Here is a 57,148-nt window from a genome sequence, read left to right on the forward strand (position 1 = left end):
TAATTATTGATGCTGATGAGGGTTATGTAGTCACTAATAATCACGTAATCCAAGATGCCGAAAAAATGGTAGTAACCCTCGAAGATGGCCGTGAATTTGAAGCAACTAAAATTGGTACTGATACAGAATCAGACATCGCTCTTTTACAAATAGACGCTGATGACTTAACTGAAATAAAACTCGCAAATTCAGACAGTTTACGAGTGGGCGACTTTGCTGTCGCTATTGGTAACCCATTTGGACTTAGCCACACAGTTACATCTGGTATTGTTAGTGCTCTTGGTCGTAGTGGTTTAAATATTGAGGGCTACGAAGATTTCATTCAAACCGATGCTGCTATTAACCAAGGCAACTCTGGTGGCGCATTAGTTAACTTAAACGGTGAATTGATTGGTATTAACACTGCTATTTTAGGTGCTTCTGGCGGTAACGTGGGTATTGGTTTTGCCATTCCATCAAACATGATGAAAAACTTAGTTGATCAAATTGTTGAACACGGTGAAGTACGCCGAGGTTCGCTGGGTATTTCTGGCCGCCCACTTGATGCAGGCCTTGCTAAAGCGCAGCAACTTGACGTTAAACAAGGTGCTTATGTAATGCAAGTAATGGACGACACTGCCGCAAGTAAAGCAGGTATAAAAGCAGGTGACGTAATTGTTAGCATTAATGGCGGTGATATTAGTGGTTTCCATGAACTACGCAGCAAAATTGCTACGCTAGGTGAAGGCCGCGAAATAAAACTAGGTATTTACCGCGATGGTAAAATTAAAACGGTAAAAGTAACTCTTGATGGTGCATCAGGTGTTACAGCGACAGGCGAAGAGCTGCATCCTGCGTTCCAAGGCGCGACACTTGAAAACGTGCAAAAAAACAGTAATAAAGGTGTTGAGGTTACGTCTGTAGACCCTCGCTCACCTTCTGCCCGTGTTGGCCTTGAAGAAGGTGATATTATTATGCAAGTGAATCGCCAACGAGTAGAGACTATTCGTGATATGAATAAGATTATCGAAAACACCAAAGGTAATATCGTACTTGGTGTGCAACGTGGTCGTGAGTCTATATTTATTTTAATTCAGTAATAAATAGCACTATTAATGTAATAAAAATAACAGTGGCACTTGCCGCTGTTATTTTTTTTATGTCATCATAAAGAGATTGCTCACTTACATAATAAGAAAACTGTGCTGAAATTAATAAAATTTATTCTTCCCCCTTTATTTGCAGGTCTAAGTATTGCTTTTTTAGTGGTTTTTTTCAGCCCTAATATGCGAGCCGCCTTACTTCCTAATGTTCCCCTTCCAAGCGCGATGAGTGCGAGTCATCTGAGTTTTTCTGATGCAGTTAAACGAGCAGCTCCTTCTGTAGTTACTATTTTTTCAGAAAGCATTTCCAAAGAACCTCGTTATAAAAGAAAAAACACGGTACAAGAGCTAGGCTCTGGCGTCATTATGTCGCAGGACGGTTATATTCTTACTAACTACCATGTTGTGAATAATGCAGACCAAATTATGGTTATCTTAACCGATGGCCGACGCTTTTTTGATGTGCAACTAATTGGTTTTGATACCATTACTGACTTAGCCTTACTTAAAATCAATGCAGATCACCTCCCAGTGATTCCCGTAAACGATAGCTATGTATCAAATGTAGGCGATGTTGTACTTGCTATAGGCAACCCGCTTAACTTAGGACAAACAATCACTCAAGGCATTATTAGTGCAACGGGTAAGCAAAAAATTACAGATAGCCCTTACAATAACTTATTGCAAATGGATGCAGCTATTAACGTGGGCAACTCCGGCGGCGCATTAGTTAACTCCAATGGTGATTTAGTCGGCATTACTTCTGCACAATTTAAAACGCGTGAGAACTTGAATATTCAAGGAATATTTTTTGCGGTTCCTTACTCACTTGCTAAAAAAGTGATGGGTAAACTCATTCGTCACGGTCGGGTTGTACGCGGCTATTTAGGCTTTGAAGGCACAGCAGTAGATAGTACAGGTAAAGAAGTAAACGACAGCCTAACGCCGGTTACCGGCATGCGCATTACTAATTTAGACCCTTTGGGGCCAGCATGGCAAGCAGGCATTGAAGAGCAAGATATCGTCATTAAAATTGCAGGGCTTTCGGTAGCAAACCCACAAAAAGTGCTTGAAAAAATAGGTAATACGGAGCCCGGTAAAGAAATAGAATTTGAGCTATACAGAGATGGGAAAATAGAAAAAATCATGGTGGTGGTAGCTGAGCTTGAAACAAAGCTTTAATAAATAATACCAATCGCCAATAAAAAGGTCGGATAGCAATTTGCGTATCCGACCTTTTTAAAATAGCTTAACTAGTTATCTACTTAGCTACTTCTACGTTTAATGTTTGCGCCTAATGCACTTAGTTTATCTTCAATGCGCTGATAACCTCTATCAACGTGATAAATACGGTCAACAACCGTTTCACCTTGTGCCACTATACCCGTTAAAATTAAACTAGCTGAAGCGCGCAGGTCGGTTGCCATCACTTGCGCACCCGTTAAGCTTTCAGTCTCACCACAAATTGCGGTATGCCCTTCTAAACGAATATTAGCGCCCATACGCTGCAACTCTGGTACATGCATAAAACGGTTTTCAAAAATCGTTTCTGTGATCGTTGCACTACCATTTGCTACTACATTCAATGCTGTAAACTGAGCTTGCATATCCGTAGGAAAACCTGGGTGTGGAGCTGTTTTAATATTCACGGCTTTAAGTTCTCGGCCACGCATATCAAGATAAATACTATTGTTATGTACTTCTAGGTGTGCATTCGTAGCACGTAACTTTTCAATCACAGGCTCAAGAGAATGAAAGTCTGTATTTTTACAAAGTACTTCACCGCCAGCCATTGCTGCTGCGACCAAAAACGTCCCAGTTTCAATTCGGTCAGGTAAAATACTGTGTTCACAGCCAGCTAAACGCTCAACGCCTTCAACTTCAATGCGGCTAGTACCTGCACCTGTGATTTTAGCGCCCATAGCAATTAGGCAGTTAGCTAAATCAATTATTTCAGGCTCGCGTGCCGCATTATCAAGTATGGTTTTACCATCAGCGAGGGCCGCTGCCATTAATAGGTTTTCGGTAGCGCCTACACTTACCATTTCCATAAAAATTTCAGCGCCTTTTAAGCGACCATTTACCTTGGCATTAATATAACCATTTTCAACGTTTATTTGTGCGCCCATGCGCTCCAAACCTTGAATATGAATATCAACAGGGCGAGCGCCAATGGCGCACCCACCAGGTAAAGACACTTGAGCTTCACCAAAACGTGCAACTAGAGGGCCTAATGCAAGCACAGAGGCACGCATTTGCTTTACTAAGTCGTAAGGCGCTAATGTTTTATTAACCGTTGCACCGTCAATTACTAGGGTATCGCCCTGCCAATTAACATCTGCACCTAAAGTTTTTAATAAGGCTTCAGTGGTCACTATGTCGCGAAGACGCGGTACATTAGTAAATATACTTTTGCCATCAGCTAATAGTGAAGCAAATAAAATAGGCAGTGCGGCATTTTTAGCGCCCGAAATAGTCACTTCACCAGCAAGTGAAGTGCCACCTTGAATTACAAATTGATCCATTAGGAGGCCCTAGTTATTGCGGTAAAATGAATTTTTGTTCACGCTTCCACTCTACAGGAGTAAATGCACGAATAGATACTGCGTGAATTGTCCCATCTGAAATTGTATTCATTAATGGACCATAAACTAGCTGCTGCTTTTTAACTCGGCTTAAACCGTCAAAGCATTCGCCTACCGCAACAACTTCATAATGACTACCATTGGCTTTTACATGTACTTCAGCTAATTGAAGTTCTTCGCGTAATAATGTTTCGACTTGGCTAGTTTCCATAACTCTCACTCAAATAGGGTTGTAACCTGACCCAATTGCATTAAATTTTGCAATTGCTCAGGTAGGTTTTGCAATTCAAGGCGAATGCCTTGCTGCTTTAATTCTGCAAAAGAGTGAATTAACCAAGCTAAGCCTGCTGTGTCAACCCTTGATACTCCACTTAGGTCGAAATAGATGATTTTATGCTTAGTTAATAACTTATTGTTCAGAAGCTGTTCATCGCCAATTGAATTTCGAGTAAGCTCACCGCTTACTCCAAAATGTTGTCCATCAACTTGGCTTATTGCCAATTTAGTCATTCGAGTTACTGCCTCTAAACTGAACTGGTAGCTGACTCTTTTGCTCTAAAAGGTTACTTACATTATCAATACCTTGCTGGCGCAAAATACCTTGTAACTCACTTTGTTTTGCATCTAGTAGACTAATACCTTCGGCAATCATATCGTACGCGCGCCACTCACCGTCGCGGTCTTCGCGTACTTTAAAATCGATTCTGATATCAGGTTTACCGTCTTCAATAATTTTAGTCTTAACAACAACAACGTCTTTACCTTTAAACGCTTGCTCTGCACCAAACTCAACTTTCTGGTTTGTGTATTGAGTAAATACACCTGCATAAGTAGCAACTAAGTACTCTCTAAATACACCAATAAAACGTTGAATTTCTTTAATTGCTTTGGCCTTTTCAGCCTCGTCGGTAATTGCACGTACTTTAGATACTTCACTGCCAAGTACACGAAGTGCTGCATATTTATAGTCGATATAAGGCATTAATTCTTCTTCGACTATTACGCGAAGGTATTCTTGATCTTTAACAATTAATGGCTGATCTTTTTTAATGCGCGCAAATGTATTATCAGCAACTTGGCGTACCATTTTATTAGGATCTACTAATTTCACATCTGCTGCACTTACGCTTTGAGTTAGCGTCATTGTGCCAATTGCTACAATAGCTAAAAACTTTTTCAACATAATAATTACTCACTACCTTGGTTGAATAAAAACTGCCCGATTAATTCTTCAAGTACAATGGCAGACTTAGTATCAGTGATTGAATCGCCATCACCTAGTGCTTTACTTTCCACACCAAATAAATCGTCAATTGCTTCATCTTGCTTGTTTTCTGTCACTGTTTCGCCTAAACAACGTTGCTTAGCAGAATCTGGAGAAATTACAGGGTGAATACCCAAGTACTGCTCACCTAAAATACCCGACGTTAAAATAGAGATTGAGCTTGTGTCTGAAAAACGACATAAGTACTGTGCGTCAATGGTCATATTAACGACTGGTAAAAACTCTTGTGGGTGAACATAAATTGATTCAACACGACCAATTACAACACCACCTACTTTTACCGGCGCACGCGCTTTTAACGAGCCGATGTTTTCAAACTTGGCATTAAGCGTATATGTTTCGCCAGAGCCACTAATACCTGAATTGGCAACTTTAAGTGCAAGCATCGCAAAAGCTAAAATGCCAAGTGCTACAAAAAAACCAACTAAAATTTCTAATTTCCGTGAATTCATTATCTATACCCTATTAGCTGGTAAACATTACCGCTGTCAAAATAAAGTCAAAACCTAAAACTGCTAATGACGAATGAACAACCGTTTCGGTGGTTGCTTTGCTGATCCCTTCTGAGGTCGGCACACAGTCATATCCTTTATAAAGCGCAATCCAGGTCACCACTATGGCAAATACAAAACTTTTAATAATACCGTTTAGTATGTCTTGCTGAAACGACACTTGCGATTGCATGATTGACCAAAAACTACCTGTATCAACCCCCAGCCAATCTACACCTACTAAATGAGCGCCTATAATTGCTACAGCTGAAAATATCAATGCAAGCAATGGCATGCTTATAAAACCCGCCCAAAAACGCGGTGCAATAATACGTTTTAGCGGATCGATTGCCATCATCTCAAGTGATGAAAGTTGCTCTGTTGCTTTCATTAAGCCAATTTCAGCTGTCAAAGCGCTACCTGCGCGTCCTGCAAATAGTAATGCAGTAACAACCGGGCCCAGCTCTCGTAATAAACTCAGTGCCACTAACGGCCCTAAACTATCCTCAGCGCCATAACCAACCAATACGGTGTAACCTTGTAGAGCCAACACCATGCCGATAAACAAACCCGACACCATAATAATGAGTAACGATTGCGAACCGACCATATAAAGCTGGCGAACAAGTAACGGTGTGCCTTTTTTAAAATTAGGAACATGCGCTAATGCACTAAACAGCATATAAGCAGAACGGCCAAGGGCCGCAAAGCGTCCTAGCGTTTTATGTCCTAGCTTTTGAAATAAATCCAACATTATGATTTTTCTCCAAGTAGTTCGTCTGCATAAGCCTGAGCCGGAAAATGAAATGGTACTGGACCATCCGACAAGCCTTTTAAAAACTGTTGAACTAAAGGAGATTCATGATTACGCATTTCATCTGGAGTACCAGAACCAATTACCCCTTGATCGGCGATAATTATAACGTGTTCGGCAATACTCATTACCTCTGTTACATCGTGCGTCACGATTAAAGACGATAAACCTAATACTTCGTTAAGCGACTTAATTAGCTTAACCAATACGCCCATCGAAATAGGATCTTGCCCTGCAAATGGTTCATCGTACATGATTAGCTCTGGATCAAGTGCTATAGCGCGTGCAAGTGCAGCACGCCTTGCCATACCGCCGGATAACTCAGAGGGCATTAAATCTTTAGCGCCACGTAGTCCAACAGCTTGCAATTTCATTAACACAACTAATCGAATCAGGTCTTCACTTAGCTTTGTGTGCTCTCTTATAGGAAATGCGATATTGTCAAATACCGACATATCAGTAAACAACGCACCACTTTGAAAAAGCATACTCATTTTAGTACGTGCTTCGTATAACTCTTTACGAGACATTTTAGGAATGCTGCCACCTTCAAATAAAATATCACCTGAATCTGGTTTAAGCTGACCACCAATTAAACGCAACATAGTGGTTTTGCCAATTCCGCTTGGCCCCATAATCGCAGTAATTTTACCTTTAGGAACGCTAAAATTCATATTTTTATATATGGTTCTATTGCCTCTCGAAAAGCTAACATCCTTGACTTCTACTATTGATTGCGACAAGTCGCTCTCCATAAAAATGTTCACTAGTGCCCCTATTTTAAAGCTTTTTTGTCAAAGATGGAAAAAACAATTCGTAAGATTTTGTAATACACCCATGAAAAGGATTATAAGACTCGCTCAAAACAGCTTAACCCCGGCTTAAATTTTTAAATTAGCTGTTTAAAAGCAACATTGTTACCTAGTTGACCTTACTCTTTTATTTATACTTTCATCTTAGCTTTTGTTACTATTCGCGCCATCCGTATTTTGTATAACTGGCTTAACACAATGGTTACCTCGTTTGTTATTTTAATTCTTGGTTTTGCAGCTCTTGTTTGGAGTGCCGATAGGTTTGTTTATGGGGCTGCGGCTCTTGCTAAAAACTTTGGTGTACCTACACTTATTGTTGGTTTGACCGTTGTAGCCATGGGCTCTTCAGCCCCTGAAATGATGGTTTCAGCCTCTGCCGCTCTGGCTAACAAAACCGACACAGCGGTTGGCAATGCTGTTGGCTCTAATATTACAAACATTTTACTTGTGTTAGGTATCACTGCTCTATTTCGCCCTCTTTCAGTTTCATCTAGTACGTTAAAACGTGAAATGCCATTAGTTATGCTCGTATCTTTAGCTACTTGGTATGTGTTCTCAGATAACTACTTTTCATTTAGTGAAGGTGTTGCGCTTTTAGTTGGCTTTATCGTATTCATCGGTGGGTTAATTATTGTATCTATGCGTGCAAAAAACCAAGATGACCCATTTGTCTCAGAAGCCTGCGACGATGTACCAAACGATGTACCTACTAAAAAAGCGGTATTTTGGTTAATTGTCGGCATGATACTCCTGCCGGTTAGTTCTCATTTTTTAATCGGCTCAGCTGTTGATATTGCTAAATACTTCGGCTTAAGCGACTTAGTCATTGGTTTAACAATTATAGCCATTGGTACTAGCTTGCCTGAACTTGCCGCCTCGGTTGCAGGTGTACTTAAAAATGAAGATGATTTAGCACTAGGTAATATTGTTGGCTCAAACATATTTAATATTTTAGCTGTATTACCTCTAGCAGGTATTATTAATCCTTCAGCAATTGATCCATCGTTAGTAAGCCGAGATATATTAATTATGATTGGTGCAACACTTGCTCTTATTATTATGTCATTGAACTTTAGAGGCACCCAGCGTATCAATAGGGTAGAAGGCGGCTTATTGCTAATAGCGTTTTTGGGTTACCAAGGGTATATTTTTAGTCAAGTAGGGTAAATGATGGCAACGCTAAACTTTATTGAACAAGGCCTTCGCGTTTTAGATGTTGAGCGCCAAGCACTTAGTGATATTGCACAATATGTAGATGAAAATTTTCATAACGCGTGCCAATTAATGTACGACTGTGAAGGCCGTATTATTGTTATTGGCATGGGAAAATCAGGCCATATTGGCAATAAAATAGCGGCAACCCTTGCAAGTACTGGCAGCCCTGCGTTTTTTGTTCACCCTGGTGAAGCAAGTCATGGTGATTTAGGTATGATCACTAAAAATGACGTGGTTATGCTTATTTCTAATTCAGGGGAAACCAGCGAAGTTTTAAATATCATTCCGGTTTTAAAACGACTTGGTGCCAAAATGATAGCGATGACTGGCAATACGCAATCAACCATGGCAACCCTTGCTAATGTACATGTGTGCATTAAAGTAGAAAAAGAAGCCTGTTCATTGGGCCTAGCCCCTACATCAAGTACCACTGCAACGCTTGCGATGGGCGATGCCATGGCAGTTGCATTATTAGAAGCTCGCGGCTTTACAGCTGATGACTTCGCGCTATCTCACCCAGGTGGTAGTTTAGGCAAGCGCTTATTACTTACTTTAAAAGATGTTATGCACAGCGGCGCAAATACACCTATTATTGATGTTTCACAAACAGTTAAAGATGCCCTAATAGAAATGTCAGCTAAAGGGTTAGGTATGACAGCCATTGTTGATGAAAATCAGCAACTCGTAGGGTTATTTACCGATGGTGACTTACGTCGCATTTTAGAACAAAGAATTGATATTCATACAACACAAATAGATGTTGTTATGACTAAGTCATGCACTACAGCTACGCAAGATATTTTAGCCGCTGAAGCGCTCAATATTATGGAACGTAAACGTATAAATGGCCTAATCGTCGTCAATGAGAAAAACCAACCTATTGGCGCATTAAATATGCAAGACCTATTAAAAGCAGGAGTGTTATAAATGCAATTTGAAGAACTCTATCAACCGCTGAGCGATGATGCAAAAGCACGCGCTAAAAAAGTAAAACTACTTATATGCGATATTGATGGTGTATTTTCTGATGGCCGTATTTACCTTGGCAATCAAGGTGAAGAGCTAAAAGCATTTAATACAAAAGATGGTTTTGGCATTAAAGCACTTATAAACAGTGGCTTTGAAGTAGCTGTTATTACTGGTCGTCATTCACAGATAGTACAACAACGTATGAGCAGCTTAACCGTACAGCATATTTATCAAGGCCAAGAAAATAAGCTCATTGCCTATCAAGAATTAAAAGATAAACTCAACCTTAGCGATGAACAAATTGCTTATATTGGTGATGACGGTCCTGACATGCCTGTTATGGAGTTAGTAGGCTTTGCCGTTGCAGTAAATGATGCCCACCCACTTATTAAGCGTTTGTCACATTATGTAACGCAAATGCCTGGCGGTTTTGGTGCTGTGAGAGAACTCACCGATTTGCTCATGCTTGAAAATGGTAAAGCATTGACTACACAAGGCACTAGTTCATGAATGCAGCGCGCATAATATTAAGCGTTTTATTCATTAGCTGTATGGTTTGGCTTTGGTACCCTTATTTTACACAAACAAATATTGTGCCTCAGGCTGAGCCAGAAGTTATTGCTAAGCCTGATTACATAGCTATTGAGCTCAAACAGACAGCCTATGATGAGCAAGGTAAAATTAGCCACAAAGTCACTGCGGCTAAAATGGAGCTATACCAGCAATTAGGTTTCACGTTTTTCGAAAAACCCATTTTTACTTTATATAACGAACAACAAACGTGGCAAATAAATGCAGACGAAGCAACATTATACGAAGATAAACAATTAATTTTAGAAGGTAATGTGGTTGCCAAAAATTTAACCGATAACGCCATGATAGACAAAATCAATGCTGATAATATTCAGGTAGATATAAAGCTATTAACAATGCGTTCGGAGCAACCCGTCATTATCACTGGACCCAATTTAAAAATCACTGGTAAAGGCCTAGAGGCCGACTTAAAAACCGAAGTGATAAAACTAATTAACCATACGCGAACCATATATTATGACCAATAAAATATTAAAATCACTGATAATTCCTACACTTATACTAGCGTTTAATAGTAGTGCTGCAGAGCAAAACACGCAACCTGCTGCCAATCAAATTTCAATAAGTGCCGACAAGCAAGAAGGTCAATTAAAAGCTAATGTGGGTATTTTTGAGAAAAACGTTGAGATTATTCACGGTAATCGCCGCATTACAGCCGATCGCCTCGAAGTGCACAAACGCGATGAACTTGGTGATAATAAACAATTATTAATTGCTACAGGTAGCCCTGCGCACTTTGAAGAAAAGCAATCAGATGGCACGACTATGAGCGCCAGTGCTGACGAAGTGCGTTATGATGTATCTAAGCGTTTTTTAACGCTTGTTGGTAATGCACAAGTATCGCAAGCGGGACAAAAAATAAATGCTAAAAGCATTACCTACGATATAGAGCAGCAGCTAATCAGTGCCGAAAAAGATGAAAACTCAACTGACCGCGTTCACACAATTTTAGTACCGATCGAAACTAAAAAAAGTAAAAAAGGCGATAAAGGTCAACCATGAGCACATTAAAAGCAGAACTATTGGCAAAAAGCTATAAAGGTCGTGAAGTTGTAAAAAACGTCGGCCTTGAAGTACAAGCTGGCAGTATAGTTGGCTTACTTGGCCCTAACGGTGCTGGTAAAACAACGACTTTTTATATGATTGTAGGGCTTGTTCCTAGCGACAAAGGTAAAATATCTATTGATGATAACGATATTACTCTTTTACCTATGCATAGTCGTGCTAGATTAGGCATAGGCTACTTACCACAAGAGTCATCGATTTTTAGAAAGCTGACTGTTTATCAAAACTTAATGGCCATTTTAGAAACGCGCAAAGAACTAAATAAACAAGCCAGAGAAGACACGCTCAATAACTTATTAGATGAATTTAGCATACAACACATTCGTGATAGCCAAGGTATGGCATTATCGGGTGGAGAACGTCGTCGTGTAGAAATAGCACGAGCACTGGCAGCAGATCCTAAATTTATACTACTGGATGAACCGTTTGCCGGTGTTGACCCTATTTCGGTATTAGATATAAAGAAAATAATAGAACATCTTAAAAATCGTGGGATTGGTGTATTAATTACCGACCATAACGTAAGAGAGACCCTTGATGTTTGTGAAAAAGCCTACATTGTTTCTCATGGGGAGCTGATTGCATCAGGTACTCCAGAACACGTATTAAATGATAAAACAGTACGCGATGTTTACTTAGGCGAGCAATTTAGGCTGTAACATTTACGCCATGTCTTTAAGCATCTGCTAGTATTAATTATAACAACATAAAAGGATTGTTAGAGATACATGAGGCAATCACTACAGCTGCGCATGGGCCAGCAACTTACAATGACTCCACAGCTGCAACAAGCTATTCGTTTGTTGCAACTCAGTACATTGGATCTCCAGCAAGAAATACAAGAAGCTCTCGACAGTAATCCACTATTAGAGGTTGAAGAGGCAGACTATTCCGAAGACGCTGCTGGTAAAAACGAGCAAAAAGCTGATACCGATGACATAACTGTTAGCGCATCTGCTGATGATGCTCCGAGCGAATATGAACAAGATACTGGTGAAGCACTTGCAAAAGACACGCTAAGTGACGACATGGCTATGGATGTTAGTTGGGATGAGTACATGAGTGCCGCTCCTGCAGCCTCATCAGGTCCAATGCCTGAAGACGAATCAATATACCAAGGCGCCTCTACTGAAACGCTCCATGAGTATTTAATGTGGCAATTACAACTAACGCCATTTAGCCCTACCGATGAAGCCATCGCTATTGCGATTGTAGAAGCCGTCGATGATTCAGGTATTTTAACTCTCAGTTGCGAAGAAATTTTAGAAAGCTTTAATCAAGAAAACGAAGATGATAACGAAGTTGAACTTGATGAAATTGAAGCGGTATTAAAACGCATCCAACTGTTTGATCCTGTTGGTATTGCTGCACGTAGTTTACAAGAGTGTTTGTGTATTCAGCTTAATCAATTTGATAAAGAAACACCTTACATTAATGAAACGAAAATGATTTTAACCGAGCATATTGATCTATTAGCAGCTCGCGACTATCGTACATTAATGAAAAAAACTAAGCTCAAAGAAGAAGAGCTTAAAGAAGTAATGACACTAATACATACTCTCAACCCAAAACCTGCAGATACTATAGTAAGGGAAGAATCTGAGTATGTTATTCCTGATGTGTCAGTTAAAAAAATTAAAGGCCGCTGGGTTGTCGAATTAAACCCAGATAGCATGCCTAAAATTCGTGTTAATAGCCAATACGCGGCAATGTCTCGCACTGTAAAATCAAGTGGTGACAGCCAGTTTATTCGCTCACATTTACAAGAAGCTAAATGGTTTATTAAAAGCTTAGAAAGTAGAAACGACACGCTATTAAAAGTTACTAATTGTATTGTTAAGCAACAACAAGGCTTTTTTGAACATGGCCCTGAAGCCATGAAACCAATGGTTTTAAATGATGTCGCTGAAATGGTAGAAATGCACGAATCGACAATTTCACGCGTAACTACTCAAAAGTACATGCATACACCCCGTGGTATATTTGAGCTTAAATACTTTTTCTCAAGCCATGTAAGTACTGAAAACGGTGGTGAATGTTCATCTACAGCAATACGTGCGCTTATCCGAAAATTAATCGCAGCAGAAAACTCAGCAAAACCATTGAGTGATAGCAAAATAGCGGATATATTGGCTGAGCAAGGAATTAAAGTAGCAAGACGTACAATCGCAAAATACCGCGAATCTCTTGCTATTCCACCGTCAAATCAGCGTAAAAGTCTGATTTAAGACGCTAAACTAAGAGGGTAATGCTTATGCAACTAAACTTAACTGGTCGTCACGTAGAATTAACCGATTCACTAAGAGACTATATTAATACTAAATTTGCGAAGCTTGAAAGACACTCTGATCATATAAATAATGTTCATGTCATTCTCGATGTAGAAAAATTAAATCAAAAAGCAGAAGCCACAATACACGTAAGCGGTGCTGAGCTATTTGCCTCTACAGAACATCAAGATATGTATGCCGCTATTGACTCGTTGATCGACAAGCTCGATCGCCAAGTAATCAAACACAAAGAGAAGCTTGCTCGACACTAATATGATGAAATTAAGTTCACTTATATGCCAGGACTGCAGCAAAGCTGCGGTCCTTTTTAATAGCAAAAAAAGAATTTTAGAGTTCATTAGCGAACTTGCTCACGACAAACTTCCGTATTTACCGCAACAAGATATTCTTAATGCTTTAATGAGCAGAGAGAAATTAGGTAGTACAGGTATAGGACGTGGCATTGCTATTCCTCATGGAAGAATGAGCGGTGCAGAAGAGCCTTTGGCTTTAGTGCTCGTTAGCGAAACTCCAATAAACTTTGATGCAATCGATAATCGCCCTGTTGATATTTTTGTCGCACTCATCGTACCAGATGGCGATAACCAGCAGCACTTAAAGACTCTAGCAACCATTGCTGATAAACTAAACAACAAAGATTTTTGTAAACAGTTACGCAGTGCAAAATCTGATACTGAGCTTTACCAAGTTATTGTCGATCAATCATAGTTTTATAAAGGGTGTTAAATGGAGTTAATTATCATAAGCGGCCGTTCTGGTTCTGGAAAGTCGGTTGCTTTGCGCGTTGTAGAAGATTTAGGTTATTATTGCGTAGATAATATTCCAGTAAACCTACTACCTTCATTAGTTCGCAGTGTATCTAATAGCTACGATAAAATTGCTGTTAGCATAGACGTGCGCAACATCCCTAAAGAACAAGATGAATTTAACGATATTTTTGAATACTTGCCTGGCTTTGCAAACCCTACGTTGTTTTATTTAGATAGTGACGATCAGACATTGATCAAACGCTTTTCTGAAACACGCAGATTACACCCACTATCAATAGACTCGTTGCCTCTTGATTTAGCCATCAAAAAAGAAAAAGAATTACTTGATGTATTAACCACTCGCGCCGACTTTATGATAGATACGACTGATTTAAGTGTTCATCAACTCGCTGAATCTATTCGTGAAAAGATTTTAGGTAAAAAAGATAAGCAACTGATTGTCACATTTGAATCATTTGGTTTTAAACACGGTATACCAAAAGAAGCAGACTACGTATTTGATGCACGCTTTTTACCAAATCCACACTGGGAACCAGAGTTAAAGCCTTTAAATGGGTTAGATCAACCGGTTAAAGACTATTTAGCTAATCACAGCATAGTGCAAAAATTCACATGGCAAATTCAAACATTTGTACAAACGTGGTTACCGCATTTAGAAAGAAATAACCGCAGTTATTTAACCATTGCTATTGGGTGTACAGGCGGGCAACATCGCTCTGTGTATTTAGCGCAAACTATCGGTGAAAGTTTTGCAATGACACATCCCAATGTAAAAATTCGCCATCGCGAGCAAGAAAAATAATATAGCTGAATAATCACCTGTTCAGCTTAGGTAGAGTAAGTTATGCATTGTGAAGATACCTTTTTAATAAAAAACAAATTAGGCTTACACGCCAGAGCAGCTACTGTGCTTGCGCAATTAGCAGTACAATTTGATGCTACAATCACATTATTCCAAGATGACAAAGAAGCCGCAGGCGATAGCGTACTTGCATTAATGTTACTTGAAAGTAGCCAAGGAAAAGAAGTTAAAGTTGTTTGTAAAGGCCCTGATTCTGAGCAAGCTTTACACGCTGTTGGAGAATTAATAGCACAACGCTTTAATGAACAAGAATAACCTGTTTTATAAAAACAATATTCGCATTACTAATGCTTCAATTAAAACAGATATATAAAATAAATAGGTTAGTAACGCCAGTTAACTCACCTCCCCCCATAAAGTAATATAACAATTTATAAAGGACGCCAATGCCAGAAGCTTTTGAACAAGATTACCCACTACAGCAACTAAAACAGGTGACGAAGTCACTCAATAGTGGTCAATTTGTTCAAGTTAGGCGCATGCTCGCAAAAACGGCTCCTTGTGATACCGCATTATTATTAGAATCATCACCGCATAAAATTCGCCGACTGCTTTGGCAATTGGTCGATCCTGATGTGCAGGGTGATGTTCTTGAAGAATTATCTGAAGATGTTCGTTTAGGCATTATTGCCCAAATGGAACCTAAGCACATTGCCGCCGCAACTGAAGATATGGGCCACGATGACTTAGGTGAAGTATTACGTAGCCTGCCAGATACCGTCTATAAAGACGTTGTTAGTGCGATGGACATTCAAGACCGTGAACGTGCCACGCAAGCACTGTCATATCAAGAGCGTTCAGCTGGTGCGCTAATGAACACCGATACGGTGACCATTCGCCCTGATGTAACGCTCGATGTTGTACTTCGTTATATTAGACTGCGTGGTGAGCTACCAGAAGGTACAGATGACTTGTACGTTGTTGATAAACATAACTGCTTTATAGGCGCTTTATCGCTGAGTACATTATTAACTAATCCGCCAGAAAAAATTGTCCGCGATTTAATGGATGAAGATTGTGAGTCTATCCCAATCTCTATGGATGAAAGTGAAGTAGCGCAATTATTTGAGCGTCATAATTGGATATCGGCCCCTGTAGTGGACGATAACGACCAACTCCTCGGTCGTGTTACTATCGATGACATCGTTGATGTAATCCGAGAAGATGCCGAGCATAGCTTATTAAGCCTAGCCGGTCTTGATGATGAAGAGGATACATTCGCGCCTGTACTAAAAAGCTCTAAAAAACGCTCAGTTTGGCTAGGAGTTAATTTACTAACCGCACTTGCTGCTGCTTTTGTAGCTAGCTTTTTTGAAGGCACTTTAGATGTGCTCCCTATTTTGGCTGTGCTTAACGGTATTGTCCCTTCTATGGGTGGTGTTGCTGGTAGCCAATCATTAACGCTTGTTATCCGTGGTATTGCTGTAGGTCATATAAACCAAACAAACCAACGTTTCTTGATGATGAAAGAACTGGCCATTGGCGCGCTAAACGGTATTTTGTGGTCACTATTAATTGCGGGTGTTATTGCGCTATGGCAGTGGGACTTTATGCTTGGTGGCGTACTCGCCTTCGCTATGTTTATGAACTTAGTGGTGGCAGGTGTTGCTGGTGCAAGTATTCCAATAATTCTTAAAAGAATGAATATAGACCCTGCTCTTGCAGGGAGTGTGGTGCTAACCACGGTGACTGATATTGTTGGTATATTCGCCTTTTTAGGTACTGCTACATGGTTGCTGATATAAATTAAACGCTTTAAATGTAAAAAACTACAGCAAAAATACTTAGGGTAAATCAGTAGCTATGGCAACGGATACCAAACATAAAAATGACATACCTAAAAAAACGCTAAAACAAAAAAGCGTATCCATATTAAAAAGTCTACTGGTATATGGCTCTATATTTTTCGTCATTTATACCGCCGTCAATTGGTGGCGGCAACCTGTCATGCCAGCAAATCCTCAATTACAATTAATCGACTATAAAGGGCAAAACATTAATTTAGCAGCAATGAGCCAAGATAAACCCACGCTTGTGTATTTTTGGGGAACTTGGTGTCCTATTTGTAGTATTACCTCCCCTGCCATAAACGAACTCGCAAACGAGAATAAATACCCTGTTGTGAGCATCGCGATAAAATCAGGCTCTGATCAAGAGCTGCATGATTATTTAAATGAGCAAGGCTACAGCTTCAGTACTGTTAACGATCAACACGGGGAGATATTTTCCGATTGGCAGGGACAAGTCACGCCATCTTATATAATCTTAAAAGATAATAAAATGACGCAAGGACTCACCGGCATTCAGCCGTTATGGTCACTTAAATTGCGTTTGTGGTTATCATCAATGCTTTAAAAAAAGCTAAACTTAGCACAGGATATCTAAAAAGAGGGGCTCTAAAACCTCACCCTTTATCACCTACAATAATATAGGTAATAAAGAGCAAAGCTTACTTAATTTACGTATAAAAAGCTAAAAAACGCGTACCGCAATTACCCTTATCTATTAGCAAATAAAATTACTAACGTGTGCTTTGACGATTACCGCCTACTTTTGGTTTAGTGTTTGCCTTTTTAAATTGGCTAAAACCAGTATGTCGCGTTAGTGCAGGACGTCCGCCTTTACTACCACCTTTACCTGCTTTTTCATCGCGCCCTTCTTCTGGCACTAAACAGTTAGGCCCTTTACCAATTAAATTAGCTTTACCCATTTTACGTAGAGCTTCACGTATCATTGGCCAACCAGCTGCATCGTGGTAGCGTAAAATAGCTTTATGTAATCTACGTTGGCGTGCGCCTTTAGGTACTGGAACAACTTCTGAGTTGTTTTTTATATTACGCAAAGAGTTCATCTCTGTATGGTAAATAGTCGTCGCATTAGCCATAGGTGATGGGTAAAAATTTTGTACCTGATCAAGCTTAAAGTCGTTTGATTTAAGCCATAAAGCCATGTTTACCATGTCTTCATCTTTTGTACCTGGGTGAGCAGATATAAAGTAAGGAATTAAATACTGCTTTTTACCAGCTTCTTTAGAGTACTTATCAAATAGTTCTTTAAATTGATCGTACGCTCCCATACCTGGTTTCATCATTTTTGATAATGGACCATCCTCTGTATGCTCTGGCGCTATTTTTAAGTAACCGCCTACATGGTGCGTTACTAATTCTTTAACGTAACGCGGGTCGCGTACAGCTAAATCGTAACGTACACCTGAAGCAATCAATACCTTTTTAATACCCTTAACTTCACGTGCTTTTTTATACAAATCTATTGTTGGCGTATGATCTGTATCCATGTGTTTACAAATATCTGGATACACACATGATAAGCGTCTACAGGTACTCTCGGCCTTTTTACTCGTACAGCGCAGCTTATACATATTCGCCGTTGGGCCACCTAAATCAGAAATAACACCAGTAAAGCCGGGAACTTTATCTCTAATTTGTTCAATTTCTTCAATAATAGATTCTTGCGAACGACTTTGAATAATGCGCCCTTCATGCTCTGTAATTGAGCAAAACGAACAACCACCAAAACAGCCACGCATAATATTAACTGACGTTTTAATCATATCGTAAGCAGGTATTTTAGCATCACCATAACTTGGGTGAGGAATACGCTGATACGGCAAACCAAATACAGCATCCATCTCATGTGTTTCTAATGGATATGCTGGCGGGTTTACCCAAATAGAACGATCGCCATGTCGTTGGTAAAGCGCTCTTGCACAACCAGGGTTTGTTTCTTGATGTAAAATTCGCGAGGCATGGGCGTATAAAGGTTTGTTAACACTTACTTGCTCATAAGCAGGTAACTTAACATAGGTTTTTTCCCACGGCTTAGGACGTGCAGGCTGAACCATGATTGGTTTTGCCGCTTCTGCTTTTAAATCAATACCTGCTTGTTTAAATTCAGATTTACTACAGCCAACATCATCCGCGCCATATGGGTTTGGGATAGGGTCGATTTTACCAATTTTATCAATAGCGGTAGAATCACTGCCACGCCAACCAGGTAGAGGCTCTTTTCGAATAACAGCCGTGCCGCGAATATCCTGAATCGTATCCATCGTTTCACCCGCCGCAATACGGTGTGCAACTTCAACTAGCGGGCGCTCTGCGTTACCGTAAATTAAAATATCGGCTTTTGCATCAAACAAAATACTACGACGTACTTTTTCCTGCCAATAGTCGTAATGAGCAATACGGCGAAGGCTGGCTTCAATACCGCCAATAACAATTGGGATACCTTTGTATGCTTCACGGCATTTTTGCGAGTAAATCATCACGGCGCGATCTGGGCGCTTACCGCCAACGTTATTAGGCGTGTAAGCATCATCGTGGCGCATGCGTTTTTCCGCTGTATAGCGGTTGATCATCGAATCCATGTTGCCGGCTGTTACACCAAAAAATAAATTCGGTCTGCCGAGCTCCATAAATGCATCTTTAGAGTCCCATGCAGGTTGGGCAATAATACCCACTCTAAAGCCTTGCGCTTCAAGTACACGGCCGATTACCGCCATACCAAAACTAGGATGGTCAACATACGCATCGCCACTAATTATTATTATGTCGCAACTATCCCAGCCAAGTGCATCCATTTCTTCACGTGTAGTTGGTAAAAATGGCGCGGTGCCATAACATTCAGCCCAGTATTTAGGGTATGAAAATAAGGCGCGCTTAGCTTTGAGTGTGCTCATAATTGTGGCCGTAGAATAACAAAAGGCGCGAATTATACCCTACTAAATTCTTTATATATACAAAGTAGTCAAAGCATATCGCGCTTTAAATTCTAAATCGTTCATTAGCTTAAATAATAAGTTAATCTTTTTTAGCGTTTATTTATAAATTCTATCAATTCATGCTCAGGCATGGGTTTAGCATACATAAAACCTTGTACCTCATCACAGCCTAAGTTTTTTAAGAACTGGGCTTGTTCTTGTGTTTCAACGCCTTCAGCAATCGTTTTTAAACCCAACTTAGCACCAAGAGAAATAACTAAGGCAGCAATAGCGCCAGTGTCATCATTTGGCAGATCTTTAATAAATGCACGATCTATTTTCAATCTATCCAAGGGTAAACTTTGTATATAACTAAGCGATGAAAAGCCAGTCCCAAAGTCATCAATAGCAACTTCCATCCCTAGCTCTTGAAGCTCTCTAAGTGTATTAATAACAGTTTCGAGTTCATCCATTACTACGCTTTCAGTGACTTCTAATTCTATGTTTTTTGGCTTAACACCATATTTTAATAATGTATTTTTAACGTTTTGAGCATAACCTTTTACTTTAAACTGCGGAACAGACACATTAACCGCAATACAAATTTCGGTACCCATATTTTCTAGGCGCTTTTGTTGTTGGCAAGCTTGCTCTAAAACCCACTGCCCTATATCAACAATCAAACCCGCATCTTCTGCAAGTGGAACAAATACCGCTGGCGATATATATGATCCGTTACCGGTGGGCCACCTAAGTAATGCCTCACACCCAATTAAAGACAAGTCATCTAATGAAAGTTGAGGTTGATACCATACCTCTAACTTGTTTCGAGCAAAATCATGACGTAATTGTCTAATAATTCCTATGCGCCAAGCCATTTTATCTTGCATGTCTACACTGTAATAAATTCCCTCTTTGTGTTTTGTTTTTTTAGCTTGATTAAGTGCAATATAAGCAACTTTAAGTGTATCAATCCCGCTACTTTGAAAGTCTTGCTGTTGGCATAAACCCAATCTAAAATCGATAGGCAATGTATGCTCTTCTGCGCAAAATGGAACACCTAACTGCTCATTCAATTTTTTTAAGTCGAGTTCGCCTTGACGAATAATAAAACCAAAAACATCAGCACCAATACGAGATAGTAATTTAGCTGTTGGGTAGTTTTCTTTTAACCTTTGCACAATGCCAATTAATACTTTATTGCCGACCTCTTGCCCTAAGCCGTTATTAATATCTGCAAAATTAACTATATCAAGTAGTACAAATACATAATCATTCACGTGCGGCTTTTGATAACGCTCTACCCGTTCAATAAAATTGGTACGATTTGAAATACCTGTAAGCACATCTTTATAAGCTGCATCTCTTAACTTTACAAACAGCCTTATATTATCGAGGGCCACACTCACATTTGTTAAGAAGATTTCAGCAAACTGCAATTGTGCTTGCAAAGGAACATGGTCACATTCTATATATAAAGCCGCTTTTCTATGCTTACTTTTTAATACAAATGTTGCACTTGAGTCTGTATGTTGATGCTTTGATAAATCAAAACACGACTCGACTTGTTTAAATACTTTGCTATCAACATTAATTAATTTTTCACCAAAGTAATTTTCGTAATGCCCACAACCACCTAAGACTTGAATAAAGTCATCGCCATCTAATTTGCTGCACACAAGCCCTCGAGGTGAACACTTTAAAATAATACTCATGTGCTTGATGATTTCTTTGCATAGTTGCTTAATATCAGTAAGCCCTAAAATAGACTTTGATGCAGAAACAATCGTGTTCATTGCATTACTTTGATATTCAAGCTGGCATACCTGCTCGTAAGAGCGAATAGCGGTTATGAGCGATGTTACTAATTTAGAGCGAGTGAGTTCTGTTTTAGTTTTATAATCATTTATGTCGTACTCACGTATTACTTTTTCCTCTGGTGTATTACCAGCTTGCCCTGTTCTTAAAATAATTCTTACATGTTGATTATTTAATTCGTCACGCACCCTTTTTACAACCTGCAAGCCAGCATCGTCAGTTTCCATAACAACATCTAAAAAAATAACTGAAATATTGTTATTTTTAGCTAAAATCTCTATTGCTTCAGCTCCCGAATAGGCATCATGAAATCGCAAGCCTGCCCCCCAAAACTCAACCCCAGACAAAGCCAACTTTGTTACAGAGTGGATCTCAGGTTCGTCATCAACAATTAAAATATCCCAAAACTTAGTCGGCTCAATTACTGCATCATCTTCATAGTCTTGTTCAAAAAATAAAAAATCGTTTTGATCTGACGACATTCGCTCTCCTAGGTAGCAATTTATAAATTATTTTTGGTTTATAATCTAATTCATACTATAGTCGATTAATAAAAAGTTGTTGTATTTCAACTCAAAAAACTAATAAAAGGTGTGCTTATTAAACCATTAAAAATATTAATCAAAGGCGTACTGTTATTGTTATTGGTATTAGTGCTGGTAGGGCTGATACTTCCCCAAAGTTATAATGTAAATAAAACAATAGAAATCAATGCAAATATTGACGCAGTAAAACCGCTTATTACTGACTTTAATCAATGGCAAAAATGGTCTCCATGGGAAAAAGTAGACCCCAGTATACGTTTTACCTTGGGCGAACCAAGCTCTGGCCTGGGTGCTCATCAGTCTTGGAAGGGCAAATGGGGGTATGGTGAAATGATCATAACTTCGGTGAGTCAAAATAAGGTCAGCTTTAATATACTTTTAAATGCTGAGCATATTATTAGGGGGACTTTTAATTTTAGTGAGCAAAACGGTATCGTCACTTTAATATGTAAGATTAACGGACAAACAACCGCCCCTTTAATATCGGGTTACACCGCAATTTTGAGCGAATATGTGCTCCGTAATACAGTTTCAATGGGGTTAAATAACCTTAAAACTGTTGCTCAGCTTAGTCATTCACAAAGGACAATGCACAGCCATGCCAGTCAAGACAGCACAAGCGAGAATTAACCTTGCTAACATTATCGAATCCTTACTTGGTTACCCTATAACAAAAATAGGCAGTAACGGAATACTGCCTACCCCCGAACAAAATTACGATATTAAAGGCCAAGTTAAGCCGCTTTATCATATCAACAGTGAAAACTCTGTTTTAGCTCGTGCCCAAAAGCGCCAAGATTTACTACTAATAAAACAACAACAAAATATAGAGTCAATTTTAGCAATGGCTATGGGGTTTTGCCCCGATGTAGCAAGTACTAAACAACCTGATGCTGACTGGGTAGAGCATTTTATCGCACTGTGCGAAGATACTTCAAATGCGTCAATGCAAACTTTATGGGCCAAAATTTTAACGGGAGAAACACTCAACCCTGGTACGTTTTCAATTAAAAGCCTGCAAACGTTAAAGCATATGACACAGCGAGAAGCTGACTCTTTGCAAAAATGTGTGTCGCTCTCAGGCTATAACGAAAAAGACGACAGCCACTTTATTTTACTCGGCTTTTACAAAAAACCGTCATTGTTTGATTTGCTACGAAAAGGCAATAAAGTATCTTTAAATTTAGGTAAAACAGGTATTAGTTTTCCTGATATTTTAACACTTATGGATCTTAATTTACTGTATAGAAAAGAAATTGAATCTGCAGTGCTTAAAGCGGGACAAGAACTTACCCTTTCATTTTTATCGCAAAAAGTAACGTTAAAAGCAAAAAGTAGTGATTTGGTATTGAGCTATTATAAATTCACGCAAACAGGTGATGAGTTATCTAAACTCATTAATTTTCCTGTAAATAAAATTTATAAGCAGTTAATTAATAATGCGCTGGAGGGAGAGTTTGATTTAGCGTGGCACGCAATAAAATAATATGCCACGCTTTGTTTAATTAGAAAATACTAATTAAAAGTGAACCTGAATACCCGCAAATGGGCCAGATGCATCAATATCAGTAGTAATATCATCTACATCATCAAGTTCTAATACCATAGAGCGGTAACCTGCTTTAACAGCAACATCTACTGCTAGGTTATCAATAAGTTCCCACGCTACGCCTACTTGGTAATCTTGTACTTTGCTATCGTCAATAGCCAAAAAGCTACCTTCAAAAAATACACTTAAACCAGTAAATGGTAAGCCTGCTTCGGCACGACCGTATGCAAGAGGAACAAAACCAGAGAAGTCTTTTGTTTCGGTAAAGTTAGTACCACCATTTTGAGTAGTACCATTTACAACAATATCACCATCAAACTGCTTAGCATTTAAACCTAAGTCAATTGAGATTAAGTCATTATCAAAAATCTCATAATAAAAAATGTAATCGATGTGTGTTAAATCACTTACCGTATTTACCGTAGAGCCTACAACATAATCAGAGCCATTAAAGCTAAATGTATCTGTAAGTAGCGCAGAACCATTTAACTCAAGCTCGGTATACTTTAATTTAATATTTGGAACTAATGGTACAGGGTGCTCAAGTGCCGCGTAGTAACTTACAAAAGTCTCATCTTCAAAATTAAAATCTTGAGATGCATTATTTTTATAAGAAAATTGACCATCGTTATCTGACTTCCACCCATCAACACCTACGTATAAACCTAGTAGAGTGTCAGCTTGCGCTGCTGGTGCTAAACATGCCATTGAAAGGGCTGCTGCTAAACAATACTTTTTCATTTTTTATCCTTGAGCTAGTAGTTCGCTGAGTTCGATTAAAGCCGCATTGGCTCTAGAAATATAATTTGCCATAACTAAAGAATGGTTTGCCACATAGCCAAAACCATTGCCGTTTAAAATAAGTGGGCTCCATACTGTTTCTTGAGTCGCCTCTAGTTCACGTATGATTTGTTGTAAGCTTACACGTGCATTTTTCTTTTCAAGTACGTCATTAAAGTCATACTCTATCGCTTGTAAAAAATGCAGTAATGCCCAAGTTGCACCGCGCGACTCGTAAAACACATCGTCAATTTCTAACCATGGTGTTCTTACTTGCTGCTGCAGTGGCGCAAGAGTTGCTTGTTTATTAGATGAATTACCCGCTAAATCGGTGTTCACTTTTTCTTGGCCTACGCTCGCACTTAAACGTTGGCTTAAGCTACCTAAACGTTTTTCAGCTTCTTTAAGCCAACTACGTAAGTTATCTGCTCGTGCGTAAAATTGGCTATCGCGCTCATGCTCATTAGCAATTTGTCCACGATATACCATTAAGTAGTCAATACCTTTTTGGTACTCACCTTCGGCACTTGGCCATGCCCATGCCTCAGAGCTTATATTAAACTGCGGCTGCGCCTTTTTAAGGGCTTCATGTTCCGTTGATTGTGATTGAGAACGGCTAAAATCTTTTCGCATAGAAAGCGATAAATCACGTACCATTTCTAGTGCGCCATATTCCCACGCTGGCATATCATCCATAATAATACTTGGTGGTATTACATCATTTGATAAGTAGCCACCCGGTTTATCTAGTAAGGTATTGGCTACCGTAATTAATGTAGAAGTAGTTACATAACCCGTTACTATTTTTTCATTACGAAGCTGCGCTTGCTCTTTCGCGTTTGCAACAACGTCAAAACGTGAAGGTTCTGTGCTCCAATAAACAGCAATTGCGTAAAAAATGATAAGCAGTAAAACAATTATTCCTGCTATTTTTCCTTTATGTTGCGACATGTGTACTCCTAATGATGAGCGTGTTGAGTAGATGATTTTGACTGCTTAGCTTGCGCTTCAAGCGACACGACTTGAGCATTAGTAAATAAGCGATTACCGTCACTAAAATATAGTGTGAGTTTACGTTCTTGTCCTACTTTTAATGGCTCTTGTGGTTCAAATGCCATTAAATGATAACCGCCAGGCTGAAAGCTGACACTTTCGTGCGCCTTAATTTCAACCGATTCAACTTGTTGCATTTTCATCATGCCGTCTACATGTGAATGCTCGTGTATTTCAACACGCCCTAAGCCATCAATAGTTGCCTTAGTTAAAGTTGCTGCGGCTCCACTGTGATTAATAAGGGTTAAATAACCTACAGTTGAAGTACTGCCAGGTAAAAACTCTCTAACTTGCGCGTTAGTTACTTCGAGCACAGCCACATCAGAACCATGATCGTGCCCTGAGTGCGCCGCCAACGATGACGAAAAAAAACTAAATATTAATGCAGAAGCCATCGAAAAACATAGTTTCGTCATCATTCTTATCCTTATGAAAACTTTAAATTACAGGCTAAATTTAACATAGTTAACCTATAATAGTCAGTCAAATTAAGGATTAAGAGGCTACTTTTTTGTTATCGGCAACAAGCCAACACAACACTGCAACAAATAGTAACGGCCATGCAATCATTATAGATCCGAATAAAAGCGCTAAAACAGTCCCTGCTAATGCCACTACACCCGCACCAACTAATCCCATAGTAATTAAAGCCACTACCGCAACTACAGCAATAATTGCGGCCAAAGCACCTACAAGCTCGAGCCCAGCCCAACTAATATCAGCAATCCATAACGGCAACTGCCAAGAATCAATCTGCACAAACGTTATTAAATCAGTAAACAGTAATAAATAGATAATTACACATACTGCCAAAGCTTTCATAGTAACTCTCCTTATACCAACCGGCTTATATATGAGGCCTATTTAACGATAAGAAAATTGCGCTATAACTAGGCAAAAATTTTTATACTTAGCTGTTCTAAATTAAAATTTTTAACAACGTTATGGGTGATTTAATTCGTTAAATTGTTCAAATATTTATGCCTATTGGTATTAATACTCTTTATTTTCAAGGCAGCAATGCGCTATAAAATAGCCAAGTGCAACTGCAAACGGAAAACTCAAAAATAATAAAATAGTAACTAGGCGGGTTGCCCAAACCGGAAAGTCCAATCTATGGGCTAAACCACTACAAACACCCGATATTTTTTTATTCAGAGTATCTTTATACCAACCTTGTTGACGATTAAAGCTGTTCATAGCAATCTCCTAAGCAGTGTGTTTTAAATTAGTATTTAAGTTCGCCTTTAAGCGAGCCAACTCAGCATCAATTTTTTCATTTTTAACTAACGACTCAATTTGGGCACTGGTAGAGCTTGCTGTATCAGTCAGCTCATAAGCCTCTACTTGAGCTTCAATACCTTCAACACGCTGCTCTATTTGCTCAAAACGAGACAACGCATGAGCTACTTTATCGCTTTGTAGTTGCGTACTGATTCGCCCTCTAGCAATAGCAACATTATGGCGTTGCATTAACTGAGCTTGCTTAGTTTTAGCCATAGCCATTTTTTGCTGCAAGCGTTCACAATCAGACTTAATTTTTGCAATAGACTCTTGCAATGTTTCTAGTTGAGTTTGCTTATTTTCAATGCTTTCGTTAACGCGTTGCTTCTCAAGTAAAGCTGATTTAGCAAGGTCATCACTGCCCTTCTCAACCGCACGTTCTGCTTTCATTTGCCAAGCTGCTAATTCTGTTTTTTTAGTATCAATTTGGCGATTAATTACTTTCTCTTCACACAATAAAGCGGCTGCTGTACTACGGCACTCATTCAATGCATCTTGCATCTCGGTAAGCATTAGGTTTAAAAGTTTTTCTGGATCTTCTGCTTTATCAAGCATGGCGACAATGTTTGATTGAATTACATCATTTACGCGGTTAAATATTCCCATGGTATTCTCCTGTTGATTTTTAATTAATTTCAACAAGAAGATTCCAAGAGTTGTGCCAAGTCCATCAAAAACAAAATAAAGCATTTAAAATCATAATGGTAAATAACAAACACTCTAAATTTTAGTGACTTTAAGCTGAACAACATAGAGTGGAATTGGCCAATAAATTATGATTTTGACTAATTTTTAGGATCAAAAAAGCCACTCGAAAGTGGCTTAAATTTAGAATTTTTAAAGCTTAGTTTTATTCTGGTACAAAGCTTAATGCTTTATCCATTACCGATAAATCAGCTTGCTTACCGTGACCACTTTCAGAAAGGTGGCGTCTAAAACCTCGCGCACCAGGCTGCCCCTGAAAAATACCGAGCATGTGACGTGCAATATGCCAAAAATTAGCACCCAAACGCATTTCCTCTTCAATGTAGTCATACATTGAACGCACTACGTCGTGGCGTGACTGCGTGTTTGCAGCATCACCATAAATTTTCTCATCAACGTCATTGAGCATAAATGGGTTGCTGTAAGCCTCACGCCCAATCATTACGCCATCAATATGTTGCAAATGTTCTAGGCTCTGCTCAATTGTTTTAACACCGCCATTTAGGCTTAAGTCTAGCTGCGGATAATCTTTTTTAAGTTGATAAACACGTGGATAATCAAGCGGTGGAACTTCACGATTTTCTTTTGGACTTAAACCATTAAGCCATGCTTTACGAGCATGAATAATAAAATCATCACACCCTACTTTATGCGACGCTTCAATAAGCGCACATAAAAACTCATACGAATCTTGCTCATCAATACCAATACGCGTTTTAACGGTAACAGGAATGCTTACTTCGTTTTTCATTGCTGCAACACACTCAGCAACTAATTGAGGCTCAGCCATTAAACATGCGCCAAATCGACCATTTTGAACTCTGTCTGACGGACAACCTACATTTAAATTTATTTCGTCATAGCCACGCTCACCTGCGAGCTTTGCACATTGCGCAAGCGCTTTAGGATCAGAGCCACCAAGTTGCAGTGCAACTGGGCCTTCGTGTTTATTAAAATGTAAGTAGTCGCCGCGACCAAATAAAATAGCCCCTGTGGTTATCATTTCAGTATAAAGCACAGTATGTTTAGTCATTTTGCGATGAAAAGTACGACAATGGCGATCAGTCCAATCAAGCATTGGGGCCACAGAAAAGCGTCTATCCAAAGTACATTTATTCAAAGCAAACCTCAGGGTATTAAAGTTATTAAGCACAGCTTAAAAGGCGCTGCATTTTACACAAAAGCCTAGCGAGCATCAATGTTAAGAGAAAACCTGCAAGCCAAAATAATGGGCTATGCCATTTAAAATATTGGTAACCGCAACCGAGCTTAAAATAAGCCCCATAATTCTACTTATTATACTTGCACCACTGTCACCAATTAATTTATGTACATGCGTTGCAAGCAGTAACAAAACCAGTACAACAGCCAATACAGCAAGCATCATCGAAGACGTTAGTAACTGCTCAACCCAAGTATATTCTTCATTACGAGTCATTAATACGGCGCCTAACATAGCGCCAGGGCTCGCGATAGAGGGAATCGCAAGCGGAAAAATAGCGGTTTCAGTGCTGTCGCGTACACTTTTAATTTCGGCTTCTGGTTTACTTTCACCAAATATCATTGAGAGCGCGAAAATAAGTAATATGATACCGCCGGCTATTTGAAAAGCCGAAAGCGGAATTTCAATTGCGTTAAGTAATTGCTCACCTGCAAGTACAAAAAATAAGAGCACTAATGCAGATACGCCTACCGCTTTATATATAACTTTACGTTTAAATCTCTCATCATCACCACGTGTGACTGCAATAAATACAGGTACAGTACCAATGGGGTCAATAACCGCAAAAAAGAAAATAAATATAGCTAATAGTTCGTGCATTACTGGGTTTCCTAGGTAAAAAGCGCTTAATAAAAACGCTGCAACTACAACACAGTATGTTAGTATATCACGGTAGCATAAGGATAAGAGTAATGATGAATATAGAATCACTCGTAAGTAAAGCAAAACAAGTTTGTGACAACCGTGGCGCGCGTTTTACGCCTATCCGCGAGAAAGTATTTCGCCTATTAGCCAGCGCACAAGGTGGTGTTGGTGCATACGATTTGCTTGAGCAATTAAAAATAACTGAAACGGGTGCTAAACCTGCAACTATTTATCGTGCATTAGACTTTTTAGCTGAGCTAGGTTTTATTCATAAAATTGAAAGCACAAATGCATTTATGCTGTGTCATCATTTTGATCATATACACCCAGTACAATTGTTAATTTGCGATACCTGTGGTTTTGTCAAAGAATTACACTCGAGTGTAATTTCGCATGAGCTAAATAATTTAGCTGCCGAAGGTGGGTTTGTTGTATCAGGGCAGACAATAGAAGCACATGGTAAATGTGAATCTTGCAGAGCATCATAATCCTTCAAAGTTATCCTTAGTGACTATACTCAAACTATATAGTCATTTCACAGAACAAATTTAAGAGTAGCCACTATGAATGTAGAATTCATCAATCCCTTTTTATCCTCTTTAATTAATGTTTTGAGCACTATGGCTCAAACTCAATTGAAGCCAGGTAAACCTCGCATTAAAACTGATGAGATAGCCTGTGGTGATGTATCAGGTTTGATTGGGATGGTTGGCCCGCAAACGCGAGGATCATTTTCAATTACATTCGACGAAGAATTAGCACTCACCATCATGGAGCGTATGCTTGGCGAACGCCCTGATGCTATAGATGAAGAAGTTACCGATATGGTTGGCGAAATAACCAACATGGTGACCGGTGGTGCTAAAAATTTACTTGGCGAGAAAGGCTTCGACTTTGATATGGCAACGCCTATTGTGGTATCGGGTAAGGGTCATACAATTACTCACAAAAGCCAAGGTAAAAAAATCATCATGCCATTTAGCTGTGATGCTGGTAATGCAAACATTGAAGTTAGTTTCGATAAATTATGAGTTGGCAGCAAAAACAAATTACATTAAAGCCTCGCCCGCGAGGTTTTCATATAATAGATGACGAAATATTGTCTCAGCTTCCAGAACTGGCGAGTTACAAAATAGGCTTGTTGCACTTATTTATTCAGCATACCTCAGCGAGCCTTACAATAAACGAAAATGCAGACCCCACTGTTCGTATGGACATGGAGAGCCATTTCAATAAATTCGTTCCTGAGCGTCAACCTTATTATCGCCACGATTATGAAGGTGACGACGACATGCCTGCACACATAAAAACCAGCACGTTAGGCTGCCAGTTAAATATTCCTATTTCAAATGGTTATTTAGCGTTAGGTACATGGCAAGGTATTTATTTAGGTGAACATCGCGATTCTGGTGGTTCTAGACGAGTTATAGCAACTATTCAGGGGGAGCTATTCTAATAAAAGCTCTCGGTTTCAAAGTATTGACTCTTTACCTCACTCATACCTCATAACTTCAAAGTACAACACCTTTATTGTAGGCGTATAGCTCGCGCGAGAAACCATAGCTTCTAACAACCAAAACTTTAATGCTGAATATTGCACAAAGAATAAAGTAGATAAGAGAGATTTTAAATTATAATTTTATTTATGATTTTTAATACAGAGAATTTTGAAAGGATATAAAAATATTGGAGCGGTACACGAGGCTCGAACTCGTGACCTCGACCTTGGCAAGGTCGCGCTCTACCAACTGAGCTAGTACCGCATTATATTTTCATTCAACACTGCAATTTCTTTTGGTTAGAAATTGGAGCGGTACACGAGGCTCGAACTCGTGACCTCGACCTTGGCAAGGTCGCGCTCTACCAACTGAGCTAGTACCGCATTATATTTTCATTCAACACTACAATTTCTTTTGGTTAGAAATTGGAGCGGTACACGAGGCTCGAACTCGTGACCTCGACCTTGGCAAGGTCGCGCTCTACCAACTGAGCTAGTACCGCATTTTTTATTTCTTCAGTTATTTTACGTTGGTGCGCGACAGGTCGCGTTCAACATTCTAGCAACTGAGCTAGTACCGCATTTTCACTTCTTCAGTTATTTTACGTTGGTGCGACAGGTCGCGTTCAACATTCTAGCAACTGAGCTAGTACCGCATTTATTGATGGTAATTCAATCACTCAAACACACTAACCCCGCGTGGGTTATCGTCTTGAGCGGGGCAGGATTCTACAATAATCCGATGTGTTTGCAAGTGTTTTTTACAAATTAAAGAAATTTTCTCTATAGACTTTTAATTCCATAATCGAATCTTTAATGTCATCCAAAGCAAGGTGCGAACCTTTTTTGTTCACTTTTGCAAGCACTTCAGGTTTCCAACGACGTGCTAATTCTTTAATAGTACTCACGTCAAGATTGCGGTAATGAAAAAAATCTTCAAGTTCACGCATGTATTTATTCATAAAGCGGCGGTCTTGCCCAATTGAATTACCACACATTGGTGATACACCTGCAGGCACCCACTGTTTTAAAAAATCTAACGTTTGTGCCACGGCATACTCTTCATCGAATGTACTTGCTTTACAGCGCGCTGTTAAACCCGACTTACCATGCTGCGTAGTACACCACTCGTCCATACCATTTAGTAATTCATCACTTTGATGAATAGCTATAGTTGGTCCTTCAGCTAATATATTCAGGTCTGCGTCAGTGACAACCGTCGCAATTTCGAGTATTTTATCGGTCTCTGGTTCGAGTCCTGTCATTTCAAGATCGAGCCAAATTAAATTTGATTTATTAATAGTCATAATTACCTAAGCGGTGCTTTCCTTTAGATCCAACGCATTTCGATATATCATATTAGCATCAACCGTCGAGCTAAAGCTTTTTTTAGGAAAAGCGACATTTAACTAAGGTTATAGGCCTCCAGTGGCAAAACAGAAAAAATTAAGTAAAGGCCAATCGCGTCAGATCAAGGCCAACCACCAAAAGCGCATTAATAGTGCAGACTCAAAACCAGCTAAAAAAGGCGCGCAAGAGTGGCAAACCGATAATTTAGGTCAGGTCGAGAGCGCAATTGTGATCAGTCGTTTTGGCCAACACGCCGATGTCGAAACTGAAAATGGCGATGTACTTCGTTGTAATATACGACGTACCGTGTCAAATTTAGTGTGTGGTGATGAGGTATTGTTTCGCCGTGCCAAAGTAAGTGAAGGTGATTTAGCCGGAGTAATTGAAGCCACGCAAGAGCGTCGCTCGCAACTTACCCGCCCTGACTTTTACGACGGCGTAAAAGTTATTGCAGCTAACATTGATCAAATACTCATGGTATCGGCGGTATTACCTGAGTTTACCCCAAGTATTATCGACCGCTATTTAATAGCCTGTGAAGATATGGGTATTGAGCCAATTTTAGTACTCAATAAAATAGATTTAATTGATGACGCAGGTCTTAGCGAAATACAAAAAGTTCTCGATATCTATCGTAAACTTGATTACCAAGTACTCCTTGTTAGTAATATATCGGGCAATGGTATTGATGAATTAAAAGAAGTACTTGTTGGTAAAAATAACATTTTTGTTGGCCAAAGTGGTGTGGGTAAATCCACCCTCGTTAATACTGTATTACCTAACGCTGAAATATTAACTAAAGAAGTATCTGAAAACAGCGGCTTAGGACAGCATACAACAACTGTTTCACGCCTTCACCATTTACCAAGTGGCGGTAACCTAATCGACTCACCAGGAATTCGTGAGTTTGGTTTATGGCATTTAGATGTTGAGCGTGTAACTTGGTGCTTTAAAGAGTTTAGAGAATTTATAGGCGGATGCCGCTTTAGAGACTGTAAACATTTAAACGATCCGGGCTGTATAGTTAAAGAAGCTGTAGCAGATGGCAAAATTTCTCAATTGCGCTTTGACAGCTACCACCGAATTTTAGAAACAATGGCCGATGGCCGTGCAGGCGCCCGTGCGCCTCGCGTATAATTTAGGATAAATACTGTGAGTTTAGACAAATTTAAAATCGCAATGCAGTACGCAATGCCAAAACATTTTATTTCACGCGTAGTCGGTAAATTAGCCGCAGCTAAAGCAGGCGCTTTAACAACGACTTTAATTAAACTATTTATTAAGCAATATAAAGTAGATATGAGCGAAGCCCAATACCCAGATCCGGCTCATTATAAAAGCTTTAATGAATTTTTTACTCGCCCTTTAAAAGACGGCATGCGCCCAATGGTAGAAGATAGCAATATCATCATTCATCCAGTGGATGGCGCAATCAGCCAGCTAGGCGATATTGTTGACGGACAGCTAATACAAGCTAAAGGTCACGATTACAGCTTACAAGCGCTACTAGGCGGCTCACAAGATGATACAACACCATTTTTAGGCGGTAAGTTTGCCACTATTTATTTAGCGCCTAAAGATTACCACCGTATTCATATGCCAATTGATGGTACACTAAGCAAAATGATTTACGTGCCAGGTGATTTATTTTCAGTAAACCCACTTACCGCGCAAAACGTGCCTAACTTGTTTGCGCGTAATGAACGGGTAGTCGCAATTTTTGAAACTGAGATTGGTCCGCTTGCAATGGTACTCGTTGGCGCAACAATTGTAGCCAGCATTGAAACTATTTGGGCAGGCACTGTCACGCCACCAGCTGGTAGCGATGTATTTAGTTGGAAATACCCAACCACTGGCGATAACGCTATCACGCTTAAAAAGGGTGAAGAAATGGGTCGCTTTAAATTAGGCTCTACTGTGGTACTAGCATGGGGTGCTGATAAAGCCGAAATACTGGATGACCAACTACCAGAAGTGGTTACTCGCTTAGGTACTGCGTTTGCAAAAATTAACGACTAAATCAATCGTTAATTAGAAATCAAAAAAACCGCGTTATTTAAACGCGGTTTTTTATTTTTGTAGGCGCAAAGCCTGCTCACGCGAAAAGCGCAGCTTTTAATATTTATAACTGATACTTTACTTACTTATTGGCTTCTCTAAAGCGAAGCACCCTCTCAACCTCTTTGTGAATAAATCACTTAAAACCTTATTGCACAAAGAGAAGCAAAAGAGGAGTAAATGAGAAAACATAAAACATAGTAATTATTTATTTTTACTTCTCTAAAGCGCAGCGCCCTCTTAGCCTCTTTGTGAATAAATCACTTAAAACCTTATTGCACAAAGAGAAGTAAAAGAGGAGTAAATGAGAAGACATAAAACATAGTAATTATTTATTTTTACTTCTCTAAAGCGCAGCGCCCTCTTAGCCTCTTTGTGAATAAATCACTTAAAACCTTATTGCACAAAGAGAAGTAAAAGAGGAGTAAATGAGAAGACATAAAACATAGTAATTATTTATTTTTACTTCTCTAAAGCGCAGCGCCCTCTTAACCTCTTTGTGAATAAATCACTTAAAACCTTATTGCACAAAGAGAAGTAAAAGAGGAGTAAATGAGAAGACATAAAACATAGTAATTATTTATTTTTACTTCTCTAAAGCGCAGCGCCCTCTTAACCTCTTTGTGAATAAATCACTTAAAACCTTATTGCACAAAGAGAAGTAAAAGAGGAGTAAATGAGAAGACATAAAACATAGTAATTATTTATTTTTACTTCTCTAAAGCGCAGCGCCCTCTTAACCTCTTTGTGAATAAATCACTTAAGATCTTATTGCACAAAGAGGAGTAAATGAGAAGACACCAAAGCATAGAAATTACGAGCTTTGCTCGTCACGCCAGCAAGCTGTGCGTCTACAAGTTTGGTGCAAAAGTTTGATATGTTGTAGGGCTTTATCTACAGCGCAGTATTAAATACTAGACGTAAAGGCAAGCTCACTGACTTCGATGTGATAAATGATAGCTAATCATTTATCAATGAGAGATACAAGACGTAGAGCTTTCTCACGCGAAAAGCGCAGCTTTTAATTCTTTAACGCTACATTTAATAAAAGGCACAACTCCCTCAAAAACCTATTTACCACACTCTTTACACTCTGAATCTTTAATCACTTTGAAATGCTGCTGCTTTAAAGTAAGCGCATCAAAGGTTATAAATTCCCCCCCCTCTGCATGCCCTAGCAATAAGTTAAGCGTAAGTTGCGCCTGCATAGAGCCTATTACACCCAGTAGCGGGCTAATCACTCCTGCGTTACTGCAATTGATAACTGGTGTAGCTTCGCTTTGTGGAAAAACACAGCCATAACATGGGCTATCACTTTGCCTAAAATCAAAGCCCATTAACTGCCCTTTAGTTGCCAATGCAGCACCAGAAATTAACGGTGTTTTATTAGCAATACAATAACGATTAACGCAATAGCGAGTGCTAAAGTTATCAGAGCAATCAAGTACGATGTCAGCACCTTTTAAAATGTTAACTGCATTATTCTCATCTAACTTTTGGCAATGCGTTACTATGTTTATTTGATTATTAAGACTCGCTAATACTTTACCCGCTGCGGCGACCTTGCTTTGCCCTAAGTGGTTTATTTTATAAAGCACTTGGCGCTGTAAGTTTGAAAGCTCAACCTCATCATCGTCAATTAAAATAAGCGTTCCAATACCTGCAGCGGCTAAATATAAAAGCGCTGGGCTACCTAGACCACCAGCCCCCACTACTGCAACCGTTGAGGATTTAAGTGCTAATTGCCCTTCAAGCCCAACTTCTTCAAGCAATAAATGGCGGCTGTAACGCAGGGTTTCTTTATCGCTTAGCTCACTCACGTTTATCAGCCTTATTAGTATTACCCTTGTTAGTTTTAATTGGCACTGCTTATGGCCACTTGCAGAGCGCTTATAGCCTCTACGTAATTATCAGCTTCGGTAATCGCACGCACTACTGCAACACTGCCTACGCCTGTTTTCGCTACCTGCTCAGCACGGCTTAAATCAATACCGCCTATTGCTACTGTTGGGTAGCTTTGCATAAGTGGTACAAACTTAATCAGCTTTTCAAGGCCTTGTATTTGACCTGTCATGTCTTTAGTGGTGGTTGGGTAAATAGCACCAAATGCCATGTAACTAGGGCGATAATTATGCGCACGTAGCATTTCATAAAAACCATGAGTAGAAAGCCCAAGCCTTAATCCAGCGTCTTTAATTGCCGCTAAATTAGCAATGTCTAAATCCTCTTGCCCTAAATGCACACCATACGCACTATGTTTAATAGCTAGCTGCCAGTAGTCGTTTATAAATACCTGTGCGTTGTATTTCTTGCCCAGCTCAACAGCTTGCTTAATGAGCCCATCAAGCTCATCTTGCGTTTTATTTTTAACGCGTAACTGCGCTGTTTTAATGCCTTGTTGTAAGCATTTTTCTAACCAATCTGTGCTATCTACAACCGCATATAAGCCAAGCGATTTACTTTCACATGGAGCAAAATCAGCAGCCATATTAAAATCAAGCGGCACATCAAAATCAAGCTCATCACCCAGCCAGCTACCGGGCTCAATTACTTGTGGGTAGTCAGCTAAATTAGTGGGGAACGATGTATGAGCAACCGGTCCAATCCCTTCGCCGTAGCGTACCGACTGTTTTAGCCCTTGGTTTATATACGCTTTAGCTAAAATAAAGGCATCTTTTAATGGGTAGTCTTTAGCTAAACACGCAGCAATGACCGAAGCCATGCTACATCCGGTGCCGTGGTTATGCGGTGTTTGTATTTTTTGATTGCCTAACCAATATTCTTCGCCATTTTGTGTATTACTATCAATACAATAATCAATGCAGTAGCCACTTGGGTAATCCCAATGTCCGCCTTTAATAACAACGGCTTTTGCGCCCCAGCTTAATAGCTTATTAGCCGCTTCTTTTATTGCAGCCGGGCCAATTAAATACACACCGGTTAATAACTGTGTTTCGTGGGTGTTTGGGGTTATTACATCCACCAGCGGCAGTAAACATTCTTTTATTGCACTTACCGTGTCCTCTTCTGTTAGTAAGTCACCGCTTGAAGCAATCGCAACAGGGTCATATACAATAACGGGAGGCACAGTCCACTTAGCTTTATAATGACTTATATGTTCGCTGATCAACTGAATTTGCTGCACATTGGCAAGCATGCCAATTTTTATTACTTTGGCTTTCATGTCTTTTTCAAGCGCAAGTAACTGCGATTCAATAATATCGGTAGACACCGCATTAATAGCTTCTACGCCTAAACTATTTTGTGCAGTAAGCGCCGTAATTGCCGTGCAGCCATGTACACCAAAACTTTGCATTGCTTTTATATCAGCTTGAATACCTGCACCGCCGCCCGAATCAGATCCGGCAATTGTCCACACTACGTTATTCATATTCTTTCCTTCACTGCTGATGCCAAAATGGCATACCCATTGTAGGGGTTGATGGGGCTGCAACGTCTTTTTCAGGCATTGCTTTTGCTTGATATGCAAAGCGCCCTGCTTCAACTGCGGCTTTAAATGCGCGGCTCATAGTAATTGGGCAGCCCGCCCCTGCAATGGCTGAATTTAATAATACCGCATCATACCCCATTTCGAGTGCTTGGCAGGCATGCGATGGCAAACCTAAACCTGCATCTACTATTAATGTGGTATCGGGTAAACGCTCTCGGATAGTTTTTAAATTATAGCTATTTAACAAGCCTTTACCTGTGCCTATTGGCGCCCCCCACGGCATAAGCACCTCACACCCTAGCTCATTTAAGCGCTGACAAAGTACTAAGTCATCGGTGCAATAAGGCAATACTTTAAAGCCATCATTAATTAATATTTTTGTGGCTTCAAGTAGCGCAAAAGGGTCAGGCTGTAAATTGTAATCATCGCCAATCAGCTCCAGCTTAATCCAATCGGTGGCAAATACCTCTCGGCACATTTTTGCAAGGGTTGTCGCTTCTTTAACACTGTGGCACCCGGCGGTATTAGGCAATATTTTTAAGCCTGTATTTTTTATTAGCTGCCAAAAGTCATCACCTGCTGTTGCACTTTGCTGGCGCCTAAGCGACACGGTAACAATTTCAGCCCCAGAGGCGACTATCGATTGGGTCATGATATCAGGCGACGGATAAAGCGCAGAGCCTATTAATAAACGGCTATTTACTTGCTCACCATAAATAGTTAAACAGTCTTTAGTTTGCATGAGCTTTATCCGCCTTGAATGGGTGACAGCAACTCAACACTGTCGCCTTCATTAAGTACATAGTTACTGTGCCGACTTTGTGGAATAAATTCGCCATTAACAGCCACAGCAAAAGGCGCAACTGCACCAAAACTTTGAAGTACCTCAACGAGCGCTTTGCTATTAACATTAAGTAGCTCGCCATTAATTGTAATGTTCATTTTATTCTCACTCTATTCGTGAAACTACTTGCGCCACTAATGCCGGTGCCAGCATATAACCATGACGATATAAGCCGTTAATGCTAATTACATTGCCAACTTGTGATACTTCTGGGCGGTTATCGCTAAATGCAGGGCGTAATCCGGTTTGAATATTAAGTAGCCGTGCTTCGGCAAATCCGCTGTGTACGGTATAAGCCGCTGAAAGTAACTCAAGAGTTGATCGCACTGTTGCGGCGCCGCTATCTTGCGATTCTATTTCGGTCGCACCAATTACATATTCATGATTAGGTTTAGGCGCTATATAAATTGGGTAACGCGGATGCATTAAACGCACAGGTCGCGTTAAATTTACTTCAGGTGCATATAGTCTTGCGACTTCACCGCGCACACCTCTAAGCGGTTTATCGCTTTTAGCACCAAGCCCACGACAATCTATAATATAGTCAAATGGCCGATTATTTATTTCGCCGTTTTTAATGGTTACGCGCTGGTTAAACACACACTTAACTTTGCGCTTGTTGAGCATGGTAAAACTTGCTTTATAAAAGGCTTGGTTATCTATTTGCCCCTCGCAGGGTAAAAATAGACCTTGATTAAACCGATTAGCAAGCTCTGGCTCTAACTGCGCTATTTGCTGAGCATTCAATGCCTGAGCGCTTTGCCCTGCTATAGGCTTTATTCTCTGGGTAAAGCTTTGTAGGTCGCCTTTATCTTGCTGATGCGCAACGACCAATGTGCCTTGCTGCTGAAAAAACACATCCCCCTCAAGTCCACTCACTATTTCTGGCCAGCGCTTCATTGAATCAAGCCCCATTAAAGCTAAATCAGCCTCGCATAACACCGACTCAGCCAGCGGTGCCAGCATGGCTGCTGCCACTTTACCGGCGCTATTTGGGGTTTGCTCATCGTCTGCTTCAAACACCGTTACATGATGCAACTTACTTAGCTCAAGGGCAGCTAAGCGCCCTGCTAAACCAAAACCCACCACAGCAATGTTATAAAACATAAAACCTCCAAAAGCAGTTATTAGTAGGTGCGAATTCACTCGCACTTCTTCAATATTTAAAGAAGCGAGGTATAAAACCTCACCTACATCTGTATCTAACTTCTTGCTATACCGCTTTGTGGTAAATTTCTGAGCCTGTTTGCTTAAACTGGGCAGATTTAGCTTTCATTTCGGCTTCTACATCAATCATTTTTATTTCAATAGCGTCGCCAGCGTCATTTGGATCAATACCGCGTGTTTCTAAATCTTTAGCGTAATCGCGTACTTCTTGGCTAATTTTCATAGAGCAAAATTTAGGGCCACACATAGAACAAAAGTGAGCCACTTTGCCTGACTCTTGCGGCAGGGTTTCGTCGTGATACTCACGAGCACGCTCTGGATCTAAACCAATATTAAATTGGTCATGCCATCTAAACTCAAAGCGTGCTTTTGATAGCGCGTTATCGCGCTCTTGCGCGCCAGGATGCCCTTTTGCTAAATCGGCGGCATGCGCTGCAATTTTGTAGGTAATTAAGCCTTCTTTAACATCTTCTTTATTTGGCAGACCTAAATGCTCTTTAGGTGTTACATAGCAAAGCATTGCACAGCCGTACCATGCTATTTGAGCGGCACCAATACCAGAAGTAATATGGTCGTACCCTGGTGCAATATCGGTCGTTAACGGGCCTAAAGTATAAAATGGCGCTTCGTCACAATGTTTTAATTGCTCGTCCATATTGGCTTTAATCATGTGCATTGGCACATGCCCTGGGCCTTCAATAAATACTTGTACGTCGTGCTTCCACGCAATTTTAGTCAGTTCACCTAATGTGCGCAGCTCACTAAACTGTGCTTCATCGTTGGCATCAGCAATCGAGCCTGGACGAAGTCCATCACCGAGTGAAAAACACACATCGTATTGTTTTAAAATTTCGCAAATGTCTTCAAAGTGCGTGTATAAAAAGTTTTCTTTATGATGCGCTAAACACCACTTAGCCATAATTGAGCCACCGCGCGACACAATACCGGTTACACGTTTAGCCGTCATTGGTACGTAGCGAAGCAGTACACCGGCATGAATAGTAAAGTAATCAACACCCTGCTCGGCTTGCTCTATAAGCGTATCGCGGAAAATCTCCCACGTTAAATCCTCAGCCACACCGTTTACTTTTTCAAGCGCTTGATAAATCGGTACTGTGCCAATAGGTACAGGCGAGTTACGTACAACCCATTCGCGCGTTTCGTGAATGTAACGCCCCGTTGATAAGTCCATCACGGTGTCTGCGCCCCAGCGGGTAGACCACACCATTTTTTCTACTTCTTCTTCAATAGATGAGCTTACTGATGAGTTACCAATGTTGGCGTTAACTTTTACTAAAAAGTTACGGCCTACAATCATAGGTTCTGTTTCTGGATGGTTTATATTATTTGGTAAAATAGCGCGACCACGGGCTATTTCGTCGCGTACAAACTCTGGGGTAATAAATTCAGGAATACTCGCACCAAACGACTCGCCTTTATGCTGCGCGGCAAGTAATTCTTTACGAATTTCTGCACGTCCCATATTTTCACGAACAGCTACGTATTCCATTTCAGGGGTAATAATCCCTTGGCGTGCGTAGTGCATTTGCGTTACGTTTTTGCCTGTTTTACCACGGCGAATTTTTGGAAGGTGATCAAAGCGAATATGATCCAGCCCTTCATCTGCCATGCGCTGCTGCGAAAACTGCGACGTCACTGATTCTAAAATTTCGGTGTCACCACGGCTTTCAATCCATTGTTCACGAAATTTTGGTAAGCCTTTGCGTACATCTAGTTCAAAATTAGGATCGGTATACGGGCCCGACGTATCGTAAACACGTAGCGGATCGTTTGACTCATAAACAGGGTTTTCATCTGTACCGCCAATAAACGTATCACTTAATGTGATTTCACGCATACCAACGCGCACGCCAGGTTGAGTGCCTTCAACGTATACTTTATGAGAATTTGGAAACGGTTGACCCGTTAAGTTATAAATATATTCAGACGCGGCAGCACGAGTTTCTCGGCGTGACGCTTTATTTGTAGTATTTGACATGACTTGCCTCATTGCTTAAGGGTTGTCTTGTCAGATATTCCGAGGAATAGAGAAAGATCGTAAAGTAGCGTACATGCTACTTTGCAGCCTAAAATAAACAAAATCGCTTTATTGTGCGCATAAAAAAAGACGCACAAGCGTCCCATTTTAGGCAGCTTGTTCCCTACGCAGGTATTAACCTGATCAGGTTCACGGATCCCGCTTTCGCGATCTCAGCCAAAAACTAATTACTTAGCTTTGGCACTCCGACAAGTATTGATATATAAATTCTGTTCGTTAATTTGAAGGTGTTATCCATCAAATCTGCGCTGAGTGTACGTCAGTTAAAAACTGCCCGCAAGGGGCTGTTTTTCAAAAACTTAAAATTATTTAGGGATAAACACAAATGTTTGCTCGCCTTGCATGACTAATTGCTGGTCTTGCATTTTAAGCTCGGCACCTTGCTTTAAGGCTTGTAATAACTGCTGCTCAAACTCATCAAGGTCTTCGCCGCACGACTTGCGCGTCATTCCTAATTTACTTACGGTAAGGTTACTTTCTTCAAGCGAGCCCTCACCAAAAAATTTGTTACAGCCAGCAAAACCGTTTACTTGCAGCGCTTCAATAAAGCTCATTGATGCATTAAACGAAGGTGGAATTGCTAAACCATCAACACGTGATAATTGCCATTGGGTGTATTTAAGCTGCTCACTGGTAACCGTCCCTGTTGATGCGCAACCAACACATAAACCGACTATAAGCATCGGTATTGCTGCTAATTTCATGCTACTACTAACTAATTGTCTAATTAATGTAATAGTAACAATATTTATGCCCTTTATCCGTTAAAAATGCATGTTTTAAATGTAAATTTTTGTTCTATGATAGTTTAAAAGTTGTCCGATTAAGTACTAAGTTGTAGTTTTGAATACGTTATCTATTTGCTCTGGTAAAAATGGCCTACCTTTTTCATTAACAGACGTTCCTATAACCAGTGCATTGAGCATTACTTTTTCATCGTTTTTACGTATAACCGTTTGCTTAAAGGCAAATTTTAAACGGCTAATACGCTGCGGCTCTACAACCACATAAAATTCATCACCTGGTAATAGAGAATGCTTATAATCCATTTCGCTGCGCATCACGACTAGGTTAATTTTATCTTTTGCTAACTGAGCAAAATCAATACCGTGTGCGTACAAGAACTCATGTCGAGCATGCTCTAAATAATTAAAATAGACGCTGTTGTTTACAATACCTTGTAAGTCACATTCGTAATCACGTACCTTGAAGTCAACTTTAAAGGTCATATTAGTAATCCTGATTATTTAACGTATAATTGCCGCGTTTATAGCACATGTGTTTAAATAATTGCTACCATACGAGTCCCTAAAATGGAGTTAAGTAACCCAATGAACTTACGTTTGTCTTTAATTACTGCCGCACTTTTACCGCTGCTTGGTGCACCAATTGCAGCTAACGCTGATGATAGCGACCTAGAAAGAATTGTTGTAACTGGCGATTTTCAGCGCGAAAGCATTCAAACTTTAAGCGCGAGTGCGAGCTTATTCAGCGAAGATGAAATTAATCAACGTGGTGCAAGTTACTTAGACGAAATGTTAGGCAGTACCGCCAATGTAAATTTTGCATCTGGTGCATCACGTGGTCGTTATATTCAAATTCGTGGCGTGGGACTTCGTTCACAATTTGTAGACCCTATTAATCCATCTGTAGGCTTAGTTATTGATGGTATTAACTATTCTGGCCTTGGTGGCAGTTCATTATTATTTGATATAGACCAAGTAGAAATTTATCGTGGCCCACAAGGTACACGCTTTGGCGCAGACGGTATGGCCGGTATGATCCAAATGGGTTCAGCTAAAGCCACAAGCGATCCAAGCTTAAAATTACAAGTAGGTGCTGGCACATACAACACCCGCGAAGCAGGCATTGCAGCAAGCACAGGCTTAACAGATGACACTAGCGCACGCGTTAGCTACTTTCGCAGAAAGTCAGACGGTTACGTAGATAATCTGTACTTAAATGACGAAACACAAAATCAAGACGAACAAGTAGCCCGCTTTAAATTAAACAGCCAGCTTACAAAGCATTTAAATACTGAGTTAAACCTTCACTATATTGATATAAACAACGGCTATGATGCGTTTACGCTTGATAACAGCCGCAATAGTGTTGCCGATGAACCAGGCCAAGATAATCAACAAAGCTACGCAATAGGCGTTAATAATACTTACACGGGTTTTGACGCTTTTGATGTAAATTTAAACCTGTCGGCTATTGATACCGAATTACTTTACAGCTTTGACGAAGACTGGGTATGTAACGATACAAGTGAGCCAAAGTTATGTGCTGCAGGTTTACATCCTGATGGATACAGCTCAACCGATCTTTACAGCCGCGATCGCGACGATCAGTCTGTAGATTTACAATTTAACTCTAAAACAGGTAACTGGGTTGCGGGTATTTATTACCAAAACCGTGACGTTGATTTAGAGCGCCAATACACATGGTTAGCAAGCCCATTTTCTTCAACTTACGAAACGAGTAATGTTGCAGTATATGGTCAAGTAGCGACACCAATTGGTCCTAAAACAACATTAATTACAGGTTTACGTGTAGAGCAATACCAAGGCGACTACACCGATAGCAATGGCTTTATACAAGATACTGACGATGTAATGGTTGGCGGTAAAATAGCGCTTGAATATCAAGTAATTGATCGCACTATGATCTACACCAGCATAACCCGTGGCTACAAAGCCGGCGGTATTAATTCAGAAGCCCTCGCTAAAGCAAAAGATGAAGGCTTAAACCTAAGCGCTGATTTTTTCCAGCAACACACCAGTTTCGACCCTGAATATTTATGGAGCGGCGAATTTGGTGTTAAAGGTTCATCACTTGATGACAAATTTACACTTCGCTTAGCAGCATTTTACATGCACCGCGACGATATTCAGTTAAAAGCATGGCAAGTAGAAGGTCAGCAATTTACCGGTTATGTTGATAACGCAAGTTCTGGTAGCAACTACGGACTTGAAGTTGAAGGTAGTTACCAACTAACTGATAATCTATTTTTAACAGGTAGTGCTGGTTACTTAAACACCGAAATAGACGACTTTGTGACACAGTCAGGCTTAAATCAAGACGGTCGTGAGCAAGCACAGTCACCTAAATACCAGTATGCGTTTACTGCTCGCTATAACTTTACTAATGCATTTTACGGTATGGTTGGTATTGAAGGTAAGGACGATTACTACTTCTCAGATAGTCACAATTCACAAGCACCAAGCAGCAACTTAGTTAATTTAAGCTTTGGCTACGAAGCTGACATGTGGGCAGTACGCGCATGGGCTCGTAACGTGTTTGACGAAACAGTCCCTACACGTGGTTTTGAGTTTGGTAACGATCCACAAGATGGTTACGCAACGCATACCTACACACAATTAGGTGAGCCTCGCGTAGCAGGTGTTACGTTTACACTTAATCTGTAAAGCATAGCCGTTGGCTTTCAAATGAAAGCTACAGCAAGCAATAAAAAAACACCGCGTTTAATTTAAACGCGGTGTTTTTATTTGTAAGTGAGGTTTTATACCTCGCTTATTTATAAAGTTAAATTACATGAGCGCGAAATAAATTCGCACCTACAGGTTTGCCGTAGGTTGTTGGGGTTGATGTTTATTGTAGGTGAGGTTTTATACCTCGCTTATTTATAAAGTTAATTTACATGAGCGCGAAATAAATTCGCACCTACAGGTTTTCCACCTACACCTACAAGTCAAGCATCAGGCTCTTTGCACATCAAACGCGATTACGTCTTTAATTTTTTCTTTATTTGTAGCGAGCATTACAAGCCTATCTATACCCAAAGCCACCCCTGCGCACTGAGGTAATCCATGCTCCAGCGCTTTAATTAAACGCGTATCCATTGGCACTTGCTTTAAACCGTTTTCAGCACGGTATGCGTTATCTTCATTAAAACGCTTAGCTTGCTCGCTGGCATTTGTGAGTTCGTTAAAGCCATTCGCCAATTCCATATTTTTATAATAAAGCTCAAAGCGCCCTGCTACGCGTGTATCGTGTTCACAAATTTGTGCAAGTGCCGCTTGAGAAGCTGGAAAATGATACACAAAACATGGCTTATCTTGTCCTATTGTAGGCTCCACTTTCATACAAAATAATAATTGTAGTAAGGTATCTTTATGCGTTTCATTTTGAGCTATATCAGCAAATCCATGCTCACACGCTAGTTGCTTTAATTGCTCTATGTTCGCTGTTAGCGGATCGAGCCCAAGTGCTTGTTCAAACGCTTGCTGATAAGTAAGCCTTGTTGCCGGCTCAACATCTAAAACAAGCCGCATTAGTTCATCCATTTCATCCATAAGTGCAAATTCATCAAAGCCTGGGCGATACCATTCAAGCATTGTAAATTCGGGATTGTGATGACTACCTGCTTCTTCATTTCTAAATGCTTTACAAAGCTGAAAAATAGCGCCTGAGCCTGCTGCTAACAAGCGTTTCATAGCAAACTCTGGAGATGTTTGTAAAAAAAGAGGGAGCCCACCTGCGTGCCCTGGACCTACAAATGTGGTGTTAAAACTGGCCAAATGCACATCGGTTACACTGGCACTGCTTAAGCTCGGCGTTTCTACTTCCATTACATCACGTGCATAAAAAAACTCACGAATGCTACGTAATATCGCTGCACGTTGTTTTAGTGTTTCAATGCTTGCGCTTGGGGCCCAAAGATCTGCTGACATATTTTCTCCAAAAAAAATCCCAGCTTAAGCTGGGATTTTATAAACAATGTTAAAGCTTACTTAACACGGCTTACGTATTCACCGTTACGAGTGTCTACTTTAATTACTTCGCCAATTTGTACAAATAATGGAACTCGTACCACAGCGCCTGTGCTAAGCGTTGCTGGTTTACCACCAGTGCCCGCTGTATCGCCCTTAAGGCCAGGATCTGTTTCAGTGATCTCAAGCTCAACAAAGTTAGGTGGTGTAACAGCAATAGGGCTGCCGTTCCATAATGTGATTGTACATAAATCATTTTCAACTAACCATTTAACTGCATCGCCTAGTGCTTTTTCGTCAGCAGCAATTTGCTCAAATGTTTCGTTGTTCATGAAATGCCAAAATTCGCCGTCTGTGTATAGATACGCTAAATCTGTATCCATTACATCAGCACCTTCAACTGATTCACCCGATTTAAAGGTTTTTTCAAGCACCTTACCAGAGATAAGTTTACGGATACGAACACGGTTGAACGCCTGGCCTTTACCAGGTTTTACCATTTCATTTTCTAAGATACTGCAAGGCTCGCCGTCCATCATAATTTTTAGGCCGCCCTTGAACTCGTTGGTGCTATAATTCGCCATCGTTTCCTCTATTTATATTTTTTCGAGTAATCTACATGCCAATGATACAAAGAAATGAAGCAAATTTGCATAAAAACTGGCAAAAAGAATTAGCAAATGTAGTTACCTGCCCAAAAACCTTGCTTGAAATGGTCGGTTTATCGAGCCAAGTCCATGAAAACGACCTAAAAGCCCGTAGTTTATTTCCGGTACGCGTGCCTATCCCTTTTATAAAAAAAATACGCAAAGGCGATCCAAACGATCCTCTTTTGCTACAAGTTATGCCACGTCATCAAGAATTTTTAACTAAGTCGGGTTTTAATAAAGATCCCCTACTTGAGCAAGATAACGAACAACCCGGCCTTTTACATAAGTATAAATCACGTGTTTTAGTAATGTTTAAAACCGGCTGTGCAGTCAATTGTCGTTACTGCTTTAGAAGGCATTTTCCGTATCAAGAAAACCAACTTAATAAAAAAAGCCTGCTTGAAACACTAAGCTACATAAAATCAGATGCCAATATAAACGAAGTGATTTTAAGTGGTGGCGATCCGCTGATGGCCAAAGACGATGCAATAAGTTGGTTTTTAGATGAGCTTGAGCAATTACCACAAATAAAACGAATGCGAATTCATAGCCGCTTGCCAGTAGTTATACCCACGCGGGTTACCGATGAGTTATGTGAGAGATTAGCAAAATCGCCATTAAAAATTATTTTTATTAATCATATAAACCACGCCAACGAAATAGACGCTGACTTTAAAGCAGCCATGCAAAAGCTTAAACAAGCAAACGTAACGCTTTTAAACCAAGCTGTAATTTTAAAAGATGTGAACGATACGCTCGATGCGCAAATAAATTTAAGCGAAGCGTTATTTGACGCAGACGTATTACCGTATTATTTGTATTTGCTCGATAAAGTTGAAGGGGCCAGCCACTTTGATATTAACGAAGAAGACGCAATAAAAATAATGGCAGAGCTATTAAAAGCCCTGCCTGGATTTTTAGTGCCTAAGTTAGTGAGAGAAATAGGTGGTCAAAAAAGCAAAACACCTATCGATCTTAAACTAATTTAAACATATATATTTACGTTGTTACCCAATGATGCAGTTACCGACTTAGCCGGTGTTTGTGCACTTGACGATTGTGCAGCACCTTCAATAAGTGCAAGTGCTGCTGCGCCATCTGCTAGTTGCTGCTTTTTAGATAAAGCAGCGCTATAAAGCTCACTGCCTTGGCCTGAGCCAGAAACAGCGGGTAAACTTGTGCCTGATATATTCATATAACAAACCTGACTTTTAAATGTAATCCAAGTATTATGTCGGCCATGCAGTACAAAGCTTTAGGAAAACCATGGATTCAATTATTGAACAACTCAATACTAATTTAAAAATTGTTTATCGTCAGGCGCTTGATGCCGACAAAAAACTCGATGAACTACAACAGCAAGGCCATGGCAAATTTAAAGCCTTATTTGCACAAGATGCTGGTTTTAGCTTTGAAGCTAAACGTTTTAAGCCGTACGTTCTTGACGTAGCCGCTGACGTTGAAAGCTTATCTAACGATGGTTTTGATGAAGAAAAACTTAAAACAACCGTTATTAAGTTACAACAAATACTCACGCTGTTAGCTACTTTTAAGTAAAGCTTAAAAATAAAAATGCCGCTATTTAGCGGCATTTTTATTTTAAGTTAATCTAAACTTGGTAATATTTGCTCACCAAACCACTCTGTTAATAAGCGTTTTTCGTAATATAGTGATTCGTCGCGGCCCATTTTAATTTTATCCATAAAGCCCATATCTTTGAGCTCCACATCAGTATCTTTACTAAGCACTGTACCGTCGTTATCGGTTAACGAATAATTAAGCTTAATGCGTGGAAAGTATATTGGTTTTACTACACGAATTTCCTCCATACCACCATAACGCACATCTCCCGCTAAATCTAAATCAGTAAACTCTACGTTTAACTTATAATCTTTTGGTAGTTGCTCAGCTAATTTAGACATATGTTTTTCAAAACTTGCCGCAATACTTTTGTGATACGAGCCCTTAGCTTGGTTAGACGCTCGCACATCACGATAATCATTAAAGTCATTCCATTTAACAACAGACTCACCAGCATGGGCAAGCGCAGGTAATGCGATACACATTGTTGTTGCTATTTTTTTAACTAAATTCATATCTTTCTCCAAAGAGGTAACCAATCACAAAAGTGTGGATTGGAGTAAACCTAGTATTAGCTATTACTAGAGCTATTTTAGCACTTGTTTATTAACTATAACTTAATCTTACAAATCAAGTGTTACTTGTTTTGCACAAAATGCAATCAAAAGTATTTAATGTGCTGATATAAAAAAATACGATTAAAATCATATAAATTACAGATAAAACATGTAAATCACCTCTATTTATGGTGAAATTAACTTAATTGATAAAAGGTACCCACGGAGCTTTCATGACTATTTTAGTAACCGGTGGCGCAGGCTATATTGGCTCGCACACTGTTTTAGAACTTTTACAGCAAGGTAACGATGTTGTTGTTATTGATAATTTAAGTAACTCATCACAAGAATCACTTGCGCGCGTAAAAAATATAACAGGTAAAGAAGCCACTTTTTACCAAGGCGATATTCTCGATAAACCCTTTTTAGATTCTGTATTTGCAAAACACACGGTTGATAGTGTTATACATTTTGCGGGTTTAAAATCAGTGGGCGAGTCGGTTGCAAAGCCAGTTGAATACTATCAAAACAACGTTCAAGGTACGCTTACGCTTGTTGATGCGATGCGCGATGCGGGTGTATTTAAATTGGTATTTAGCTCGTCAGCCACGGTTTACGGCGACCCTGCAAGCTTACCAATCAAAGAAGATTTCCCTGTAGGCGGTACTACCAACCCTTACGGCACATCTAAGTTAATGGTTGAAATGATGCTACAAGATATCGCTAAATCAGATGAGCGCTTTGCGTTTGCTATTTTGCGTTACTTTAACCCAGTGGGTGCACATGAGTCGGGCTTAATTGGTGAAGATCCTAATGGTATTCCAAACAACCTTTTACCGTTTATCGCACAAGTAGCGGTAGGTAAATTAAAGCAGCTCGCTGTATTTGGTGATGACTACGACACAGTTGATGGCACAGGTGTACGCGACTATATACACGTTGTAGATTTAGCTATTGGTCATTTAAAAGCGCTTGATAAAATTGCCAGCAGTACGGGTGCATTAGTTTATAACCTAGGTACTGGTAATGGTTACTCTGTACTACAAATGGTTAATGCATTTATTAAAGCAAGCGATCAGGCTGTACCCTATCAGGTTTCACCTCGCCGCCCTGGTGATATTGCAGCGTGTTATGCAGCGCCAGAAAAAGCACTTAATGAACTTGGCTGGGAAGCAGTGCGCGGTATTGATGAAATGATGCAAGATACCTGGCGCTGGCAGTCAAATAACCCAAATGGTTATAAGGGTTAAGTAAAAAGGGCAAGCTCGTCACGCCAGCAAGCTGTGCGTCTACAGGTAATTTAACCATAGCGTTAAATTCAGACTGTAGGCGTGAAGCTTGCTCACGCGAAAAGCGCAGCTTTTAAAATTGATTGTTACTTACTCTTTACTTCTCTAAAGCGCAGCGCCCTCTTAACCTCTTTGTGAATAAATCACTTAAAACCTTATTGCACAAAGAGAAGTAAAAGAGGAATAAATGAGAAGAGACCAAAACCTAGAAATTACGAGCTTCGCTCGTTACGCCAGCAAGCTGCGCGTCTACACGTAATTTAACCACAGCGTTAAGTTTTGGCTGTAGGTGTAGCGCTTGCTCACGCGAAAAGCGCAGCTTTTAAAATTGATTGTCACTTACTCTTTACTTCTCTAAAGCGCAGCGCCCTCTTAGCCTTTTTGTGAATAAATCACTTAAAACCTTATTGCACAAAGAGAAGTAAAAGAGGAATAAATGGGAAGAAACCAAAACCTAGAAATTACGAGCTTCGCTCGTCACGCCAGCAAGCTGGGCGTCTACAAGTAATTTAACCACAGCGTTAAATTCAGACTGTAGGCGTGAAGCTTGCTCACGCGAAAAGCGCAGCTTTTAAAATTGATTGTTACTTACTCTTTACTTCTCTAAAGCGCAGCGACCTCTTAGCCTCTTTGTGAATAAATCACTTAAAATCTTATTGCACAAAGAGAAGTATAAGAGGAGTAAATGAGAAGAGACCAAAACCTAGAAATTACGAGCTTCGCGCGTTACGCCAGCAAGCTGCGCGTCTACAGGTAATTTAACCATAGCGTTAAGTTTTGGCTGTAGGCGTAGCGCTTGCTCAAGCGAAAGGCGCAGCTTTTAAAATTGATTGTTACTTACTTTTTACTTCTCTAAAGCGCAGCGCCCTCTTAACCTCTTTGTGAATAAATCACTTAAAATCTTATTGCACAAAGAGAAGTAAAAGAGGAATAAATGAGAAGAGACCAAAACATAGAAATTACGAGCTTCGCTCGTCACGCCAGCAAGCTGTGCGTCTACAGGTAATTTAACCACAGCGTTAAGTTTTGGCTGTAGGTGTAGCGCTTGCTCACGCGAAAAGCGCAGCTTTTAAAATTGATTGTCACTTACTCTTTACTTCTCTAAAGCGCAGCGCCCTCTTAGCCTCTTTGTGAATAAATCACTTAAAACCTTATTGCACAAAGAGAAGAAAAAGAGGAATAAATAAGAAGAAACCAAAACCTAGAAATTACGAGCTTCGCTCGTTACGCCAGCAAGCTGCGCGTCTACAGGTAATTTAACCACAGCGTTAAGTTTTAATTGTAGGCGTAGCGCTTGCTCACGCGAAAAGCGCAGCTTTTAATTACTTATATTTAATTACTTATATCTAGTATTTAATAACGAGTATATTCGTTATGTCTGTGCCCACTGTCTTAGTAAGTTATGGTACACACCTGTTAATTGAATAATCTCTGGGCTATCTTCTACTTTGCTGCGCAAACTTTGAATCGACATATCTAAATCAAATAACAAACCACGTTTTTCGTCGCTGTTTACCATGCTTTGCAGCCAAAAAAATGAGGCTAATCTGCGCCCACTCGTTACAGGCATTACACGATGTAAACTCGTTGAAGGGTACAACACCATACTGCCTGCGGGCAGCTTTACACTGTGTGAGCCATAAGTGTCTTCAATAACAAGTTCACCGCCCTCATAGTCTTCAGGGTCGTTAATAAATAACGTCATTGATACATCTGTACGAATTTTTACTGGCGTACCCGGCACTTGTCTAATTGCATTATCTACATGCACACCAAACGATTGCCCGCCTTGATAGCAATTAAATAACGGAGGAAAAATTTTTGCAGGAAGTGCAGCCGACATAAACAAATTACTACGCGCAAGTGCTGCCATAATAATATCGCCAAGCTCTTGGCATTCAGGGCTATTTTCAGGTAGCTGTAAGTTATTTTTTGCTTTGGTTGATTGATGACCTGCGGTAATACTGCCATCGGCCCACTGCGCTTTAAGCAAAACCTCATGGCAATACGCCACTTCTTCTTTCGTTAATAGCTCTGGAATTTTAACTATCATGTGCGCCCTCTCACATTTTCATCAAATAATTAAGGGCAGGTAATAGGCCTGCCCTTATGCTTACTTTTATTTTTTAATTTGTTTTAAAATTAAAAAGAGTAGCTCGCTGTTAAACTAAACTTACGACCATCACCTGGTACAAAGTGTCCACCACCTAACTGATCAACGTAATCTTTATCACCTAGGTTTTCACCATTAAGCTGCAGGCTCAAATCTTTTGATATGTCATACGCAACCATCAGGTCAAAAATAGTATAACCTGGCGCACGAGAGCGTGTTGACGTAGTGCCGTTGTAACGCTCACCTACATACTGCGCACCTAAACCAAACGATAACTTATCCGACATATCGTACGTAGTCCAAACACTCGCGCTATTTTTAGGCGTACGTGCAAGCTCGTTACCAATTTGAGTTGCGTCGTCGCCTAATGCTTCTGTTACTTCGCTATCTTGGTAAGTGTATGAAGCAATTACAGTCCACTCTTTAGTAATTAGGCCCGTTGCTGAAAGCTCTAAACCTTGAACGCGCTGTTCACCACCAAGTATTTCGTCACTTGAGCTATCTGCAAATGGGTCATCAGTACGGGCATTGGTTTTTTCAGTACGGAAAAGTGCAGCATTAGTTTGCAGGCGGCCATCCATTAGGCTCCATTTAGTTCCTAATTCATAACTGCGACTTTCTTCTGCGTCTAAATCAGCTGCATTTGAACGCGTAGATACCGTTAGGCTTTCCGCCGATGGGTTAAATGAATTCCCCGCGCCTAAATATACACTGCCGTTTTCTGAAGGTTTATAAACTACAGCTGCATTCCAGCTAAATAAGTCGTCACTTGTAGAAATTAAAGCGCTTGGATCATTGTAATCGTTGTGATAATCCGTAGTGAAGCTATCAAAGCGAATTCCACCTGTAACTTCCCATTGCTTGTTAAGCGTCACTGTATCAAATGCATAAATAGCTTGGTTTTTAGCTTTAGCTTCAATGCTTGTACCGTCACGGCCGTACACACCCGTAAATGCAATTGTTGCATCAGGCTTGTATAAGTCGTTACGTATTCCATCTTCAATTAGGTTATCAGGCGTAGTTGCAACAAAGTTATGGCGTGTAAACGTTTCATTTGCAAGTTCAACACCCACTACTACGTCGTGAGTAAAGCCAGCAAACTCATAGTTACCAATTAAATCAACTTGAAGTGCAGCAAGTGAATTTTCAGTATCACGTGTTTTTTCATCTGCAAAGGTAATGTCAGTGTCTGTTGTAACCGAGAAATAACGCGGTGCAGTTGTTACTGATTCACGCTTAACTTTACCTAAACGACCTTGCACACGTAACGTAGTATTTTGAGAAAAATCATACTCATAACGAGCTGTTGTTGAGTAAGCTTCAATATCTTCGTAATCACGGTAAATATTACCGTAAAAGTTATCAAAGTCGACAGGAGAAGGTGAGCGTGCACTATCTGCTAGTTCAGCTACTGGCGTATCACTGTAAACCCAAGGAATACCATAATCTGGTAAATTGTCTTGGCGTTGATACTCTAGGTTTAAATCAAAACGGCTGTTTGTACCAAGCCCTGTTGCAAATGCAAACGCAACAGCATTTGTTTCGTTTTCAACATGATCACGACCTGCAACATCACCTTTATCAGTAAGAAGATTAATACGTAGTGCGCTTGTGTCGTTTACTTGGATGTTAGTATCAAAACGACCACGGTAATCGTTTTCTGTACCTAAACGTAGAGAAACGTCGTTAAAGTTGTCTAACTTCGCTTTTTTACTTTCTAAATTAACACTACCACCTGTTGCGCCACGACCAGAAACTGCAGAGCCTGGGCCTTTTGCAACTTCAACGGCTTCAATGTTGTAAATATCACGTGTGTAACCTGCAACATCGCGAATACCATCAACAAAAATATCATTTGTTGCACTAAAACCACGAATCGACATGCTATCGCCAGTAGGTGAGCCACCCTCACCTGCTGCTAAAGAAATACCTGAAACATTACGCAAAGCATCACGTAGGCTATCTACGTTTCTGTCTTTCATTACCGCTTGGTTGATTACTGTTACCGTTTTAGCTGTATCGAGTAGCGGTTGAGTGTATTTATGCGACGTTGATTTTTCTACAACATAACTAGACTCAGTTTTAGTTTCTGCTTTGGTTACCGATAGTTCTTGAACATCCTGTGCACTTGCCCAAGTTGAAAGCGTAGCTGTAACAACCGCTGCAATTGGCTTCACGTACGCATTTCCTTTATTCGATGGCTTACTCATGGTTACTCCGTAGTTTTTATTAAGCACTTAACTATTGTTAATTTAAGGTACATATTTAATTTCGGCGAAATCCTACCACTCAAACAACGCAATGTAAACGATAACTGTTATCAATTGCATTGTTATGTGAATTCCTATATTGTATACACACTCAAAAATTAACAGTAATTACGTCCTTGTAATTGCTCGTCGTAACTTTCAGGATTGTTGTTAAGTAATGCGAAGCTTAATTAAACCAATTAGCGTAGTTATCGCGCTTTGTAGCACTATGGCAGTAAAAGCCGACACTGTTAGTGAGCTAGAACAACTCGTTAATAAATGGCTACAAATAGAAAATCAAAACACAGAATTAAATACTCATTGGCTTGAACAAAAAAGCAGTATGGAGCAAACCTTAACGCTTCTTAATGCCGAGCAGCAGCAACTTAGCGAGCTTAATCAGCGTAGAAAAAAAAGCACCAGTGAGCTTGCCCAAAAACGCGAACAGCTTGTAACTCAGCAATCAGAACTTGAAAATGCTCAACAGCAATTAAATGATCAACTAGCACGTATTTCTGGGCAATTACTTTCATTACAAGTGCAGCTCCCCCCGCCACTTTTGAGTAGTTGGAAAAACGCCGGTGATTTAAGCGATTCAAAACTCAGTACAACTGACAAATTACAAACAGCACTAAAAATGCTGACTCTACTTAATGATTTTCAACAACGTATTTCTATTCACGAAATGGCTATTAAGCATCCTGACGGGCAAGAAGTATGGGTTAAGCAGCTTTATTTAGGTGCAGCTCAAGCATGGTTTGTAAGCGAAGACTTAAGTTATGTAGGTATTGGTTTTCCAAGTGATTTAGGTTGGCAGTGGGAGTTTGATTCAAGCATTAATGCAGAACAAGTTGCACTGGGTATTGCTGTACAGCAAAAAAAGCGCGCTGCTGATTGGGTAACACTCCCAATATTAAGTTATGTAAATAAAAACCAGCAAGGGGCTAAATAATGGCGACTAACAGCATAGTTAAAGTATTTAGCGCCACAGTTTTACTTTTTAGTGCAAACATTTCTTTTGCAGCTAGCAGTGATGATGCCAAACAAAGTATTTTAAATGATATTAAAACAGCGCAACATACTCTAAATAAAACTCAAAATAGTATTTCAAAAGAGCAAGCAATCCTTGCAAAGCAAATTTTTACCAAGCAGCAATCGCTCAGTAAATTACGCGAACAAGCCGCCGTTAATCGCCGCCTAGCTGACGAAAACACATTAAGCCTTGATCAGTTACAAACCCGATTAGACACTTGGCAACAGCAGCAGCAATATCAATTAAACTTACTTAGCCGTTTTGTTCGCCAAAATATCAGCAATAGTGCTAGCAGTAACGAGTCGGCTAATAGCCAAAACGAGTTATTAAGCCATGTTGTATCGCTAATTAATAATCAAGAGCAGGCACTTTATCCACAGTTTAAAAAACAATCGGTTGTGCTAAGTAATGGCGAATTAAGCCAAGCTAATACCCTTCAAGTAGGGCCTGTTGCATGGTTTAGTACGCAAACACCTAAACTTATGGGTTTATTAAATTTAGATGATGAATCTAATGCATTAAAAGTAGCGTTAGTACAATCAACAAGTGACGACAACCCACTCGACAATACTTTAAAGCAAAACGGTGTAGGCTCTACATTACTTACTTTTGATCCTAGTTTAACGCACTTAGTAACTAGCCAAGCCCAACAAGAAAGTCCGCTTGAACACCTAGAAAAAGGCGGTTTATGGGCTATCCCTATTATTTTATTTGCCTGCTTTGCACTTACCATTGCGCTATTAAAAGCCGCACAGCTACTACGTTTAAGTAAAATTAAAATGCACTCTCAAATGCAATTACAGCAACTTTTTAAAGCTGAAAATAGCAGTGAATTTGCAGGTATGCAGCAGCAGCTATTTAACTTAACGCTACAAAGCGAAAAAGGCCAAGTACGAGACGATCAATTATTTAATCAGTTAATTCATGATAAGCATAAACTCGATAACTTTATTGGCGCTATTGCCGTTACGGCTGCTGTAGCCCCTCTACTTGGGTTATTAGGCACTGTTAGCGGCATGATCGAAACATTTAAAATGATGACCTTGTTTGGCTCAGGCGATCCAGAAGTTGTATCGGGCGGTATTGCACAAGCACTTATAACAACCGAGTTAGGTTTAGTTGTTGCTATACCAGCACTCGTTTTAAATGCACTGTTATCGCGTAAAGCAAAAGCGTACTACAGCCAACTAGAAGGCTTTGCATTACAACTAAGCCAACTAGAAAAAGGAGCAAACAATGTTTGAAAAAATAGTTAGTAACCCTATTTGCTGGTGTATTCTTTTACTCGCTTTATTTGTATACCAGCTGATTTTTCATGACTTACTGCACCTTAAACAATACCAAGCACAGCGCAAAG

61 protein-coding genes, 3 tRNA genes and 1 riboswitch (2 of these 65 running past the window's edge) are annotated in these 57,148 nt (G+C 39.9%); of the genes, 29 read left to right on the top strand and 35 right to left on the bottom strand.

Going from position 1 to position 57,148, the window contains the following annotated elements:
• Together QT16_RS02665 and QT16_RS02670 are read left to right on the top strand one after the other, a co-directional pair.
• Positions 1-1,079, top strand: the 3' portion of a protein-coding gene (locus tag QT16_RS02665) for a Do family serine endopeptidase (protein WP_024606350.1). The gene continues 274 nt to the left of window position 1, outside the view; only the last 1,079 of its 1,353 coding nucleotides appear in the window; its start codon lies off the left edge, out of view; it ends in the stop codon at positions 1,077-1,079.
• Between the two features lie 102 nt (positions 1,080-1,181).
• Positions 1,182-2,264: a trypsin-like peptidase domain-containing protein gene (locus QT16_RS02670; RefSeq protein ID WP_024595792.1), complete on the top strand. Its 1,083-nt coding sequence runs from the start codon at positions 1,182-1,184 to the stop codon at positions 2,262-2,264.
• 83 nt (positions 2,265-2,347) lie between these two features.
• Here QT16_RS02670 and murA read toward each other — a convergent pair whose 3' ends face one another.
• Genes murA through QT16_RS02705 form a run of 7 tightly spaced genes read right to left on the bottom strand, consistent with a single transcriptional unit; the run spans position 2,348 to position 7,012 of the window.
• The gene (gene murA, locus QT16_RS02675) at positions 2,348-3,607 is read right to left on the bottom strand and encodes a UDP-N-acetylglucosamine 1-carboxyvinyltransferase (RefSeq protein WP_039485386.1); all 1,260 of its coding nucleotides are present in this window, start codon (positions 3,605-3,607) and stop codon (positions 2,348-2,350) included.
• 13 nt (positions 3,608-3,620) lie between these two features.
• A complete protein-coding gene (locus QT16_RS02680; RefSeq protein WP_002957953.1) occupies positions 3,621-3,878 on the bottom strand; it encodes a BolA family protein in 258 nt (85 codons plus the stop codon).
• 5 nt (positions 3,879-3,883) lie between these two features.
• Positions 3,884-4,177 carry an STAS domain-containing protein gene (locus QT16_RS02685; protein WP_002957952.1) on the bottom strand — a complete coding sequence of 98 codons (294 nt, stop codon included), beginning with the start codon at positions 4,175-4,177 and terminating at the stop codon, positions 3,884-3,886.
• Positions 4,170-4,850 carry an MlaC/ttg2D family ABC transporter substrate-binding protein gene (locus QT16_RS02690; protein ID WP_039485391.1) on the bottom strand — a complete coding sequence of 227 codons (681 nt, stop codon included), beginning with the start codon at positions 4,848-4,850 and terminating at the stop codon, positions 4,170-4,172. The genes QT16_RS02685 and QT16_RS02690 overlap by 8 nt, the downstream gene beginning before the upstream one ends.
• A 5-nt stretch (positions 4,851-4,855) precedes the next feature.
• Complete coding sequence (gene mlaD / locus QT16_RS02695) at positions 4,856-5,404, bottom strand: outer membrane lipid asymmetry maintenance protein MlaD (protein WP_002957950.1); 549 nt, start codon at positions 5,402-5,404, stop codon at positions 4,856-4,858.
• Between the two features lie 13 nt (positions 5,405-5,417).
• On the bottom strand, positions 5,418-6,197 hold the full coding sequence (gene mlaE / locus QT16_RS02700; RefSeq protein ID WP_002957949.1) for a lipid asymmetry maintenance ABC transporter permease subunit MlaE: 780 nt from the start codon (positions 6,195-6,197) through the stop codon (positions 5,418-5,420).
• Positions 6,197-7,012, bottom strand: a complete 816-nt coding sequence (locus QT16_RS02705) for an ATP-binding cassette domain-containing protein (RefSeq protein ID WP_082007347.1) — start codon at positions 7,010-7,012, stop codon at positions 6,197-6,199. The genes mlaE and QT16_RS02705 overlap by 1 nt, the downstream gene beginning before the upstream one ends.
• A 255-nt stretch (positions 7,013-7,267) precedes the next feature.
• On the opposite strand from QT16_RS02705, the gene QT16_RS02710 reads away from it, so the two are divergent.
• From QT16_RS02710 to QT16_RS02770, 13 genes are all read left to right on the top strand, one after another.
• Positions 7,268-8,236 carry a calcium/sodium antiporter gene (locus QT16_RS02710; RefSeq protein WP_002957947.1) on the top strand — a complete coding sequence of 323 codons (969 nt, stop codon included), beginning with the start codon at positions 7,268-7,270 and terminating at the stop codon, positions 8,234-8,236.
• A gap of 3 nt (positions 8,237-8,239) precedes the next feature.
• Positions 8,240-9,211 (top strand): KpsF/GutQ family sugar-phosphate isomerase, encoded by a 972-nt coding sequence (locus tag QT16_RS02715; RefSeq protein WP_002957946.1) that lies wholly within the window; start codon positions 8,240-8,242, stop codon positions 9,209-9,211.
• The gene (gene kdsC, locus QT16_RS02720; protein WP_007580311.1) at positions 9,212-9,763 is read left to right on the top strand and encodes a 3-deoxy-manno-octulosonate-8-phosphatase KdsC; all 552 of its coding nucleotides are present in this window, start codon (positions 9,212-9,214) and stop codon (positions 9,761-9,763) included.
• Positions 9,760-10,314, top strand: coding sequence for an LPS export ABC transporter periplasmic protein LptC (gene lptC, locus QT16_RS02725; RefSeq protein ID WP_024606357.1), 555 nt, complete (start codon positions 9,760-9,762; stop codon positions 10,312-10,314). The genes kdsC and lptC overlap by 4 nt, the downstream gene beginning before the upstream one ends.
• A complete protein-coding gene (lptA, locus tag QT16_RS02730; protein WP_002957943.1) occupies positions 10,304-10,849 on the top strand; it encodes a lipopolysaccharide transport periplasmic protein LptA in 546 nt (181 codons plus the stop codon). The genes lptC and lptA overlap by 11 nt, the downstream gene beginning before the upstream one ends.
• Positions 10,846-11,571, top strand: a complete 726-nt coding sequence (lptB, locus tag QT16_RS02735) for an LPS export ABC transporter ATP-binding protein (protein ID WP_002957942.1) — start codon at positions 10,846-10,848, stop codon at positions 11,569-11,571. Before lptA ends, lptB begins: the two co-directional genes overlap by 4 nt.
• Before the next feature lie 69 nt (positions 11,572-11,640).
• On the top strand, positions 11,641-13,140 hold the full coding sequence (locus QT16_RS02740; RefSeq protein WP_002957941.1) for an RNA polymerase factor sigma-54: 1,500 nt from the start codon (positions 11,641-11,643) through the stop codon (positions 13,138-13,140).
• A gap of 26 nt (positions 13,141-13,166) precedes the next feature.
• Positions 13,167-13,454, top strand: a complete 288-nt coding sequence (hpf, locus tag QT16_RS02745) for a ribosome hibernation promoting factor (protein ID WP_007580301.1) — start codon at positions 13,167-13,169, stop codon at positions 13,452-13,454.
• A gap of 4 nt (positions 13,455-13,458) precedes the next feature.
• Positions 13,459-13,911: a PTS IIA-like nitrogen regulatory protein PtsN gene (gene ptsN / locus QT16_RS02750; protein WP_024595797.1), complete on the top strand. Its 453-nt coding sequence runs from the start codon at positions 13,459-13,461 to the stop codon at positions 13,909-13,911.
• An 18-nt stretch (positions 13,912-13,929) separates the two neighbouring features.
• On the top strand, positions 13,930-14,775 hold the full coding sequence (rapZ, locus tag QT16_RS02755) for an RNase adapter RapZ (RefSeq protein WP_039485405.1): 846 nt from the start codon (positions 13,930-13,932) through the stop codon (positions 14,773-14,775).
• A gap of 42 nt (positions 14,776-14,817) precedes the next feature.
• On the top strand, positions 14,818-15,090 hold the full coding sequence (locus tag QT16_RS02760) for an HPr family phosphocarrier protein (protein ID WP_002957937.1): 273 nt from the start codon (positions 14,818-14,820) through the stop codon (positions 15,088-15,090).
• 131 nt (positions 15,091-15,221) lie between these two features.
• Complete coding sequence (gene mgtE / locus QT16_RS02765; RefSeq protein ID WP_002957935.1) at positions 15,222-16,580, top strand: magnesium transporter; 1,359 nt, start codon at positions 15,222-15,224, stop codon at positions 16,578-16,580.
• 202 nt (positions 16,581-16,782) lie between these two features.
• The gene (locus QT16_RS02770) at positions 16,783-17,190 is read left to right on the top strand and encodes a protein disulfide oxidoreductase (protein WP_220488593.1); all 408 of its coding nucleotides are present in this window, start codon (positions 16,783-16,785) and stop codon (positions 17,188-17,190) included.
• A gap of 166 nt (positions 17,191-17,356) precedes the next feature.
• On the opposite strand, the gene QT16_RS02775 is transcribed toward QT16_RS02770, so the two are convergent.
• Positions 17,357-19,534: a YgiQ family radical SAM protein gene (locus tag QT16_RS02775; RefSeq protein WP_039485414.1), complete on the bottom strand. Its 2,178-nt coding sequence runs from the start codon at positions 19,532-19,534 to the stop codon at positions 17,357-17,359.
• 131 nt (positions 19,535-19,665) lie between these two features.
• The gene (locus QT16_RS02780; RefSeq protein WP_039485419.1) at positions 19,666-21,855 is read right to left on the bottom strand and encodes a bifunctional diguanylate cyclase/phosphodiesterase; all 2,190 of its coding nucleotides are present in this window, start codon (positions 21,853-21,855) and stop codon (positions 19,666-19,668) included.
• Between the two features lie 111 nt (positions 21,856-21,966).
• Between QT16_RS02780 and QT16_RS02785 the strand changes: the two genes are divergently transcribed.
• On the top strand, positions 21,967-22,548 hold the full coding sequence (locus QT16_RS02785; protein WP_080945049.1) for an SRPBCC family protein: 582 nt from the start codon (positions 21,967-21,969) through the stop codon (positions 22,546-22,548).
• Positions 22,517-23,404 carry a TIGR03899 family protein gene (locus QT16_RS02790; protein ID WP_039485422.1) on the top strand — a complete coding sequence of 296 codons (888 nt, stop codon included), beginning with the start codon at positions 22,517-22,519 and terminating at the stop codon, positions 23,402-23,404. Before QT16_RS02785 ends, QT16_RS02790 begins: the two co-directional genes overlap by 32 nt.
• 33 nt (positions 23,405-23,437) lie before the next feature.
• Here QT16_RS02790 and QT16_RS02795 read toward each other — a convergent pair whose 3' ends face one another.
• The 8 genes from QT16_RS02795 to QT16_RS02835 form a co-directional block, all read right to left on the bottom strand.
• Positions 23,438-24,208 carry a TIGR04219 family outer membrane beta-barrel protein gene (locus tag QT16_RS02795; RefSeq protein ID WP_002957929.1) on the bottom strand — a complete coding sequence of 257 codons (771 nt, stop codon included), beginning with the start codon at positions 24,206-24,208 and terminating at the stop codon, positions 23,438-23,440.
• A gap of 3 nt (positions 24,209-24,211) precedes the next feature.
• A complete protein-coding gene (locus tag QT16_RS02800) occupies positions 24,212-25,198 on the bottom strand; it encodes a DUF2333 family protein (protein ID WP_024603343.1) in 987 nt (328 codons plus the stop codon).
• 8 nt (positions 25,199-25,206) lie between these two features.
• On the bottom strand, positions 25,207-25,716 hold the full coding sequence (locus QT16_RS02805; RefSeq protein ID WP_039485429.1) for a copper chaperone PCu(A)C: 510 nt from the start codon (positions 25,714-25,716) through the stop codon (positions 25,207-25,209).
• A gap of 79 nt (positions 25,717-25,795) precedes the next feature.
• A complete protein-coding gene (locus tag QT16_RS02810) occupies positions 25,796-26,122 on the bottom strand; it encodes a hypothetical protein (RefSeq protein ID WP_002957925.1) in 327 nt (108 codons plus the stop codon).
• A gap of 171 nt (positions 26,123-26,293) precedes the next feature.
• Positions 26,294-26,500, bottom strand: coding sequence for a PspC domain-containing protein (locus tag QT16_RS02815; protein ID WP_039485433.1), 207 nt, complete (start codon positions 26,498-26,500; stop codon positions 26,294-26,296).
• 9 nt (positions 26,501-26,509) lie between these two features.
• Positions 26,510-27,190 (bottom strand): PspA/IM30 family protein, encoded by a 681-nt coding sequence (locus QT16_RS02820; RefSeq protein ID WP_039485436.1) that lies wholly within the window; start codon positions 27,188-27,190, stop codon positions 26,510-26,512.
• A gap of 244 nt (positions 27,191-27,434) precedes the next feature.
• Complete coding sequence (dusA, locus tag QT16_RS02825) at positions 27,435-28,367, bottom strand: tRNA dihydrouridine(20/20a) synthase DusA (protein WP_039485439.1); 933 nt, start codon at positions 28,365-28,367, stop codon at positions 27,435-27,437.
• Positions 28,368-28,490: 123 nt separating this feature from the next.
• Positions 28,491-29,111 (bottom strand): MarC family protein, encoded by a 621-nt coding sequence (locus QT16_RS02835; protein ID WP_039485441.1) that lies wholly within the window; start codon positions 29,109-29,111, stop codon positions 28,491-28,493.
• 95 nt (positions 29,112-29,206) lie between these two features.
• Here QT16_RS02835 and QT16_RS02840 point away from each other — a divergent pair, with 95 nt between their 5' ends.
• The 3 genes from QT16_RS02840 to QT16_RS02850 all read left to right on the top strand — a co-directional run bounded on the left by QT16_RS02840 (position 29,207) and on the right by QT16_RS02850 (position 30,612).
• Entirely contained in the window at positions 29,207-29,644 is a 438-nt protein-coding gene (locus tag QT16_RS02840; RefSeq protein WP_002957918.1) for a transcriptional repressor, read from the top strand.
• A 75-nt stretch (positions 29,645-29,719) separates the two neighbouring features.
• Positions 29,720-30,187: a chemotaxis protein CheX gene (locus QT16_RS02845; protein WP_024595807.1), complete on the top strand. Its 468-nt coding sequence runs from the start codon at positions 29,720-29,722 to the stop codon at positions 30,185-30,187.
• Positions 30,184-30,612, top strand: a complete 429-nt coding sequence (locus tag QT16_RS02850; RefSeq protein WP_039485443.1) for a secondary thiamine-phosphate synthase enzyme YjbQ — start codon at positions 30,184-30,186, stop codon at positions 30,610-30,612. The genes QT16_RS02845 and QT16_RS02850 overlap by 4 nt, the downstream gene beginning before the upstream one ends.
• 231 nt (positions 30,613-30,843) lie before the next feature.
• On the opposite strand, the gene QT16_RS02855 is transcribed toward QT16_RS02850, so the two are convergent.
• From QT16_RS02855 to orn, 4 genes are all read right to left on the bottom strand, one after another.
• Positions 30,844-30,919, bottom strand: a tRNA-Gly gene (locus QT16_RS02855).
• A 43-nt stretch (positions 30,920-30,962) separates the two neighbouring features.
• A tRNA-Gly gene (locus QT16_RS02860) sits at positions 30,963-31,038 on the bottom strand.
• Positions 31,039-31,081: 43 nt separating this feature from the next.
• A tRNA-Gly gene (locus tag QT16_RS02865) sits at positions 31,082-31,157 on the bottom strand.
• Positions 31,158-31,415: 258 nt separating this feature from the next.
• Positions 31,416-31,961 carry an oligoribonuclease gene (gene orn / locus QT16_RS02870; protein ID WP_004336052.1) on the bottom strand — a complete coding sequence of 182 codons (546 nt, stop codon included), beginning with the start codon at positions 31,959-31,961 and terminating at the stop codon, positions 31,416-31,418.
• A 121-nt stretch (positions 31,962-32,082) separates the two neighbouring features.
• On the opposite strand from orn, the gene rsgA reads away from it, so the two are divergent.
• Together rsgA and asd are read left to right on the top strand one after the other, a co-directional pair.
• Positions 32,083-33,141: a small ribosomal subunit biogenesis GTPase RsgA gene (rsgA, locus tag QT16_RS02875; protein WP_024603418.1), complete on the top strand. Its 1,059-nt coding sequence runs from the start codon at positions 32,083-32,085 to the stop codon at positions 33,139-33,141.
• A 15-nt stretch (positions 33,142-33,156) separates the two neighbouring features.
• Positions 33,157-34,023, top strand: a complete 867-nt coding sequence (gene asd / locus QT16_RS02880) for an archaetidylserine decarboxylase (RefSeq protein ID WP_004336058.1) — start codon at positions 33,157-33,159, stop codon at positions 34,021-34,023.
• A 1,109-nt stretch (positions 34,024-35,132) separates the two neighbouring features.
• On the opposite strand, the gene QT16_RS02885 is transcribed toward asd, so the two are convergent.
• From QT16_RS02885 to QT16_RS02920, 8 genes are all read right to left on the bottom strand, one after another.
• Positions 35,133-35,882 (bottom strand): HesA/MoeB/ThiF family protein, encoded by a 750-nt coding sequence (locus QT16_RS02885; protein WP_152609333.1) that lies wholly within the window; start codon positions 35,880-35,882, stop codon positions 35,133-35,135.
• Between the two features lie 35 nt (positions 35,883-35,917).
• The gene (thiE, locus tag QT16_RS02890; protein WP_007585026.1) at positions 35,918-37,453 is read right to left on the bottom strand and encodes a thiamine phosphate synthase; all 1,536 of its coding nucleotides are present in this window, start codon (positions 37,451-37,453) and stop codon (positions 35,918-35,920) included.
• A gap of 10 nt (positions 37,454-37,463) precedes the next feature.
• The gene (locus QT16_RS02895) at positions 37,464-38,255 is read right to left on the bottom strand and encodes a thiazole synthase (protein ID WP_039485461.1); all 792 of its coding nucleotides are present in this window, start codon (positions 38,253-38,255) and stop codon (positions 37,464-37,466) included.
• Between the two features lie 5 nt (positions 38,256-38,260).
• On the bottom strand, positions 38,261-38,455 hold the full coding sequence (thiS, locus tag QT16_RS02900; RefSeq protein WP_002960781.1) for a sulfur carrier protein ThiS: 195 nt from the start codon (positions 38,453-38,455) through the stop codon (positions 38,261-38,263).
• 7 nt (positions 38,456-38,462) lie between these two features.
• Positions 38,463-39,464, bottom strand: a complete 1,002-nt coding sequence (locus QT16_RS02905; RefSeq protein ID WP_039485469.1) for an FAD-dependent oxidoreductase — start codon at positions 39,462-39,464, stop codon at positions 38,463-38,465.
• A gap of 106 nt (positions 39,465-39,570) precedes the next feature.
• Positions 39,571-41,523: a phosphomethylpyrimidine synthase ThiC gene (gene thiC, locus QT16_RS02910; RefSeq protein ID WP_039485472.1), complete on the bottom strand. Its 1,953-nt coding sequence runs from the start codon at positions 41,521-41,523 to the stop codon at positions 39,571-39,573.
• Between the two features lie 143 nt (positions 41,524-41,666).
• Positions 41,667-41,781: riboswitch (TPP riboswitch) on the bottom strand.
• A 107-nt stretch (positions 41,782-41,888) separates the two neighbouring features.
• A complete protein-coding gene (locus QT16_RS02915) occupies positions 41,889-42,287 on the bottom strand; it encodes an META domain-containing protein (RefSeq protein WP_010555269.1) in 399 nt (132 codons plus the stop codon).
• A 126-nt stretch (positions 42,288-42,413) separates the two neighbouring features.
• Positions 42,414-42,812, bottom strand: coding sequence for an acyl-CoA thioesterase (locus QT16_RS02920; protein WP_039485478.1), 399 nt, complete (start codon positions 42,810-42,812; stop codon positions 42,414-42,416).
• Positions 42,813-42,896: 84 nt separating this feature from the next.
• Between QT16_RS02920 and QT16_RS02925 the strand changes: the two genes are divergently transcribed.
• Complete coding sequence (locus tag QT16_RS02925) at positions 42,897-45,014, top strand: TonB-dependent receptor (RefSeq protein WP_182749630.1); 2,118 nt, start codon at positions 42,897-42,899, stop codon at positions 45,012-45,014.
• A gap of 291 nt (positions 45,015-45,305) precedes the next feature.
• Here QT16_RS02925 and epmA read toward each other — a convergent pair whose 3' ends face one another.
• The gene (epmA, locus tag QT16_RS02930; protein WP_039485485.1) at positions 45,306-46,280 is read right to left on the bottom strand and encodes an elongation factor P--(R)-beta-lysine ligase; all 975 of its coding nucleotides are present in this window, start codon (positions 46,278-46,280) and stop codon (positions 45,306-45,308) included.
• Positions 46,281-46,336: 56 nt separating this feature from the next.
• On the bottom strand, positions 46,337-46,903 hold the full coding sequence (gene efp / locus QT16_RS02935) for an elongation factor P (protein ID WP_024596699.1): 567 nt from the start codon (positions 46,901-46,903) through the stop codon (positions 46,337-46,339).
• Positions 46,904-46,944: 41 nt separating this feature from the next.
• Between efp and epmB the strand changes: the two genes are divergently transcribed.
• Positions 46,945-47,958, top strand: coding sequence for an EF-P beta-lysylation protein EpmB (gene epmB, locus QT16_RS02940; RefSeq protein ID WP_033031971.1), 1,014 nt, complete (start codon positions 46,945-46,947; stop codon positions 47,956-47,958).
• Here epmB and QT16_RS02945 read toward each other — a convergent pair.
• Positions 47,955-48,164: a hypothetical protein gene (locus QT16_RS02945; protein WP_002960797.1), complete on the bottom strand. Its 210-nt coding sequence runs from the start codon at positions 48,162-48,164 to the stop codon at positions 47,955-47,957. The genes epmB and QT16_RS02945 overlap by 4 nt on opposite strands.
• 71 nt (positions 48,165-48,235) lie before the next feature.
• On the opposite strand from QT16_RS02945, the gene QT16_RS02950 reads away from it, so the two are divergent.
• Positions 48,236-48,526 (top strand): hypothetical protein, encoded by a 291-nt coding sequence (locus QT16_RS02950; RefSeq protein ID WP_002960798.1) that lies wholly within the window; start codon positions 48,236-48,238, stop codon positions 48,524-48,526.
• 47 nt (positions 48,527-48,573) lie between these two features.
• On the opposite strand, the gene QT16_RS02955 is transcribed toward QT16_RS02950, so the two are convergent.
• Positions 48,574-49,065, bottom strand: a complete 492-nt coding sequence (locus tag QT16_RS02955) for a DUF3016 domain-containing protein (protein WP_024606381.1) — start codon at positions 49,063-49,065, stop codon at positions 48,574-48,576.
• 275 nt (positions 49,066-49,340) lie between these two features.
• On the opposite strand from QT16_RS02955, the gene galE reads away from it, so the two are divergent.
• Positions 49,341-50,357 (top strand): UDP-glucose 4-epimerase GalE, encoded by a 1,017-nt coding sequence (galE, locus tag QT16_RS02960; RefSeq protein WP_002960801.1) that lies wholly within the window; start codon positions 49,341-49,343, stop codon positions 50,355-50,357.
• Between the two features lie 1,411 nt (positions 50,358-51,768).
• Here the strand turns inward: galE and QT16_RS02965 are convergent.
• A complete protein-coding gene (locus QT16_RS02965; protein ID WP_002960803.1) occupies positions 51,769-52,449 on the bottom strand; it encodes a Fe2+-dependent dioxygenase in 681 nt (226 codons plus the stop codon).
• Positions 52,450-52,538: 89 nt separating this feature from the next.
• Positions 52,539-54,719 carry a TonB-dependent receptor gene (locus QT16_RS02970; RefSeq protein WP_039485496.1) on the bottom strand — a complete coding sequence of 727 codons (2,181 nt, stop codon included), beginning with the start codon at positions 54,717-54,719 and terminating at the stop codon, positions 52,539-52,541.
• 217 nt (positions 54,720-54,936) lie between these two features.
• Between QT16_RS02970 and QT16_RS02975 the strand changes: the two genes are divergently transcribed.
• The 3 genes in view from QT16_RS02975 to QT16_RS02985 are tightly spaced (each overlapping or abutting the next) and all read left to right on the top strand, a layout consistent with a single transcriptional unit that may run on beyond the window.
• On the top strand, positions 54,937-55,710 hold the full coding sequence (locus tag QT16_RS02975; protein ID WP_039485498.1) for a DUF3450 family protein: 774 nt from the start codon (positions 54,937-54,939) through the stop codon (positions 55,708-55,710).
• Positions 55,710-57,035 carry a MotA/TolQ/ExbB proton channel family protein gene (locus tag QT16_RS02980; RefSeq protein WP_039485500.1) on the top strand — a complete coding sequence of 442 codons (1,326 nt, stop codon included), beginning with the start codon at positions 55,710-55,712 and terminating at the stop codon, positions 57,033-57,035. Before QT16_RS02975 ends, QT16_RS02980 begins: the two co-directional genes overlap by 1 nt.
• A protein-coding gene (locus QT16_RS02985) for a MotA/TolQ/ExbB proton channel family protein (protein ID WP_002960812.1) crosses the window boundary here: on the top strand, positions 57,028-57,148 show its 5' portion. 260 nt of this gene lie beyond the right edge of the window; 121 of the gene's 381 nt are visible here — the first part of the coding sequence; it begins with the start codon at positions 57,028-57,030; its stop codon lies off the right edge, out of view. Before QT16_RS02980 ends, QT16_RS02985 begins: the two co-directional genes overlap by 8 nt.

Source organism: Pseudoalteromonas distincta (assembly GCF_000814675.1).
Lineage (GTDB): Bacteria > Pseudomonadota > Gammaproteobacteria > Enterobacterales > Alteromonadaceae > Pseudoalteromonas > Pseudoalteromonas distincta.

Bases quoted from the DNA above. Each gene is read 5' to 3' on its own strand.
- QT16_RS02795 (WP_002957929.1), bottom strand. From the start codon at position 24,208: ATGAAAAAGTATTGTTTAGCAGCAGCCCTTTCAATGGCATGTTTAGCA.
- epmB (WP_033031971.1), top strand. From the start codon at position 46,945: ATGATACAAAGAAATGAAGCAAATTTGCATAAAAACTGGCAAAAAGAA.
- QT16_RS02950 (WP_002960798.1), top strand. From the start codon at position 48,236: ATGGATTCAATTATTGAACAACTCAATACTAATTTAAAAATTGTTTAT.
- QT16_RS02970 (WP_039485496.1), bottom strand. From the start codon at position 54,719: ATGAGTAAGCCATCGAATAAAGGAAATGCGTACGTGAAGCCAATTGCA.
- QT16_RS02965 (WP_002960803.1), bottom strand. From the start codon at position 52,449: ATGATAGTTAAAATTCCAGAGCTATTAACGAAAGAAGAAGTGGCGTAT.
- QT16_RS02895 (WP_039485461.1), bottom strand. From the start codon at position 38,255: ATGCAAACTAAAGACTGTTTAACTATTTATGGTGAGCAAGTAAATAGC.
- QT16_RS02840 (WP_002957918.1), top strand. From the start codon at position 29,207: ATGAATATAGAATCACTCGTAAGTAAAGCAAAACAAGTTTGTGACAAC.
- QT16_RS02820 (WP_039485436.1), bottom strand. From the start codon at position 27,190: ATGGGAATATTTAACCGCGTAAATGATGTAATTCAATCAAACATTGTC.
- QT16_RS02685 (WP_002957952.1), bottom strand. From the start codon at position 4,177: ATGACTAAATTGGCAATAAGCCAAGTTGATGGACAACATTTTGGAGTA.
- QT16_RS02740 (WP_002957941.1), top strand. From the start codon at position 11,641: ATGAGGCAATCACTACAGCTGCGCATGGGCCAGCAACTTACAATGACT.
- QT16_RS02845 (WP_024595807.1), top strand. From the start codon at position 29,720: ATGAATGTAGAATTCATCAATCCCTTTTTATCCTCTTTAATTAATGTT.
- QT16_RS02775 (WP_039485414.1), bottom strand. From the start codon at position 19,534: ATGAGCACACTCAAAGCTAAGCGCGCCTTATTTTCATACCCTAAATAC.
- QT16_RS02780 (WP_039485419.1), bottom strand. From the start codon at position 21,855: ATGTCGTCAGATCAAAACGATTTTTTATTTTTTGAACAAGACTATGAA.
- QT16_RS02815 (WP_039485433.1), bottom strand. From the start codon at position 26,500: ATGAACAGCTTTAATCGTCAACAAGGTTGGTATAAAGATACTCTGAAT.
- QT16_RS02915 (WP_010555269.1), bottom strand. From the start codon at position 42,287: ATGAAATTAGCAGCAATACCGATGCTTATAGTCGGTTTATGTGTTGGT.
- rapZ (WP_039485405.1), top strand. From the start codon at position 13,930: ATGGAGTTAATTATCATAAGCGGCCGTTCTGGTTCTGGAAAGTCGGTT.
- QT16_RS02790 (WP_039485422.1), top strand. From the start codon at position 22,517: ATGCCAGTCAAGACAGCACAAGCGAGAATTAACCTTGCTAACATTATC.
- thiE (WP_007585026.1), bottom strand. From the start codon at position 37,453: ATGAATAACGTAGTGTGGACAATTGCCGGATCTGATTCGGGCGGCGGT.
- QT16_RS02925 (WP_182749630.1), top strand. From the start codon at position 42,897: ATGGAGTTAAGTAACCCAATGAACTTACGTTTGTCTTTAATTACTGCC.
- mlaD (WP_002957950.1), bottom strand. From the start codon at position 5,404: ATGAATTCACGGAAATTAGAAATTTTAGTTGGTTTTTTTGTAGCACTT.
- QT16_RS02770 (WP_220488593.1), top strand. From the start codon at position 16,783: ATGCCAGCAAATCCTCAATTACAATTAATCGACTATAAAGGGCAAAAC.
- dusA (WP_039485439.1), bottom strand. From the start codon at position 28,367: ATGCTTGATTGGACTGATCGCCATTGTCGTACTTTTCATCGCAAAATG.
- QT16_RS02760 (WP_002957937.1), top strand. From the start codon at position 14,818: ATGCATTGTGAAGATACCTTTTTAATAAAAAACAAATTAGGCTTACAC.
- thiS (WP_002960781.1), bottom strand. From the start codon at position 38,455: ATGAACATTACAATTAATGGCGAGCTACTTAATGTTAATAGCAAAGCG.
- orn (WP_004336052.1), bottom strand. From the start codon at position 31,961: ATGACTATTAATAAATCAAATTTAATTTGGCTCGATCTTGAAATGACA.
- QT16_RS02680 (WP_002957953.1), bottom strand. From the start codon at position 3,878: ATGGAAACTAGCCAAGTCGAAACATTATTACGCGAAGAACTTCAATTA.
- lptA (WP_002957943.1), top strand. From the start codon at position 10,304: ATGACCAATAAAATATTAAAATCACTGATAATTCCTACACTTATACTA.
- QT16_RS02715 (WP_002957946.1), top strand. From the start codon at position 8,240: ATGGCAACGCTAAACTTTATTGAACAAGGCCTTCGCGTTTTAGATGTT.
- hpf (WP_007580301.1), top strand. From the start codon at position 13,167: ATGCAACTAAACTTAACTGGTCGTCACGTAGAATTAACCGATTCACTA.
- mgtE (WP_002957935.1), top strand. From the start codon at position 15,222: ATGCCAGAAGCTTTTGAACAAGATTACCCACTACAGCAACTAAAACAG.
- QT16_RS02945 (WP_002960797.1), bottom strand. From the start codon at position 48,164: ATGAATATATCAGGCACAAGTTTACCCGCTGTTTCTGGCTCAGGCCAA.
- QT16_RS02800 (WP_024603343.1), bottom strand. From the start codon at position 25,198: ATGTCGCAACATAAAGGAAAAATAGCAGGAATAATTGTTTTACTGCTT.
- QT16_RS02955 (WP_024606381.1), bottom strand. From the start codon at position 49,065: ATGAATTTAGTTAAAAAAATAGCAACAACAATGTGTATCGCATTACCT.
- murA (WP_039485386.1), bottom strand. From the start codon at position 3,607: ATGGATCAATTTGTAATTCAAGGTGGCACTTCACTTGCTGGTGAAGTG.
- QT16_RS02905 (WP_039485469.1), bottom strand. From the start codon at position 39,464: ATGTTTTATAACATTGCTGTGGTGGGTTTTGGTTTAGCAGGGCGCTTA.
- kdsC (WP_007580311.1), top strand. From the start codon at position 9,212: ATGCAATTTGAAGAACTCTATCAACCGCTGAGCGATGATGCAAAAGCA.
- QT16_RS02920 (WP_039485478.1), bottom strand. From the start codon at position 42,812: ATGACCTTTAAAGTTGACTTCAAGGTACGTGATTACGAATGTGACTTA.
- QT16_RS02810 (WP_002957925.1), bottom strand. From the start codon at position 26,122: ATGAAAGCTTTGGCAGTATGTGTAATTATCTATTTATTACTGTTTACT.
- lptC (WP_024606357.1), top strand. From the start codon at position 9,760: ATGAATGCAGCGCGCATAATATTAAGCGTTTTATTCATTAGCTGTATG.
- epmA (WP_039485485.1), bottom strand. From the start codon at position 46,280: ATGTCAGCAGATCTTTGGGCCCCAAGCGCAAGCATTGAAACACTAAAA.
- lptB (WP_002957942.1), top strand. From the start codon at position 10,846: ATGAGCACATTAAAAGCAGAACTATTGGCAAAAAGCTATAAAGGTCGT.
- QT16_RS02835 (WP_039485441.1), bottom strand. From the start codon at position 29,111: ATGCACGAACTATTAGCTATATTTATTTTCTTTTTTGCGGTTATTGAC.
- mlaE (WP_002957949.1), bottom strand. From the start codon at position 6,197: ATGTTGGATTTATTTCAAAAGCTAGGACATAAAACGCTAGGACGCTTT.
- efp (WP_024596699.1), bottom strand. From the start codon at position 46,903: ATGGCGAATTATAGCACCAACGAGTTCAAGGGCGGCCTAAAAATTATG.
- galE (WP_002960801.1), top strand. From the start codon at position 49,341: ATGACTATTTTAGTAACCGGTGGCGCAGGCTATATTGGCTCGCACACT.
- QT16_RS02805 (WP_039485429.1), bottom strand. From the start codon at position 25,716: ATGACGAAACTATGTTTTTCGATGGCTTCTGCATTAATATTTAGTTTT.
- thiC (WP_039485472.1), bottom strand. From the start codon at position 41,523: ATGTCAAATACTACAAATAAAGCGTCACGCCGAGAAACTCGTGCTGCC.
- QT16_RS02850 (WP_039485443.1), top strand. From the start codon at position 30,184: ATGAGTTGGCAGCAAAAACAAATTACATTAAAGCCTCGCCCGCGAGGT.
- QT16_RS02710 (WP_002957947.1), top strand. From the start codon at position 7,268: ATGGTTACCTCGTTTGTTATTTTAATTCTTGGTTTTGCAGCTCTTGTT.
- QT16_RS02690 (WP_039485391.1), bottom strand. From the start codon at position 4,850: ATGTTGAAAAAGTTTTTAGCTATTGTAGCAATTGGCACAATGACGCTA.
- QT16_RS02975 (WP_039485498.1), top strand. From the start codon at position 54,937: ATGCGAAGCTTAATTAAACCAATTAGCGTAGTTATCGCGCTTTGTAGC.
- ptsN (WP_024595797.1), top strand. From the start codon at position 13,459: ATGAAATTAAGTTCACTTATATGCCAGGACTGCAGCAAAGCTGCGGTC.
- QT16_RS02980 (WP_039485500.1), top strand. From the start codon at position 55,710: ATGGCGACTAACAGCATAGTTAAAGTATTTAGCGCCACAGTTTTACTT.
- QT16_RS02705 (WP_082007347.1), bottom strand. From the start codon at position 7,012: ATGGAGAGCGACTTGTCGCAATCAATAGTAGAAGTCAAGGATGTTAGC.